This window comes from Nitrospirota bacterium (assembly GCA_040754395.1).
Lineage (GTDB): Bacteria > Nitrospirota > Thermodesulfovibrionia > Thermodesulfovibrionales > SM23-35 > JBFMCL01.
The window spans coordinates 1-57,671 of sequence record JBFMCL010000014.1 but is presented as its reverse complement, the minus strand read 5'-3'; the positions used below and the strand labels follow the sequence as shown (position 1 = coordinate 57,671).

Here is a 57,671-nt window from a genome sequence, read left to right as displayed (position 1 = left end):
CGCTGTCGGTTGCCACAAGTACCTCACTGGCAAGCCTGGCCCGCATCGCGTTTTCGTATACATGCTGTATGACAGGCAGGCCTTTCAGGGGGTAAAGGGGTTTTCCCGGGAAACGGGTAGAGTCATAACGGGCAGGGATAATGACTATCGCAGTCATGCTGTACGATATCATTATATACTGCTTATACATATCTTGACAATAGTTTTTCATACAAAGTATAGTTTCTATCTGGAATTTGCCTCTGTGTTTTGGTTCGTCCGCAGCATACCAAAGGACAATACAATGCAAGTCCCCGGTGCCCCTTTATCATTCTCAGGCTGCGTCACCCGATAAGGACTGAGGCGAAAATTGAAAGGGAATTGAGGTACAATACGAAGAGAGAAGACCAGGACTGATTCCCTTCTCTTGCTCATATACATGCGTTACTCGCAGCAAGGGAGAGGGCAAATCTCTCTAGAAAGGGCAAATAGCGTGGAGTTTTCAGAGATTGCGCGGCATATAATCATATCAGCATTTCCTATCCTGATAGCGATTGTGTTTCATGAGCTTTCGCACGGATTCGTGGCAAACAAATTGGGAGATCCCACCGCCAAGATGATGGGCAGGCTTACCTTGAATCCCCTTGCACATATCGATCCTATCGGCACTGTGCTGATGCCTTTGATGCTTATCATATTCACCAATGGTCAGTTCGTGTTCGGATATGCAAAACCCGTCCCCATAAATCCGATGAATTTCAGGAATCCCAAGAGGGATATGGCGATTTCGGCAGCTGCAGGTCCTGTTACCAATATCCTTCTGGCGATTGCAAGCCTGTTTGTTCTCAAGCTCATATTAGCTCCTATGTCATTGATTCTGCCCGATGCCATCAGTTCAAGCGTCATGACTCCTTTAATAATGATTTTCCGGTCGAGCATAATAATTAATGTGGTACTTGCTGCCTTCAACATGATTCCTATCCCTCCTCTGGATGGTGGCCGCGTGCTCATAGGGTTTTTGCCGTATAAACAGGCTGTTTCATTCAGCAAGATCGAGCCTTTCGGATTTATCATTGTCATTTTTATGATCATGACAGGACTGACAAACTATTTCGTCTTACCGCTGGTAAATCTTTTCCTGCGGTTGTTACAGTTGTTCTAAAGCGCAGCATATCCTATTTTCGCGAGGTGGTGAATGAAGAAGTACCGGGTTTTGAGCGGGATGCAATCCAGCGGCAGAGTGCACCTGGGAAATCTCGTCGGAGCATTGAGCAATTGGGTGAAACTGCAGGAGCAGTATGACTGTTATTATTTCGTCGCAGACTGGCATTCCCTTACTACCGGATATGCAGATCCGTCTTCCATAAAAGAGTCTACAAAAGATCTGCTCGTAAATTTTCTGGCGGTCGGCCTGGACCCTGACAAATGCACGATATTCATTCAGTCGAGAGTTCTTGAACATGCAGAGCTTCATCTGCTTCTCTCAATGATCACCCCTGTCGGCTGGCTTGAGAGGGTACCTACCTATAAGGAGAAGCAGCAGGAACTGAAAGATAAAGATCTTTCGACCTACGGATTCCTGGGATACCCTCTCCTCCAGACGGCGGATATCATCATATACAGGGCAAAGTACGTCCCTGTCGGCATTGACCAGGTACCCCATCTGGAGATTAGCCGTGAAATCGCGCGGCGTTTCAATAATCTTTACAAAGAAATCTTTCCTGAACCAGAAGCCCTGCTCACCGAGTTTCCGAAGGTCCCGGGAACCGATGGACGGAAGATGTCGAAAAGCTATGACAATGCGATCTATCTCTCTGACAGCCCGAAAGAAGTTGAACAGAAGATAAGGACGATGGTCACCGATCCCGCACGGGTAAAAAAGACGGACCCGGGAAATCCTGACCTGTCTCCGGTTTATCAGCTTCATAAGGTGTTTTCATCCCTCGAAGAGTGTGAGGAAGTTGCCTCCGGATGCAGAACCGCAGGCATCGGCTGTATTGATTGCAAGAAAATCCTGATCAAAAATGTTTTCAGAGTCATGGAGCCGATCTGGGCAAAACGGGATGAACTCTTGAATACTCCTGACAGACTGTTGGATGTGGTGCACAGGGGAACTGAAAAGGCAGGAAAAGCTGCTGCAGAGACGATGCGGATAGTGCGGGAAGCTATCGGCTTGTATTAGCAGTCCACTGTAATCGCGACACCTTAATACAATGAAGAATACCCGTTATCCTGACTGATATCATTCATGGATTTTACGGGAGCGCCGGTGAGAGCGCATGCATGGAAGAAATCGATGAATTAATCAGACAATATGGTCTTGAGGAAGATGGAGAACACGTTATTATTCCATTTACCGACAAAGATGGGAGGAAATTGCGGCGGTTCCTCCTGAAACGGCGCTTTACCAGGATCGTATATACCGACGGTTATTATATCGATTATCCGCTGACAGACGTCATTAAGGCAACCTTAAGGTATCCTGAGCGGCTGCTGAGCGAGGCGATCTATTTACTCTATAAAGAATCAAACAGGGAACTCCCTGAAACCGGATCTGCCAGGACAGACGCACTCCAAGACAAACAGAACTTTTCTCCATAACCGCGTTCAGGGTTTCCTGCAAAGAATGCAGATTACAATTTGATCCCGAGATCCGGGAAGAGCCTTCCGATGACACGTATCTGATCGGTCAGCAGCATTATGCCGAAGATGATCAGCAGCAGACCACTGATAACCATTATCACCCGCATGTGTTTTGCAATTCTGGATGAATAGCTGAGAAACATATTCATGGCGACAGCTGAGATGAAAAACGGCAATGCGAGGCCGAGCGAGTACACCGCAAGCAGCTGGACCCCGTAAAGAGCAGACCCCTTGGAACCGGCATACACAAGGATTGTTCCGAGTATCGGTCCTATACAGGGACTCCATCCTGCAGCAAAGGTCATCCCGACCAGAAATGTTCCGATATATCCGGCAGGTTTTCCGCTCAGGCGGATCTTCTTTTCCGGCAGGAAAAAGCCGATTTTCAGGAATCCCGCAATAAAAAGACCAAAGACAATAATGAGTGCCCCTCCGATTATCCTGAGGAAGTCCAGGTACATGAAGAGAAACTGACCTATCGCAGACGAGGATATGCCAAGCGCAATGAATACTGTCGAAAACCCGGCGATGAACGCAGCCGAATTTGTCATTGTTACATATCTGATTCTTTTTCTGTCGCTCCCAACAGTGAGGTCTGTGAATGAAATACCGGTAATAAATGACACATATGAAGGAATCAGTGGCAGAACGCAGGGCGACAGGAATGAGAGAATACCTGCGAGAAAGGCAAGGGTGAAGGAGATATCATTCATTGAGAATTTTTTTTCTGTAACGCGGTATCCTTACGCTGCCTTGGCACAGGGAAAAGGCAACGTGCCGCATGTATATTGCTTCTCTTACGGAGTACCGCATTCCGAAGGATCTCCCTTGAGCTTCTCAAGTGCATGCGGGATAACATCAATGATCGCTGTCAGGCTTTCCTGAACCGCCCGGGGACTTCCCGGGAGATTGATGATTAAGGATGTTCCCCTCACGCCAGCCACTGCCCTTGAGAGCATCGCCCTGCGTGTCTTTTTCAAGCCTTCTGTCCTCATGGCTTCGGCAATCCCGGGGACTTCTTTCTCAATGACCTCGAGAGTCGCTTCCGGTGTGACATCTCTGGGAGAAAGGCCTGTCCCGCCTGTAGTGAATATCAGATCAACCTCCTTGCTGTAGTGGAGAAGCTTTTTCTTGATGAGTTCCTTTTCATCAGGCAGAATTTCAGCGTATCTGACCTCAGCCTTAATGCCTTTGAGCATATCCTGAATAGAGGGGCCGCTGAGATCTTCTCTTTCGCCCCTTGCCCCCTTATCGCTTATCGTTAAGACCGCAACTGTTATCATTTGTCCTGAGTCGTTCTGACTGTTTATTGTGTGCTGCGTATTATTATTTCGTCTCCTTCCCTGACCTTCCCCCCCCTGAGCACTTTCACAAATATCCCTTCCTTTGGCATGACACAATCACCGGCCTTCTTGTATATCTCACACCGGGTATGGCATTTCTTGCCTATCTGGCTCACCTCAACCTCTATCTGTTTACCGATTGTCATTTTGGTACCGATCGGGAGTTTCAGCAGGTCAATCCCTTCTGTCGTGATATTCTCTGCAAAATCACCCGGGTTGACTTTCAGCCCGAGTGCCTGCATCTTCCTGATGCTTTCCATGGCCAGAAGGCTTACCTGCCTGTGCCATTCTGAAGACGCATGGGCATCGCCTTCGATGCCAAAGTCTTTTTTTATCATTGCTCCCTTAACCGGTCTCTTCCTGACCCCTTTCCTGTCACTGATATTGACTGAGACTATTTTGCCTTTCATGCCTGGAATACAATCATATTATTAGAGATATCGAATCCGCATAAAAAATTTTGCGCACTTCCGGTCTCCTGTGCACTTACTTATGTCCCCATCTCCCAGCTTTCAAGGTAGTGTTGCTGGCCCGGGGTTAAGGTATCTATCTTAATTCCCATCGCCCTCAGCTTCAGTAATGCGATCTTTTTATCAATCTCTTCAGGGACACTGTATACCTTCTTTGCCAGTTTGGGATAATTCCTCGCAATATACTCGGCGCAGAGAGCCTGGTTTGCAAAACTCATATCCATCACAGAAGAGGGATGCCCTTCTGCAGAAGCAAGGTTGATAAGCCTCCCCTCGCCGAGCAGATAAATTTTCCGGTTGTTTTTCAGGGTGAATTCCTCGACAAATTCCCTTATCATGCGTCTCTTCTTTGACATTTTCTTAAGCTCATGAATGGATATTTCAACATTGAAGTGCCCCGAGTTGCTGAGGATTGCACCGTTTTTCATGACAGAGAAACATTCCTTCGAAATAACATCGATATCGCCGGTTGCAGTTACGAAGATATCCCCTATTTTCGCGGCTTCCTTCACAGGCATCATTTCGAATCCGTCCATTGTTGCCTCGAGCGCCCTCAGGGGATTTGTTTCAGTGATAATAACCCGGGCACCCATACCCTTTGCCCTCATTGCAATCCCTTTTCCACACCATCCATACCCGGATACCACAAAGACAGCGCCGGCCAGCAGCCTGTTCGTTGCCCTCATTATCCCGTCGATCGTGCTCTGTCCGGTACCATACCGGTTATCAAACATATATTTGGTATATGCATCATTCACGGCAATGATCGGGTATTTCAATACCCCTTTTTCTGCCATCGCCTTAAGGCGAATGACTCCTGTGGTCGTCTCTTCAGTCCCGGCAATAATCCCCTTGAGCAGATCCTTTCTTGACTTGTGGAGCGTAGAGACAAGGTCAGCACCATCGTCCATGGTAATATGCGGCGCAAATGAAAGCGCATCGCTGATGTGCTTGTAATAGGTCTTATTGTTTTCCCCCTTCACGGCAAAAACAGGGATATGTGAAAATTTCACCAGAGAGGCCGCAACATCGTCCTGTGTGCTTAACGGGTTGGACGCACAAAGGGCTACCTCTGCACCTCCTGCTTTCAGTGTCTCCATGAGATTCGCCGTTTCAGTGGTAACATGCAGGCAGGCTGATAACCTGAGTCCTTTCAGGGGTTTTTCTTTCCCGAAGCGTTCCGCGATACTCTTGAGCACCGGCATTTCCTGGGCAGCCCATTCAATCCTGAGTTTCCCTTTCTTCGCAAATGCAATATCCTTAACATCGTGCTTTACCATTCATCCTCCAATGCAATTAGGTGCGGGGAGTGGGATAAGAGGAGGCATATTCATGAAACATTTCTCCTCTCTTTGCCTTTCCCTCTGCCTGTTGTTATAGTCCTGCTTCTTTCCTTAACGTATCAGCCTTATCGGTAGTCTCCCAGGTAAAATCCGGATCATTCCTTCCGAAATGGCCATAGGCCGCGGTCTTTTTAAAGATTGGTCTTCTGAGATTAAGGGTATCTATCATTCCCTGCGGCGTGAGATTGAAATGCTTCCGGATAAGGTCTACTATTTTCTCCTGAGGTATCTTTCCTGTGCCGTATGTTTCGGCCAGTACAGACACCGGCTCCGGCACGCCTATCGCGTATGCGATCTGAACCTGCACCCTTTCCGCTATCCCGGCAGCAACGATATTTTTCGCTATGTATCTGGCCATGTAAGAGCCTGACCTGTCGACTTTTGAAGGATCCTTTCCCGAGAAACACCCTCCTCCGTGGCTTCCTACACCGCCGTAGCTGTCAACGATAATCTTTCTTCCGGTCAGGCCAGTATCGCCCATCGGCCCGCCGATCACAAACCTTCCGGTTGGGTTCACAAAATATTTGATGCGTTCCTCATCAAGGAGTTCCGGAGGAACAGTAGGTTTGATTACTTTCTCAACAACATCTTCCTTAATTTCCTTCAGGGTTACCTCAGGACTGTGCTGGGTGGAAACGACAATACTGTCGACCCGCAGGGGTTTTCCGTTCCTGTACTCGACGGTCACCTGTGTCTTGCCGTCCGGCCTCAGATAGCCGAGAACGTCTGTTTTTCTGACCTCGGAAAGTTTCATGGAAAGCTTGTGCGCAAGCAGGATCGGCAACGGCATCAGCTCCTCTGTTTCTGAACAGGCATATCCGAACATAAGCCCCTGGTCGCCGGCTCCTCCGATATCCACCCCGAGTGCAATATCCGAAGATTGCCCATGGATGGAGGTGATGACTGCACAGGTTTCATAATCGAACCCGTACTTTGCCCGCGTATACCCGATATCTCTGATCGTTGATCTGACAATATCAGGGATTTCCACATAGCATTTTGTGGTTATTTCGCCGGCCACAAACGCCAATCCTGTGGTAACAAGCGTCTCGCATGCGACCCGGGCATAAGGATCCTGTATAATTATGGAGTCCAGTATTGCATCGGAGATCTGGTCTGCGATTTTATCCGGATGGCCTTCTGTCACTGATTCCGAGGTAAAAAAATAATTATTCCCCAGCATAATCACCCCCTGGAAAAAGAATAAAAAATTTTTTAGGCAATGTATATATTACCATGACTTATGGATAAATCACTAACATACCCGGCAACATGATTTGCGGACGGCCTGAAGTGGATCTTTTTTGCCATCTTCAACAGGGGAAAGGCAAATGGGACTACCGCAGGGATAACCCATCGGCGGCATACAATCAGTTTCCTGATCTTCTGTGATATTCCTGAATAGACTTAATATGCACTTTTTTCTTCTTCAGCATCTCGATCGCCTTCACTGCAGCCGCAGCACCGGAGATTGTTGTAGTAAACGGCACACGGTACCGCAAGGCACTCTCCCGTATGGAAAAAGAATCCTTCTGGGCCTGTGCACCGCTGACCGTATTAATGACAAAGTGCACTTCCCTGTTCTTGATTAAATCAACGATATGGGGTCGGCCTTCTGCCACCTTATTGACAATCCTGACGTCCAGCCCATGCGTGTGAAGATGCTTTGCCGTCCCCCTTGTCGCAACCACGGAAAAACCGAGTTCGAGCATTTTCTTCACAATAGGAACAGCAGCCGGCTTGTCCTTATCCTTTAGGCTTATAAAGATCTTCCCGTACAGGGGGATAGTATTCCCGCTGGCTGTTTGGGATTTTCCGAAGGCAAGACCGAAGTCGTCATCAATGCCCATTACTTCTCCGGTCGATTTCATTTCCGGTCCGAGCACGGTATCAACGCCCTGAAAACGGTCGAACGGGAACACTGCCTCCTTCACGGCAACATGTGGTATGCGCTTCTCCTTTGCAAAACCGAGTTCCTTCAACATCTTGCCGACCATCACTTTTGCTGCAAGCTTTGCAAGGGGCACCCCGGTTGCTTTTCCCACAAAGGGAACTGTCCTTGACCCTCTCGGATTGACTTCAAGAATATAGACATCTCTGTTCTTCACCGCAAACTGCACGTTCATCAGGCCTATTACATTGAGCTCCTTTGCCAGAGCCCTTGTTTGCCGCTCTATTTCTCTGACAATCCCCTTCCCAAGAGAATGGGGCGGAAGCGAACAGGCAGAATCTCCCGAATGTATGCCCGCCTGCTCTATATGTTCCATGACTCCTCCGATTATTACCTTATGCCCATCGCAAATGGCATCCACATCAACCTCAATCGCATCCTCAAGGTACTTGTCCACCAGGACAGGGTGCTCCGGGGACGCCTTTACCGCCCGCTGCATATATTCCCTGAGTGATCTTTCATCGTACACGATCTCCATGGCCCTGCCGCCGAGCACATAGGAAGGTCGCACCATGACCGGATAGCCTATCCTCTCAGCAGCAGCCAGCGCCTCCTGCACAGACATCGCGGTGTCGCTGTCAGCCTGCCTCAGTTTCAGCGTATGCAGCAGTTCCCTGAAACGCTTCCTGTCCTCTGCGCGGTCGATCGAATCAGGAGAAGTCCCGAGTATTTTCACCCCTTCTCTTTCAAGCGGCACCGCAAGTTTCAGGGGGGTCTGGCCGCCGAACTGGACGATCACCCCTTCCGGCTTTTCTTTTTCGATGATATTCAGGACATCCTCAATAGTCAGCGGTTCGAAGTAAAGCCTGTCGGCCGTATCATAGTCTGTGCTGACCGTCTCGGGATTGCAGTTGACCATGATTGTCTCATACCCAAGCTCTCTGAGGGCAAACACCGCATGCACACAGCAGTAATCGAATTCAATGCCCTGTCCGATCCTGTTCGGTCCTGAACCAAGTATGATGATCTTTTTTCTCTCCGAGGCGTTTGATTCACATTCAGCCGCAGCGGCAAGGGAAACACACGGTCGAGTGTCCGTGTCTTCGATCCCTGAATCACCGATTCTATAGAAGGGCATTTCGTATGTCGAATACATATAGGGCGTATATGCGGCAAATTCAGCAGCGCATGTATCAACCATCTTGTAGACCGCCTGTATCCCACATTTTTTTCTGAAATTCCTGATATCAGCCTCCTGCACACCGAGTAATTGGGCTATTCTTGCGTCAGAAAACCCATACCGTTTGGCTTTGTGCAATAAGGATTCGGGAAGTCGGGCAGCCAAAGATTTCTGAGTCTCTGACCCACGGATTTCTTCCTCCATATCAATGATCTGTTGCACATTATGCAAAAACCAGGGATCAATCCATGTAAGTTCATGGATACGCTGAATGCTCATGCCCTGCCGCAGTGCCTCGGCGACATACCATATGCGCTCACTGTTCGGAGTTTTGAGCTTTGATACTATGATATTCGTATCTGTTTCCGTATGTTCGAAACCGTAACAGCCAGTTTCCAGACTCCTTATGGCTTTCTGCAGTGATTCCTTGAATGTCCTTCCGATCGACATCGCCTCTCCGACTGACTTCATCTGCGTGGTGAGTGTGGAATCCGCTTCGGGAAATTTCTCAAAAGCAAACCGGGGGAACTTGGTCACCACATAATCTATCGTTGGTTCAAATGATGCAGGGGTCTCCCTCGTGATGTCATTGGGTATTTCATCAAGGGCAAGGCCGATTGCAAGCTTTGCCGCAATCTTCGCAATGGGGAACCCGGTTGCCTTTGAGGCGAGGGCAGAACTCCGTGAGACCCGCGGGTTCATTTCGATAACGACCATCCTTCCATTTGTCTGGTTCAGTGCGAACTGTATGTTGGACCCTCCTGTATCAACGCCTATTTCGCGGATAATCGCGATAGACGCATCGCGCATCCTTTGATACTCCCTGTCGGTCAGGGTCTGGGCAGGGGCAACAGTTATGGAGTCGCCTGTATGCACGCCCATGGGATCAAGGTTCTCTATCGAACATATGATGACCACATTGTCTTTTCCGTCCCTCATGACCTCGAGCTCATATTCCTTCCATCCAAGGACCGACTCTTCGACAAGCACCTGGCTCACCGGGCTGAGTTTCAGGCCTCTTTGAAGCAGTTCCCGGTATTCCTCCATGTTATATGCGATGCCTCCTCCGGTACCACCGAGGGTAAATGAAGGCCTGAGGATTGCAGGGAAACCGATATCCTCAATTGCGTTAAGGCCGTCTTTCAGTGACCCTATATGCGCAGATTTCGGGATCTCCAGATTGATCTTTTTCATTGCCTCCTTGAAGAGTTCCCGGTCCTCTGCTTTCCTGATCGCATGGAGTTTCGCGCCGATCAGTTCAACCCTGTAACGTTCGAGAATTCCTTTCTCTGAAAGTTCAACCGCCAGGTTTAACGCTGTCTGTCCACCCATGGTCGGCAAGAGCGCATCAGGCTTCTCCTTTTTTATTATCATTTCGAGAACATCCGCAGTTAAGGGCTCTATATAGGTTTCATCTGCAGTTTCAGGATCGGTCATGATCGTTGCCGGATTCGAATTGACAAGGACCACCCTGTACCCCTCCTCCCGCAGTGCCTTGCACGCCTGGGTCCCGGAATAGTCAAACTCACAGGCCTGGCCGATAACGATGGGGCCGGACCCGATAAGGAGTATTTTCTTGATGTCAGTTCTTTTTGGCATAGTGCTCTCTGTAACGATACCTCTGATTTATGATTTTTTTGCTTTCCCTCCCACGCTCTCCGCGCATTCTCTCCTCAGGAGAGCAGGAAACGGACCGCTATTGTTTCACAGGAAGATATGTCCTCGTATATTATATGAGCATCGAGGACAATGTGGTACTCTCACAAAATGCCTACTTGTCATCTGAAATATACCAACTTCTTCCCGCCAAGATGAAGCGGGATGTGCGCGTGTGCAGTCCATACATCTTTTTTGAAATATCTTGCGTCAGCATACGCTGAGAGGACCGTGCCGAAAAATGCATAGCATTCTCCTGCCCCAACCGCCTTCCAGACGCTGCATTCTATGTGCCCTACGCAGCCGCCGACAACAGGGGGGGCGACTTTTTTTGCCGGGGATATTTTTATCCCGGCTTTTCTGAATTTATCAGTATCTCTGCCCGAATGTTTTCCACATATCCATAATGCCTTGACAAGGGACTTTGACGGAATATTGATCACAAATTCCCTTGTCTGCTGTATCAGCTCAGCAGTATAACTTTCCTTTGCGACACAGACTACTACCATGGGAGGTTCCTCACTTACAGGCGTTGCCCAAGCGCAGGTCATGACATTCGGTTCGGCATTTTTACTGATGCTCGTGAGAAAAAATGTCATTTTTGGGTGCAATAGATGATAAATTCCCGATTCGATCTCTTTTATCATATCTGTTCCTTTCCCTCTATCATTTTTCTGAACCTCGCAAAAAGATGGGACGAATCATTCGGTCCCGGGCCTGCCTCCGGATGGTGCTGGACTGAGAAGACAGGATACTCTGTATGTTTCATCCCTTCTTCCGTTCCGTCATAGAGATTTTTATGAGTAAGGCTGACCTGTCCGTGCAGACTTTTAATGTCGACACAATAGTTGTGATTCTGCGATGTTACCTCGACCTTTCCTGTTGACAAATCCTTAACAGGGTGGTTCCCGCCGTGATGACCGAATTTCAGTTTATAGGTTCTTCCTCCCATTGCAAGACCAAGGATCTGGTGACCAAGGCATATGCCAAAAATCGGTTTCCTGCCAATCAGCTTTCTCGCGGCTGCTATCGCGTAAGTGACCGATTCAGGATCACCCGGACCGTTGCTCAGAACAACGCCGTCCGGGTCCATTGCGAGCACCTCATCTGCAGGGGTTCTGGCAGGGACAACGCTGACGCTGAACCCTGCATCTACAAGATTTCGCAGAATATTGAATTTCACACCAAAATCATACACAACAACAGAAAGCGCAGGGTGCGGAGCCCGGTGCGATGCGTTTTCCCATTTCCAGACACCGTGCTTCCAGGCATAGGGTGTTTCTGTAGTCACATCCTTCACCAGATCAATGGCTGATATGCCGGGATGTTTCCGGACTTTTCCAAGCAGACTTGCCGGATCAGGATCAGTAGTTGAGATGATGCCCATTTGGGCGCCGTGATTTCTCAAATGCCGGGTCAGCGCCCTTGTATCCAGATCTTCCATGCAGACTATCTTATGGTCTTTAAGATACTGGCCAAGGGTCCGGGACGACCTCCAGTTGCTCGGGAAGTCAATATATTCCTTAATCACAAACCCCTCGACTTTCGGACCATGAAGGGATTCGACATCCTCCTCATTGATGCCGTAATTGCCTATCTGGGGATATGTCATGGTCACGATTTGTCCCCGGTACGAAGGATCAGTGAGTATCTCCTGATAACCGGTCATGGAGGTATTGAAGACGACCTCCCCAATGGATTCGCCTTCGTGGCCGCACCCCCTTCCTTCGAACACAGTTCCATCAGCCAGGACGAGAAAAGCTCTACTACTCATGGATTTTGCCCCTGCAGATCGTAAGAATAGGTTTCCCCCTGAGGTTCCATCCCTGAAATGGGGTATTCTTTCCTTTTGAAATAAACCGGTCTGCCTCTACAGTGAATTCCTTCCCTGAATCAATCAGTACAATATCTGCATCAGAGCCTGGTTTCATCGTGCCTTTTGCGATTCGCAGTATCCTGGCCGGATTGAGTGCCATCTTTTCCACCAGCTGAGACGTTGTTAAAATCCCCTGCTCAACAAGATTGAGGCTCAAGCTGACCGCTGTTTCAAGTCCTGAAATACCGAAGGGAGCCATGTCGAATTCCCGCATTTTTTCGTCCCTGTGATGGGGAGCATGGTCTGTCGCGATGACATCGATCGTGCCGTCTCGCAAACCCTCCCTGATCGCTTCAACATCATGCCATGTCCTTAACGGAGGGCTTACCTTGGCATTCGTATCATATCCCTTCACCGCTTCCTCTGTGATGCTGAAATAATGGGGACAGGTTTCCGCGGTGACGCTGATCCCTCTTGACTTCGCACTCCGGATCAGTTGCACAGAACCCGCTGTGGACACATGGGCAATATGCAGTCTCCCGCCGGTAAGTTCGGCGAGCAAAATGTCCCTGAAGATCATAATCTGCTCAGCCTCGGCAGGAATTCCTTTCAACCCGAGTGTGACCGACATGATTCCTTCATTCATTACCCCTTCTTCGGAGAGTGTCAGATCTTCACAGTGGGAGATGACCGGCACATCAAAAGCCCTTGAATATTCGAGCGCTCTTCTCATAATCAGACTGCTCATCACCGGATGGCCATCGTCAGAAAAGGCGATGCAGCCCTCTTTTCTCATGGTGCCAATCTCGGCAAGCTCTTCACCCCTCTGGCCTTTGGTAATTGCACCAATTGGCAGGACTGTACAATACCCCTCCTGCGACGCCTTTCTTTTAATGAACTCTGTGACGCTTGCGTTATCATTGACAGGAAACGTATTCGGCATGCAGCATACTGTAGTAAAACCCCCCTTAATGGCTGCCAGCGTGCCGGTGCTGATCGTCTCCTTATGCTCAAAACCGGGTTCGCGGAGATGCACATGCATGTCAATAAGCCCTGGAAACACTGTCAGCCCGCCGGCATCAATATGCCTTTCAATCTGACGTCCTTCCCTGCCTTTTGCTTTCTGCTCCCTGTTTCTGAGTGTTATTTCCTTTATTTTTCCATGCTCTATGAAAATGTCCCCTGCACCGTCAATGCCCTGGGAGGGGTCAATAATATGTCCGTTTTGTATAAAGACCCTCATTTGTTCACCCCTGCAAGCAGATACATTACTGCCATTCTGACCGCAATTCCGTTGGTAACCTGTTCGAGAATAACTGATCTGGGGCCATCCGCAATCTCGGAATCGATTTCAATGCCCCGGTTCATTGGACCCGGGTGCATTACGATAACATCATCTTTTGCAAGCGAAAGCCGTTCTTTTGTCAGTCCCCAGGTTTTCGAATATTCATCAGTGGATGGGAAGAATCCTTTTCCCTGCCTCTCGGTCTGTATCCTGAGCATAATCAGGACATCCACGTCTTTGAGCCCGTCCTCCATATTATGGAAAACCCTCACATGCAGTTCATGTATCTCCCGGGGGATCAATGTGGGTGGTCCGATCAGCCTGACATTTGCACCAAGCTTGAGCAGGCTGTAAATATTCGACTTGGCAACCCTGCTGTGCGCGATATCCCCGACTATTGCGATATCGAGCCCGGCAATATTTCCCTTCTTTTCTCTTATCGTAAATGCATCGAGGAGTGCCTGGGTGGGGTGCTCATTGGTTCCGTCACCTGCATTGATAACAGAGGCTCTGAGGTTTTTTGCGAGGAGATGAGGCACACCCGATGAAAAGTGCCGTATGATGATAAAATCAGCTCCAAGTGCCTGGACTGTAAGTGCGGTATCGATAAGGCTCTCGCCTTTGACCACACTGCTCGTAGGAACAGAGAAGTTGATGACATCTGTACTGAGCCGTTTTGCAGCCAGCTCGAATGATGTCCGTGTCCTCGTTGACGGCTCGAAAAAGAGGTTGACGGTAGTCTTCCCCCTTAATGCAGGCACCTTTTTTATGTCCCTTCCTATCACATCCCTGAACCCTGCTGCCGTGTCGAGGATGAGGATTATCTCTTCAGGAGAGAGTTCTTTGATGCCCAGAAGGTCTTTGCTGTTCATTTTTCCTGTTCAAGTCTTTCGAGGAGTATCCTGTCTTCGAAGCCCTGCTCTTCGAGCTGGACTTCAACAGTCTCGCTCAGTGCAGTCGGGATGTTTTTTCCGACATAATCTGCTTTTATCGGGAGTTCCCTGTGCCCTCTGTCTATCAGCACTGAAAGCTGAATCGCCGCAGGTCTTCCGAGGTCCATGAGGGCATCCATGGCAGCCCTGATCGACCTTCCTGTGAAAAGCACATCATCAACAAGGACTATCTTCATATTGGCAACTTCAAAGGGAACCTCGGTTCTCCGGACAACAGGCTGATCTTTTCTTATATTGAGATCATCCCGGTAAAACGCGATATCAAGGGATCCGACAGGGACTTCCTTGTTTTCTATCTTTTTTATCTTCGCAGAGAGCCGTTTCGCAAGATACGCGCCGCCTCTCTGTATTCCCACAAGACAGAGATTCCCAACACCCTTGTTCTTTTCTATTATCTCATGCGCCATTCGCGTAAGGGTCCTGTCGATATCCTGCCTGTTCATTAATTCTTTAGACATTTCAGCAACCCCCAAAAGTTTTTTGCATTCTCCCGCAGCAGAAAAAAATAATTGCGTATTCGGCACATTGCCGTTGCTGGATAACCCTCTGCATATTCACTCTGTAGCAGGCCCGGCAGATGAAAACTGACATAAAAAAACCTTCCTCTCACCCGAGTGGAAGGTTCATTGAAGATGGATGTTGTTCGCAGCGCATGCTGCCTCCTTCACCTTTCCGGCCTCACTGGGCCATCCTTAAAGGTATTTTATTAAACCATAAAGGTAAAAAAGCTGTCAACGGATTCGGAATAAAGTTGCCATGCAAATAGTGTTAAAATATTGAGATGCCCGAAAAAAATCTGATAATTGAAGGCGCTAAGCAGAATAATCTGAAAAATATTTGCCTCAGCCTGCCCCATAATACAGTCATTGCGGTTACTGGAGTATCAGGCTCAGGCAAATCCTCTCTGGCCTTTGACACCATTTATGCAGAGGGCCAGTGGCGGTTCATAGAGTCGCTTTCAACATACGCGAGGCTTTTTCTTGAAAAACTCGACAGGCCTGATGTCGATGCAATTCATAACATACGGCCAGCCATCGCACTCGAACAGAAAAATCCGGTACGCGGTTCCCGTTCTACTGTAGGCACATTAACCGAACTCTATGATCTGTTCAGGCTTTTGTATTCAAAAATTGCCGCGCCCTTCTGTCTCAAATGCGGCAAGGAGATCAGAACCTGGGACCCTTCGCAGGTAGCATCGGATCTTATTGAACACCACTATGGGGAAAAGGCGATGATTCTCTTTGAAACAGCCGGCAGTGTTGATGAATTAGCCCAGCGAGGCTTTTACCGTGCATGGATCAGCAATGAAGTCGTCGATGTTGCTTCTCCGGACAGATTCACGGCGCCCGGCTCTCAGCCCGCGGCTCTTGATATCGTTCTCGACAGGCTCGTCATACGAAATGAGCCGAGGTTATCCGATTCAATTGAGATGGCATGGAAAGAAGGCAATGGAAAAATAAAGATACTTCTTGTGCGTGACAAAGATTTTTTAATGCGTGCGTACTCTTCCGAAAACGCTTGCGAAGAATGCAGTATCGAACTGCCAAGACCCTATCCTCTCCTCTTCTCCTTTAATCATCCTGTCGGTGCATGCCCTCACTGTAAAGGATTCGGCAACATTCTGAGGTACGATGAGGATTTGATCGTCCCCGATAAAAGCCTGTCGTTGTCAAAAGGCGCGGTCGATCCCTGGAACAAGCCGGCATACCGGTGGTGGAAACAACAGTTTATAAAGGGAGCCGGAAAAGAGGGCATCGATATCACCAAACCTTATTCTGAACTTGCAGACACTGAGAAATCTCTGCTTTTCAGGGGATGCCCAAATTTCTACGGAATCGACGATTTTTTTGAAGATATGGAAAACAGGAGATACAAGCTTCATGTGCGAGTCTTCCTGAGCAGATACCGGCGGCCGGTGGTGTGTCCGCAATGCGAGGGCAAAAGACTGAGAGGGGAATCCCTTGCTTACAGGCTTTCGGGTCTTGATATCGCCGAACTCTGCAGGATGCCGATATCGGAAGCAGTCAGGTTTTTTGCCAATATCGATATTTCTCCTTTTCAAAGGGATATGGCCAAAGAGATACTGAGACAGGTGCATCTCAAACTCGGCTTCCTGAAGAGGGTTGGCCTTGATTACCTCAGCCTCAGCAGGGACGGAAGGACTCTTTCGGGGGGTGAATACCAGAGGGTGAACTTATCAAACCAGATAGCCTCGTTCCTCACCAGAACCCTGTATGTGCTCGACGAACCAACTGTCGGACTTCATGCGCGGGACACAGAGATCATCTCGGATATCATGTCAGAGTTATCACAGCTCGGCAATACTATTCTTGTCGTGGAACATGATAAAGGAATCATCGGATCTGCTGATTGGGTGGTTGAACTGGGGCCGGGAGGCGGCCAGAAGGGGGGGCAGATTATATTTTCAGGAACGAAAACCGATTTTCTGAAGACTGAAACTAATACATCCCGGTACGTAAGGGGAATCGATAACATCTCCACCCCTTTTAAGAGAAGAAGCGGCACCGGGGAAACGCTTGTTCTTTCCGGTGCCTCCGGAAATAATCTGAAAACGGTTGATCTGGAGATTCCCCTGCAGACACTGACAACTGTGGCAGGAGTCTCCGGTTCTGGCAAAAGCAGCCTTATCGTGCAAACGCTCTACCGGGCACTGGCACGAGCGTTCAGGACAGAACATGATTTTCCCTTGCCATACCGGTCAATGGAGGGCTCCCGTCATCTTCAGGGGGTGAAGCTTATTTCCCAGGACCCGATAGGGCGGAGTCCCCGGTCAAATCCTGCAACCTATTTAAAAATCTTTGATTTGATACGAAAACTCTTCTCCGAGCAGGCAGAATCCAGAGCCCGCGGATATGGTCCGGGATTTTTCTCCTTCAACGTGCCCGGCGGAAGGTGCGAAACCTGCAAGGGTGCAGGATATCAGAAAATGGAGATGTACTTTTTCGAAGACCTTTATGTGAAGTGCGAAGAGTGCAATGGAAAAAGGTATAAGCCTGAGGCACTCCGGGTAATATACCGTGACAAAAATATCGATGAGGTCCTGGCTATTACCGTTGACGAAGCCGCTGAAATGTTTCAGGATACGCCTCGCATCAGGGAAAAATTGTCCCTTCTTCAGGATATCGGGCTCGGGTACCTCCGGATCGGTCAACCTGCAACGACACTCTCCGGGGGTGAAGCACAGAGGCTGAAAATCTGTTCCGAGATGGCCAACCACACCTTCGCGCCTTCCTCTCATCAAAAAACCGGGCAGAGAACCCGGAAGGGCTATCTATATATACTTGATGAACCGACTATCGGTCTTCACTTCAGGGATGTTCAGGCTCTGCTTGACGTTCTTCAAAGATTGGTGGAAATAGGAAATACCGTGCTGGTAATAGAGCACAACCTCGATATTCTCCGGGCATCTGACTGGATTATAGAACTGGGACCTGAAGGCGGGGATAAAGGTGGCAGGATTATCTTTGCAGGCAGGCCTGAAGCGTTAAGCAATGTAAAAGAGTCCTCTACAGGAAAATATCTGAAGAATACCTCAATCGCCAAAAAATAACCTGAAAACAACCCTTTCAAATCTCTCTTCACAGGGAAAAAGTGTTTGAGGAGCGCGGTATATTTGCACTATCCTGTGAGAGAACAGTTAAAACCATGCTGCACAGTGTAAGCAGTTTGCACTATAATTAAAGACATGTTCTCCTATCTCGCAAAGCGCATCCTCCTCATGATACCTCTCATATTCGGGATCACCTTAGTAACGTTTACCGTCATCCATCTTGCTCCCGGCAATCCGGTGGAAGTGCAGACTGAAATGTCACTGAAGGTGACCGCCCAGGCAAAAGAGAACCTGAAAAAGCTGTATGGTCTCGATAAACCGCTCCACATGCAATACATCGATTGGTTGAAAAGATTTCTGCACCTCGATTTCGGCAAATCATTCGTTGACGGCAGAAAGGTCGCTGACAAGATAATCGAAAGAATTCCCATAACCCTGACCATCAACATTCTCTCACTGATACTGATTTTCTTTGTTGCAGTCCCCATCGGGGTCCTGTCTGCCACAAAGCAATATTCGCTGTTTGACAAACTCTCTACAATTTTTGTGTTCATCGGATTTTCGACGCCCACCTTCTGGCTCGCGCTCCTGCTTATGATACTCTTTGGGGTCAACATGGGTGTTCTCCCCATATCAGGCATTCAAAGCATTGATGTATCCGAGATGGGGCCTTTTGCACGGCTGATAGACTGGATTAAACACCTTATTCTTCCTGTCGGGATCTCAGCGTTTGGCGGGATTGCCGGGCTGAGCCGTTACAGCCGTTCGAGCATGCTCGAGGTTATCAGGCAGGATTATATCAGGACAGCACGAGCAAAAGGTCTGGCCGAAACGCAGGTAGTGATAAAACATGCATTCAGGAATGCCCTCATGCCGATCGTAACGATTCTCGGCCTCTCGGTTCCCGGCCTTATCGGCGGCGGGGTCATATTTGAGACAATCTTTGCAATCCCCGGCATGGGGCAGCTGTTTTATTCCTCAACGATGGCAAGGGATTATCCCACAATCATGGGAATTCTGGTAATAGGAGCAATACTGACCCTGTTCGGAAACTTGATTGCAGATATATCATACGCAATGGTTGATCCGAGAGTACGAGTGAGAAAGTAGCGCAGAAAAATGCGGCTTGTCACCATCATAGGCAAAAGGTTTACGAGAAACCGTCTCTCGGCCGCTGGCGCCACAGTTGTGCTTATCCTCATCATCACCTCCCTTCTCGCCCCTTTCATCGCACCCTATGATCCCTCAGCAATAGATGTGCATAATGTGCTTTCCCCTCCCGGGACACAGCATCTGCTCGGGACCGATGAACTTGGAAGGGACCTGCTCTCAAGAATCATTTGGGGCAGCAGGGTGTCGTTGAAGGTCGGGTTCGTCGCAGTGGGCATTGCACTGGTAATAGGCATCATTATCGGGGCTGTCGCAGGCTTCTACGGGGGAAAAACAGACGCGGTCTTAATGAGATTTGTCGACATCATGCTGGCATTTCCCACATTTTTTCTGATCCTTGCGGTCATCGCAATCCTTGAACCGAACATTTTTACGATTATGGTTGTCATAGGGATTACCAGCTGGATGGATGTTGCAAGGCTTGTCAGAGCCGAATTCCTTTCCCTGAAAGAACGGGATTTTGTGGATGCGGCAAAGGCAATCGGGATTACCAACAGGCGGCTCATTTTCAGACATATCCTTCCGAACGCCCTTTCGCCGGTATTTGTCGCGGCAACCTTCGGCGTCGCAGGGGCAATCCTCATTGAGTCAGGACTTTCCTTTCTTGGCCTCGGTGTCCAGCCACCTGATCCAAGCTGGGGCAATATCCTGACCGCCGGAAAGGACAATATCGAAATCGCGTGGTGGTTATCCCTTTACCCGGGCCTTGCGATCCTCATCACTGTCTTGAGCTACAATCTTGTCGGCGAAGGGCTGAGGGATGCACTTGACCCCCGGCTTTGGGGATCAGAAAAGGAATAAGCCGTACAACACTTCATAAAGCGGGAGGTCCGAAGTAACGCGGGACGGTTTTTCCTATAGTGTGTATCGCTCCATCACTTCATCTCTGGTAATGAGCGCATTCAGTCTGTACCCCAATGCCTCTACCGCCTCACGTCCGCCCTCCTGCCTGTCGATGAGGGCAACCACCGCCACAATCCGGAGACCGCCTTCCTGGGCCTTTGTTATTGCTTCGATGGTGGATTTTCCTGTGGTTATGACATCATCAACAATCACGACGCAGTCTCCTTTGGTTACGTTTCCCTCAATCCATTGCATGGTGCCGTGTGTTTTTGCAGTTTTGCGCACCACAAACGCTTCTATGGGCTTCTTCCTGGTGTGAGAGGTATAGGCGACTGCACAGGCTATCGGGTCAGCTCCGAGCGTAAGACCGCCGATTCCTTTCACTGCAAGGTCACTAATGAGGTCAAAAATCAGATTGCCGATAAGATACATGCCTTCGGGATGAAGCGTAACTGCCTTGCAGTTGAAATAATAGTTGCTCATGTTGCCGGACACAAGCCTGAATACCGGTTCTTTGCTGTATTTGAACGCCTTTTTAATGATCAGTTCTATTAAACGATTTTTCATCCTGTGTAGGCTACACCTTCCTTTTTCTGTCTGATAATATTACCATTTTTCCCTGCCGACATACAGCATCTCCCGGGATGCATCATCCCGTCACAGAGAGACTATCCGGAAATACACAAATGGTATTTCTTTGATCCCGGAGTTGTTTCAGAATATCTCAGTTCCAGTATGCTGCGGTTTGCCGCAATCCTGAATCACGTCCGTGAAACAATGCTCTTCTATCCTCCTGAACACAGGGGCATTCCTTGCCGAAATGCCTGCAAAAGCAGCACAGCGTGTGCGGCACTTGCATTTTTTGCGAAAATTGCTAATATCAAGATAAGTCTGAACGGGTTCTCAAGATGTCTGGAATCGAAGAACTGAGAAGGCTTGTGCAGAAGATTCTGCATCCTGCAGGGATCGTCATCGATGGGTCCAATCCCGCGGACATACGCATAGGAAATCAGGATTTTTTCAAACGGGTTCTCAGGGACGGGAGCCTTGGCCTCGGCGAAACCTTCATGAACGGATGGTGGGAATGTGATCGCCTCGATGAATTTTTTTGCAGGCTGATGCCGTTGCGGCCAGAAAAAACGGTGAAAAAAATCTGGCACTCAGGATCGAGCTTTATAAGGTAGTTGTTTTTAACTGTGCGCGCAGATCAGTGAATCCATAGAGAACCTCTTTGTAATCGAAGACTGGCATAATTTCGGTCCTGACTATGACCGAACGCTTATGTCATGGTTTGACAACTTTCACAGGAACTGGGAAGAACTGCGTAAACTCTACGATGATTGCTTTTACCGCATGTGGAAATATTATCTTTTGAGTTGCGCAGGAACCTTCAGGGCACGCTGTCTGCAGGTGTGGCAGATTGTGCTCTCAAAAGACGGAATCCCCGGGGGATATACTGCGGTTCGATAAACGAAAACAAAACAGCTAGAACAGATGACAGGACACAAATCCGTTTCCTGTCTCCTGTAGCGTTGGGACAATCCTGTCACAAGGGTCAAATCTTTTCGGGCATCTCGGATGAAAGGGACACCCCGGCGGAATATCAATCGGGCTTGGGACATCTCCTTTCAGGATCTCTCTGGGTTTTCCACCTGGCGTGATTTTAGGGGCGGACGAAAGCAGTTCGACGGTATAAGGATGTTGCGGTGCATCGAAAAGCACATCTGTTTTTCCTGATTCCACGATCTTTCCAAGATACATGACAGCGATTTCATCGCTGAAATACTGCACTACCCTGAGGTCATGGCTGATAAAGAGAAATGAGATATTCGAGGTTCGCTGGAGTTCCTGCAGAATGGTCAGGATCTGTGCCTGAATCGACACATCAAGCGCTGAGAGAGGCTCATCTGCCACAATAACCTTTGGTGAAACAGCAAGTGCCCTTGCGATACAGATCCGCTGTCTCTGGCCACCGCTGAACTCATGCGGGTAGCGGGTGAACACATCGGTCTGAAGTCCAACGCTATGCAACAGGCCGGCTACTCTCTCCCTGAGTTCTGACCGTTGACCAATTCCGTGTATTTTCAGGGGCTCCGAGAGAGTATCAAATACGGTCATCCGGGGGTTGAGCGATGCAAACGGGTCCTGAAACACGATCTGTACCGATTTCCGGAACCGCAGGAGTTCATCCCGTCCCATTCCATTGACGTCACTGCCCTGAAAAAGGACTTTTCCGGACGTAGGAGCTATCAACTTCAGGATGAGCCTTGCCACGGTTGACTTCCCCGAGCCGCTTTCCCCCACCAGTGCGAAGACTTTTCCCTCCTGTACGGACAAATCTAAGCCGTCAACAGCCTTCAGCCATTCCTGCTTTGCAAATGCCTTTCGCTTGACCGGAAAGTATTTTTTCAGGCGTATGACATCTAAGATTCCCATCTGATATCCCCTGCGCGTATGCACCGTACAAAATGTCCCGGCGTAATTTCCCGCAGTCTCGGCTCCTCTTTCTCGCATTCAGGAATCATGGAGAGGCACCGGTTCGAAAACCTGCAACCCGGTGGGAGTTCATGAGGTCTCGGCACAGACCCCGGGATTGGTTTGAGGGGAATCCCCTTTGCTTTCGGGAGTGACTCAAGAAGTCCGATGGTATATGGATGTTTTGGCGTGGTCAGGAGACCCGAGACCCGGGACATTTCCATAATTCTTCCCGCATACATAATGGCTGCGGAAGCAGCATTCTCTGCAATGACACCGATGTCATGAGTAATCAGCAATACCGCCATGCGCCGCTGTTTTCTGAGGTTTCTGAGGAGATCGAGAATCTGGGCCTGGATGGTAACATCAAGCGCGGTTGTTGGCTCATCAGCGATAAGGAGGGACGGATTGCAGGCTATCGCCATCGCGATCATGACCCTCTGTCTCATCCCCCCGGACATCTGGTGAGGATATTCCTTTATCCTTATGTCCGGTGAGGGTATTTTCACGGCTTTCAGGAGCTCAACGGTCTGCGCCATCGCGTCTTTTCTGGAGAGTCCGAGGTGTGTCCTGAGCACCTCGGCTACCTGATAGCCTATGGTAAGCACTGGGTTCAGCGAAGTCATCGGCTCCTGAAAAATCATGGCGAGTTCCCTGCCCCTTAACGCTCTCATGGCTCCTTTCTCAAGTGTTAGCAGATCGTTACCTTTGAAGATTATCCGGCCTTCCGCACGTGCATTATGCGGCAGGATCCCCATAATGCCCAGAGCGGTCAGACTTTTTCCGCATCCGCTTTCCCCCACAAGGCCGAATACCTCGGCCTCTTCAATCCGGAAATCGAGATGTGAAACGACCTGAACAGTCTGGTGGGCAAATCTAAAGGATATGACGAGGTCCCTTATTTCGAGGAGGGACACCGCAGATTATTTTTCCTCTTTCTTCAGAAGGCCAAGGTATGCTTCTGCCTCTTTGAGGTGAGGGATCTGTTGCAGCGCTTTTTCCCATTCTTCCAGGGCGAGCCCGGTAAGACCTTTCATGTAATAGCTCAGCCCGAGTTGAACCCAGGCAGGACCATAATTAGGGTTGATCTCTTTTGCCTTCACAAAATGCGTAATGGCATCTTCGATAAGACCCTTGTTCCTCAACGCAATTCCGAGCTTTGTATGCACATCAGGGAGGCGGGGAAACATCCTGACCGCTTTTTCAAATTCTCCGATAGCCTCATCATTCATGCCGAAATCAAGATAAATTTTACCGAGCTTGTAATGTTCGTTGGCAAGTTTCCCTGCAATAAAAGGGTCAATTGCCTTTGGGGTGGGACGCGCTATTTGGGCGGCGAGAGAAAACACCTCCTGTGCTCTTTTGAATTCACTGAGCTCGTTGTAGGTTATTGCAAGATTCAGCGATGCCTCGGTATAGTGGGGATTCAGTTCAAGCGCCTTTTTGAAATACGCCGCTGCCTGCCTGTAGTCCCCTCTCAGATGAGATATTATTCCAAGCTTGTTATGGACATCAGCATATCGTGGATTCGAGCTGATTACATCCTTCAGGATGGGTTCTGCCTCTGTATACCTGCCTTCTTCAAAAAGCTGCGTCCCGCGTTCATGGAGTTCGTGTGTCTGCTGGTTCATCGTCTACAAAGTATAGGGAGTCAAAGAATTGTTTGTCAAGGTATCCTTTTCATCCCGATTTCTGGTTAAAACGGAGTTGTTTTGCAGGGTGCTCACGCTCAAACAACACCGGCATTTCAGGTCCTCTTCTCATGAAAATGAAAAGTGTTGTCAAAGTCCTTTTACTAATGTAGTATTGATTTAATGATTCTCCAGTTGAAATATTTGAAATTCGGCAGATATCTGCTCGGGAAAAAACTCATTACCGAATTGGATATCCTTCAGGCGAGGTATATCCAGAAAAAAAATAATCTGCAGATCGGAGAACTCGCAAAGGCAAAAGGTCTGCTCAGTGATGAGGATATACAGAAGATATTGATACTGCAGGAGGAGACATTCGATAAGTTCGGTGAAATCGCAGTCCGTGAAAAGTACCTGACACAGAAGCAAGTGGACGATCTGCTGAAAGAACAGTCCGACAGTTATATTTTTTTCGGGGAAGCATTGGTCAGGATAGGAGCCATATCAGAAGAACAACTTGTTGAGGAACTGAAAAAATTCAACAAGCTGAAACTGCAGGACACAGGGAAAGAAACTGACTGATATGCAATTGACAGATAGCCCAGATTATTCATGAAGCGTGGAATAGCGTTTGAGGATAGAGTATTTGCGCGGATTCTTTTGCTGATAGTCAAATACACTATGTGAAAATAAAGAGGCAAAAGCCTTGTATGATAAAGAGCAAGTTAACAAAGAACTTAACGATAGGTGTGATAGACCGTAAAAGCCTTGGGACTATTGATCCCGTCTGCGAGCTCGCAGGAAGGAACGACTGAGAATAAGCAAAAATACTCTGTCCTCAGGATAATCAGAAAAATTCATGAATAATAAGGGATAGTAAGGAATCAGTATTTCACGCCCCGGTGCAGTGCCACTATCCCTCCTGCCAGTGTCCGGAAGGTTACCTCACTCCATCCCGCGGTCGAAATCAGCCGGGCAAGGTCGGTGGGGGGAGGAAAATCCTTTATCGTTTCCCCAAGGTACTTGTACGCGCCGGGGTTTGAGCCGAGGAGTCTTGAGACAAGCGGCACCAGTTTCAGGAGATACACGGAATAAATCCCTGAAAAAAAAGCATTTCTCGGCTGACTGAATTCCAGACATACAAAACAGCCTCCCGGCCTGGCTACACGGTAAAATTCCCTGAGCGCTCTGAGTCTGTCATTGATGTTCCTCAGGCCGAAGGTAATAGTAATGGCATCGAACTGTTCATCCTGATAGGGGAGGTCTTCGGCATTTCCTTCCCTTAAGGTTATCATGTCCACGAGTTTAGTGTTTCTGATCTTTCGCCTCGCCACTTCAAGAAGTTCATGGGAAAAATCCAGCCCATCAATATGCGCCTTTCCTCTCCAGAACTTGCAGAGCTCGATGGCCATATCCCCGGTCCCTGTACAGACATCGAGAATTCTCCGGCATTGAATTGTTCCGGTTTCCTCTGCCACCTTTCTTCGCCAGCCAAAGTCCAGTCCAAAGCTGAGCACATGGTTCAGGAAGTCATAGCGTGATGCGATCGCAGAAAACATCTGTTCCACCTGCTGTGCATCACGCTTTTTATGGTCGAAATGGTTCATGAACAACACCGGGGATTTTCAGAGTTTTTCTTTCTATGATTTCAGCAGAGTCTTTTTTCTCAATTGTGCACACTGACAGTTTTTCTTTTGCAACCGTGGTATCTCGGAGAGACTTTCAAGAATGATTTTTCCGATATTGATACCTTCCTGATAGAAAATATCCTTTAATTCCTTATGGCTCCAGTCAGTACCGATTCCCTCTGCCCTGTTGACCGCCAGATACACACCCGCATAACATGCCCCTATCTCGCGGGCAAGATACACTTCAGGACAGAGACTCTGACCAATAACATCTCCGCCCATAGCCGCGATCATCCTGACCTCCGCACGGCTTTCAAAATGCCGCCCGTCAGTCACTGCATATACTCCCCTTGTCACATTTCTGTCAGGAAATAATCTTTTGCTTGCAGAAACAAGCACTTCGGAGAGGTCGGGACAGATCGGATCCCGCATGATGAGCAGATACCTATCAGAAAGACAGACATCCTTCCTTAGGGAAAGGTCAAGGTAATCATCAGGGACGATAAAATCGCGCATTTTCATGTCCTGCCGTATTGTTCCCACTCCTCCCTCCGCAAGAACGGTTCTTACCCCGGCCTGCTCAAGAACCCAGAAGACCTGGCGCGAAGCTTCTGCCCGCCTGACGCCGGCACGCCATCCGTGCATCCTGAGCGTCAGCACATTATCTCCCCCGATTGTGAACAGGGTGAATTCCGGGCTCTCTCCAAAAGGAGTCATAAATGTTTTTCTATCCAGCACTTTCGTCTTTTTCAGGCCAAGGTCGCCGGGGAAATCAACCGCATAGGTGCTGGACCCGCCGATGAAGGCAAACTCTGCTTTAGGGATTTCTCTGTTCCTTATCATATCCTTAACTCATGAAACCATTGATTCTTCAGACAGGTGAGCCTGTTTCAGGCATTATATGCCTTGAGAATAGCAAATTCTGTGTCCCTCTGGGCAGGAATCTTTCCGGCTTTCCGTATCAGGTCAACCATACCCTCAACAGTTATCCTGTGGGAAACGCCTGCAGCCCGTACCACATTCTCCTCGATCATGATGCTGCCAAGGTCGTTTGCGCCGAAAGACAGGCAAACCTGGCCGATATCCTTCCCCTGAGTGACCCATGAGCCCTGAATATTCCGGAAGTTATCCAGAAATATCCGGCTGAGAGACAGGAACCTCAGATATTCGAGCGGGAACACCGGACTTCCTCCCAGCGAGGTGTTGCCTGGCTGGAATGTCCATGGGATAAACGAGAGAAATCCGCCAGTTCTGTCCTGCAGGTCACGTATTTTGAGAAGATGTTCCAGCCTGTCTTCAAGAGTTTCAACCGTGCCGATCATCATGGTCGCTGTTGTCTTCAGCCCAAGCTTATGCGCCTCTTCCATAACTTCAAGCCACTGTCCGGAGAGTATCTTCCGCGGGCTGATCCTCTGCCTGACCCGGTCTGCGAGAATCTCGGCACCTCCGCCCGGCAATGAATCGAGTCCTGCTTTCCTGAGTTCCTTAAGCGCCTCCGGGATAGACATCCCTGCTGATTCAGCGATATGCACGATCTCAGGAGGAGACAGGCTGTGAATCCTGATCCTGAATTTGTTTTTTATTTCCCTGAACATGGTCGTATAATACTCGATAGAGAGGTCAGGATTGATCCCTCCCTGAAGCATAAGCTGGGTGCCGCCAAGTTCAACCGTCTCGGCAACCTTTCTCTCAATCTCATCCTGGCTCAGGACATACGCATCAGGATGGCCTTTGGGACGATAAAACGCACAAAATGCGCACTGGTTCTGACAGATGTTGGTGTAATTAACATTGCGGTCGATGAGAAACGTGACGATTCCGTCCGGATGCTTCTTCTGCCTGACAGCATCAGCAGCTTTTGCAGTCTCAAGCAGATCAGCCTCTTCAAAAAGATACTTTGCTTCTGCAGTGCTTACTCTCCTGCCAGATATCACTTCCTGCAAAATCTTTTGCGGCATCATATTGTGACTCCAGTTGTAACTCCGGCACGGAAACTGACAAATTCCAGTTCCGGAACAGTCTCAATCTCTCCCATCTGAAACGCCATTTTATAGAAATATAGCAGGTCTTCCTGATACTCAGCACCAAAACCAAAATGGAGAGACTGGAAATATCCTGCGAGAAACGCAGGGCTGAACGGTTCCCATTTGGCGGCATATGCAACTATTTCCGAAAGATGCTCTGCCGAGTAATTCATTGATTTTTTGAAGGTATCGAAGACATTCCCGCACAGTTCATTCTTTGTCTCGGCGAAGTCCCTGTTGACCGCCCAGACCGCGTAGACCATTCTTTTCCCGGTCAGCTTTTTCCATTCACGTCCTAGGTCATAACAGTAATAGTCATCTGTCTTATCATAGTAGTGCAAAGCCATATCCCCTATGAGCAAAGCTGCGTCTGCAACGGCCAGCATGCTTTCCAGATCAGGCCTGCAGGGGACATACTCTGCAGCAACGCCATAGCCGCGGCTGAGGATGATTTTCAGCAGGACCTGTGAAGTTGCTGAGGTTGTAGTTAACGCAACCTTTTGATCCGACAATTCTTCTATCGGACAGCGGCTGAGCAGGAGTATGCTTTTGACCTCACCGTTTGAACTCACCGTAAAATCGGGAAACAATACCAGTGAATCATGATGCCGGGCATACTCGATAGAGGAAACAGGAGAGATATCAAGACCGCCGTTTACCAGAAGGTTATTCAGTTCCGTAGGCATGCCTTTAATGAGCTCTATATCAAGCAGGGCGCAGTTCTTCACCAGACCGTAATATAACGGCAGACAATTCAAAAACTGGATATGTCCTACCCTAGGTCTCAACCGTTGCACCCTGTTGGGCATTCCCGTATACCCTGAGTATGTTGTACAGGGTATCTCTCTCCACCGGAATTCTTCCGGCGGCGAAAATCAGTTCCAGCAATTCTTCCCGCGAAATGGATTGCTCGGTCTCAGCTCCTGCGGCATGTGTTATCCTCTCCTCAACAACGGTACCATCAAGGTCATCAACCCCGAAAAGGAGCGAGAGTTGCGCAATTTTCAGGCCGAGCATTATCCAGAATGCCTTAATGTGAGGGAAGTTATCCAGAAGGAGTCTTGAAATCGCCAGCATCTTCAGATTCTCGATGGCGGTCGGTTTAGTGAAGTCCGGCATCTGGGTATTCTTCGGATGGAAAGGCAGCGGGATAAAGGACTGAAACCCCCCTGTTTCATCCTGGAGTTCCCTTAGTCTCAGAAGATGTGCTACCCGCTCCTCATTGCTCTCAATATGCCCGTACAGCACGGTAGCATTCGACTTCAGCCCGAGGCTATGCGCTGTCCTCATGACTTCCAGCCATTCCTCAGCAGATGCTTTTTTTGCGCAGACCTCCTCACGCACCCGCGAATTCAGGATCTCGGCACCGCCGCCGGGAAGTGAGCCCAGGCCGGCGTCCTTTAACTGTATCAGGACATCCCTGACCGAACATTTCGCGATTTTGGCAAAATAGTCGATTTCAACTGCAGTGAAGGCCTGAATGTGCACCTCGGGCATCATATTTTTTAAACGGGAGATCACCTCGAGATAGTACGCAAAGGGAAGGTCGGGATGCAGGCCGCTGACGATGTGAAATTCGGTAATGCCAAGATTGCGGGCATCCCGTGCGATGTCCATCACGTCATCGATGGTCATGGCATATGCATCATGATCCTCCTTGTCCCGGCTGAATGCACAGAACTTGCAGCGGGATATACAGATATTGGTCAGGTTGATATGACGGTTGACATTGAAATAGGCATAGTTGCCTGATTTCCGTTCCCTTACCCTGTCTGCAAGCTTTCCGAGGGTAAGGATATCGTGCGATTCCATCATATCGAGCGCATCTTCCCTGGAAAGCCGCATGCCCTTGCCGACCTTTTCCCCGATTCTCTTGAGATTCTCCTTATTCATTCCATTCCGTACCTTTTTATAAATACCCCTGCGTGAGATGCAGACGTTTCTCTGATTCCTCCGATTCCTTGTATTGCCCTCCCTGAAGTACCTTTCATATCGCTACTCTTTTCTCCATGCCGGGAAAAGATCATGTGCGATTCCCAGAAGGTTCAAGACCTTTCCCACAATGAAATTGACCATGTCGTCGATTGTCCGAGGATGGTGATAGAACGCCGGCATCGCAGGCAGGATCTCAGCGCCTGCCTTCGCAGCCTTTACCATGTTCTCGAGATGGATCAGACTGAGAGGCGTTTCACGCACTACAAGTATCAGTCTTTTTCTTTCCTTCAATGCCACATCTGCCGTTCTTTCGAGCAGATTTGCAGAGATTCCGTGTGCAATGGCAGCCAATTTTCCCACGCTGCACGGAATCATAATGACCGCTTGAGGTGCACTTGATCCGCTCATGAACGGCGCATGGAAGTTACTGTTTTCCCATAGCGTGAGCGATTTGCATGCTTCCGCAAGTCCCAGCTTCTCCATATCGTCAAAACCGGACACCCCAAGTTCCTCCTGCATCACCTGTTTCCCGGCGGAAGTGATCACTACATTGACCGCATGATTTCTCCGGCAAAGCTCTCTTATAAGCCTGATGCCATAAATACTCCCGCTCGCACCCGTGATGCCGACCACGAACTCAGACATTGCCCGGGTTCCTGAAGAATATTTCCATGGCAACGAAGCAGAACATGACGATGCTGACAATCCCGTTCATCGTAAAGAACGCGACGTTCAGCCGCGACAGATCATTTGCCTTGATAATGCTGTTCTCATACGCAAGCAGCAGGGCAGCGGCGGCAACCCCTGCAAAGTAGAATATTCCCATTTCGAGCCGTATTCCCAGCCAGACCAATAGTGCTACTGCTGTGAAGTGAAGTATCCTTGTCAGGGCAAGAGACGTGCTGATACCAAACCTTGAAGGAATCGAATGAAGTTTCTGCCTGATATCAAAATCCATATCCTGAATCGCATAAAAAATATCAAAGCCTGCTACCCATAAAAGGACTGCCGCGCCAATTATGAGCGGCTCCGGACTGAGCGTGTTGGTCACCGCTATCCAGGCACCCACCGGTGCAAGACCGAGACAGAAGCCGAGCACAAAATGGGAAAGCCAGGTGAACCTCTTGGTATAAGGATATATAACAAACGGGATCACCACTGCAGGCCAGAGATAACGGCATATCGGCGTCAGGTGATATACCGCCAGCAAAAAGACCGCCAGACTGAAAAAAGAAAACACTACTACGTTCCATGCAGAAAGGAGTCCCTGCGGTAAAGCCCTTGCCGAAGTCCGCGGGTTCCTGCGATCGATTTCCCTGTCAATCAGCCTGTTCACTGCCATGGCAAAGCTCCTTGCGCCGACCATCGCAAGGGTAATCCAGAAAAGCGTCTCCAGCTCAGGAACCCTCATTCTTGCAAGAAAGGCACCGAGATATGCAAAAGGCAGTGCAAAAATACTGTGCTGGAATTTAATCATCTCCAGATATATTTTTACTTTACCCGCCATTCCGATGCCCACCCAGCGCAGAGGCTTTTCTCTCACTTAAAACCATATTCCTTCCATCTCTTCTCGACAAGCGTCTTTATCTCCTCAGACATGTGAATTTCCGGAGGCCATTCCCTCTGGTACCCTTCTTCCGGCCATTTTTTTGTTGCATCTACCCCCATCTTTGCCCCATAAATAGGTTGTGGAGCAGAATGGTCGAGAACATCGAGAGGCCCCTCCGCAATCATGATATCCCGGGCTGGATCCACATTGTTGAAAGCCTTCCAGGCTACCTCAGAGGTATTCTGCACATCCACCTCTTCGTCAAAAATGAAGATGAATTTCGTGAACATCATCTGCCCGAGCCCCCAGATCGCATTCATTATCTTTCGCGCATGCATGGGGTATGCCTTCTTGATGGAGATCAGGGCACAATTATGAAATACGCCCTCGAGCGGCAGGTTCACATCCACGATCTCCGGAAGCTGCATCTTAATAAACGGAAGGAACATGCGCTCGGTCGCCTTTCCCATGTAGCAGTCTTCCATAGGCGGCTTTCCGACGATTGTCGCAGGATATACAGGATCTTTTGTTTGGGTTATGCAGGTCACGTGAAAAACCGGATAGTCATCAGCGATCGAGTAATAGCCCGTATGATCGCCGAACGGTCCTTCCCTTCTCTTTTCACCGATCTCGACATATCCCTCAAGGATGATTTCAGCCCGTGCAGGTACCAGCAGGTCAACGGTCTTTGCCCTGACCACTTCGACCGGCTTGCCCCTCAGGAACCCCGCAAAAAACAGCTCCTCAATCCCGTACGGGAGCGGCGCTGTCGCTGAAAAGATGGTCACCGGATCGCCGCCAAGGGCAACGGCAACTTCGAGCCGCTTGCCGAGTTTCACCGCCTTGCGGTAATTTACTGCACCGTCATGGTGCGTATGCCAGTGCATTCCGGTAGTTTTTTCATCATAGACCTGCATCCGGTACATTCCCACATTCTGCTTCCCGCTTTCCTGGTCCTTTGTGATCACAAGGGGAAGGGTGATAAACCGCCCTCCGTCTCCGGGCCAGCATTTCAGCACAGGATATTCAAACAGGGAGAAGTCCTTTTCTTTCACTATCTCCTGGGCAGGCGCCCTTTTTATCTCTTTTGGCTTGGAGGCACTCAACTTGTAGAGACCGTAGAGTGCCTCCAGCTTCTCGCGCATATTCAAATCAATCTCGCCCTTCAGCAGAGAGGCAAAACGCTGATTGATCTTGCCGAAGTCGTCTACTCCGAGCGCCCAGCTCATCCTTTGGTAGGAGCCGAAGAGATTGATTACTATCGGCATCCGGGAGCCCTTTACATTTTCGAACAAAAGGGCTGGCCCGCCCTTTTTCGATATCCTGTCGGTAATTTCTGTTACTTCGAGCACCGGATCAACCTCAGCCTTAATACGCACCAGTTCCTTCTTGTCTTCCAGAAATGCGATAAACTCCTTCAGGTCTTGAAATATCATTGTTTTTCTCCAACCAGTCCGGATTTGAAAATGTCTTTCAGTGTCTTTGCAGCACGATAGAGGGAAAACTTAAAGGTCTGCTTTCTTACCGCTGCCGATTCACTCAACACCCAGCTCAGGAGAATTCCCTGGGCTGCCCCGAAAATGATCATCTTTGCGACACGGGTATCAAGATCCCTGCGGTAAATCCCTTTCTCCTTTCCCTCCTCCAGAACCTCTTCGATCATGTCAAGAAATTCCACAATACGGTTGATCGTGTAATTGTTCAGGAAAATGCTGCTCTGCTTGACATCAACCATGAACAGCTCCGCCAGTTGCCTGTTCTTCTTGAACATCCTCACGACCAGGGAAAATATTGCCTTCAATTTTTTGTTCGGGTCGTCAAGCCGGCTGATCTTTCCTTTGATCTCCTCAATGATTCCGCCCCATTTTTCATCAAAAAGGGCGAGGAGAAGATCCTCCTTGCTCGGGAAATAGTTGTAGAGCGTCCCTTCAGCCACTCCTGCTTCCGACGCAATCTCGGCAACCTTCGTGTCGGGAAAGCCCCGTTTCACAAATGTCTTCAGTGCGGCATCAAGGATGCGTGTCCGCTTGTCATGATTTTTTCGGTCTTCTTTACTGTCCCTGAGCATGCTGTTTCCTGTCCTCTGCACTTTCTCCCGGGCAGGATCTTCTGCCGGAGAATCAGCACCATTGCCGGAAATCCTTGCAGACGGTGAATGTTTCAATAAATTGAGTGAGTGCTCACTCAATACTACTCTAAACCGCTGTGTGCTGTCAAACGGATTTATTGGCTTCTGTCACTCTCTCCGCCGTATTTTTTCGAAAGCGGTATTGATTACAATATGAGTATGCGCATCGGTACGAGAGTGGTTTTTTCTGAAGAGCTGGACACGTGGGACGCAGAGTTTTTTCAGATATCTGTGTACTGCGGAATGAAGGACAACCTCACCCAAATGAAGCATTGCGCCCGCATGTGCAGGGAAAGAGGCATCCGCTATGTCATTCATCCTGTGAACTACTATCTGTTGGACAGGGAAATGATGCACGCGCTCAGGATAATGGCTGAATGGTCCGACCTTGCACTTATCCTTCATGATGAGAAGACCTATGAAGGCAAGAGACTTTTTGGTCACCATCACTCGAGGTTTCAGGAGGCGTTGGATGAATTGTCCGCTGTTGCGAGGGTATCTTTCGAGAATGCAAGGGATACCCACGATGTGCGGTGGTTCTGGCATCGGTATGCTGCCTCAGTCACACTTGACCTCGGACATGTGGAGCTTGCAGGGATAAATTCGGTGCATTTCGTCAGATCCCTGCATCAGGAAGAGATCAATAAAATAGATTATGTACATATGCATCGAAACAATGGCTGGCGCAACGGCCTCACAGACCACTGGCCGCTCCGGCCAGACTGCAGAGAAGTCTCGGCGCTCAGGGAATTACTCAAAAGAAGGTACGATATCGGCGTTATCCTCGAGATCAATGAGACTGAAATGACCCCGGAAAGCCTTTCGATACTCCGGGATCTCCGGGATGAAGCGGGAATCTGATACCTCCCGGGAAGTTTTCCTTCATCACACATTTAAAGATTGACAATATCCCGCACAATTTTTTACTATATAGATATAAACTATCGATTATTATAAATTAATAGATTTAGTCTATACTTAAGCGTGAAAAGGGGAAAAATGTATTCTGCATTTCCGGAGAGATAAAACATGTCTGCGGCGTTTTATGCGTTTCTCTTTTTTGGGGGCTCAACCGGAGGATTTTTTTCCGGGATGCTTGGAATCGGGGGCGGGATTATCATGTTTCCGCTGTTGCTCTATCTTCCGCAGGTTCTCGGGTTTTCCGCAATTGACGTGAAGAGCATCACCGGACTTACCATGGCGCAGGGGTTTTTTGCCTCTGCAACAGCGATGTTGTGGCACCAGAAACAGAGACTTGTCAACAGAACCCTTGTAATGACCCTTGGGCCGACTCTGTTTCTTGCATCGCTCAGCGGGGCGCTTATTTCCAAAACAATGTCCGACACGTTGCTCCTGTGCATCCTCGGGATGCTTTCGCTGGTTGCTGCAGTAACCATGCTCATTCCCCGCAGTTACTTCAAGGATGAAGACATAGCAGATCAGGTATCTTTCAGCAAAGGGAAAGCGATCGTTATCGGGGTTCCTGTGGGCTTTTTTCTGGGCCTTGTAGGACAGGGAGGCGCCTTTATCATTATCCCGATCCTGCTGTATCTCCTGAAGATTCCGCTCAGGGTCGCGCTCGGCAGCACCCTTGCAATCGGTCTTTTTTCTGCAACAGCCGGGCTGGTCGGAAAGGCCGCAACCGGTCAGATCCCTTTTCTCATGGCCGCAACCCTTGTGCTGGGCGCCCTTCCCGCAGCGGCCGCAGGAAGCATCGTCAGCAAAAAAACAAAGGTGCAGTTTTTGCGGTGGCTGCTTGCAGCCGTAATTTGTGCAACAGCGATAAAAATATGGACGGGCATCGCCCTATGAGGAGAAAAACATCGCGCTTTCTCCTGAGAAATCTTTCTCTGGAATGAACAAAGACTTTAAGGCACACTGGGACAGGGTGTACGCCTCTCAAGAGGTTGACCGTCTTGGGTGGTACGAGTCCATGCCGGAACCTTCCCTCAGACTGATTTCCCGATGCATCCTCAATAAGGAGGACCCGGTCCTCGATGTGGGTGCAGGCGCAACCACACTGATTGATTGCCTTCTCCGGCAGGGATTCCAGAACATCATCGCGGTGGATATCAGTGAGGTCGCGTTGCAGAAACTGCGGGAGCGGCTCGGAGAGGAAAAGGCTTCGCGTGTTCAATGGATTACCGACGACATTACACAGCCTCTTCACCTTCACAGGCTGCAGAATATTGCCCTGTGGCACGACAGAGCGGTACTGCATTTTCTCCTGGAGGAACAGCAGCAGCAGGGGTACCTGGCTACATTGAAAAAGATCGTAAAACATGGCGGATACGTGATCATCGCAGCGTTTTCCCTGAAGGGAGCACAATGGTGCAGCGGGTTGCGGATCAGGAATTATGACCAGGACATGCTGGCGGATTTTCTCGGAAATGAGTTCTCTCTGCGGGAACATTTCGACTATACCTATCACATGCCTTCGGGAGAGGAAAGGCCGTATGTCTATACGCTGTTCCAGAGAATTGCATGAACTGAAGGTGGTCATTTCTGCCTCGATCACTCTTTCGCCTGTTCACTCCATTTCTTCTCCATCCTGACTGCATCGAAGACGTGCAGTTCTATGGTGTTCCCCCTGTGTGTCTGAGCTAGTGGTGTTTCCATATCCCGAAGCACCACAAGGGGTAAGAAACGCAGAGGGTCAGTTTTCGTACACGCATTTAATATCTGTTCAGCCTCCAGTCATAGTCCTGATAAGATATTTTTATGCTTTCAGCATATTTTCTCAGAAAGTCCGCGTCTTCTTTCTCATAAAGAAAGGAGGCGATGAACCTCAGTCTTTTCGCCTGATCCTTTCCAAAATCATCACCGTACCATCTGAATATTCTTGAAAGAGATACGAGCCTTCTCTCTTTGTCAATAATGACACCACCTGAATTAAGAAAGGTCTTCCCGGAAATATCCAGCTCCCTGTCAAGGTTTTCTTGTGTATATATTTCGATAGGGGGACAGGAAGATGATGCGCATACAAGAGCAAAATGTATCCTCGGGTCTACAGGTCTGATCGAAAAAACCAGCCTCCTGTCTTTTGCCTTGAAGGGTTTGAACAGGGAGTGAGGAGGGCGCCTGTTCCCACGCAAAATACCGTGTTCAATATCATCCGGGCTGAAGAACATCCCCTGTATCTGATACTGAACTCTCCGAAAAAAACTCCGCACCTCCTTCACGGAATCTCTGATTCCAAGTTCTATTACTCCATGTATCACCAGAACATTATATACATTAATCCAGAACGCCACCTGTTCATTTCTCGACTGTAAACGGCTCAGATTAAGGTTTTTCAGATGGTATGTGAGGGCTACATATTCCCCGTAGGCCGGGGATTTGTGCATCCTCTCGTACGCAACCCTGCCATGTTGTGTATCAAAAAACGCCCCTCTGAGAATATTCATGGCGCGCTTGAGGTGAATGATAATGTCTTTTGAGGGGTTTTTTTTCGGAGATTCACCGTCATTGAGAACAACGGTACCGGAAAGGAGCAGATATCCCGGCCTTTTTCTCTCTATCAGCGGTTCCGTACGATCCTGTCCTTTTGCCTTGCAGAGGGCAACCACACTATTGATATATCCAATATGGGTAAAGGCCTGCGGGAAATTTCCCAGTTGTTCGGACCGGCGTACGTCATATTCCTCAGAAAAAAGCCCGACATGATTGGAAAGCCTCTCGATCCGTTGCAGATGGCGTTCTGCCTCTTCGATCCTTCCGAGGGCAATGAGACAATCGATCAGCCAAAATGCACAGAGAAGAAATGCCCCCTCTCCGCCCGGCAATCCGTCTTCTGTTTTGTACCGGTACAGAAGTCCTTCTCTGTCAAGTTCTCTGCGGGTAGCTTCAATTGTTGAAAGTATGCGGGGGTCATCAACCGGAAGAAACCCAAGGAGCGGAAGCAAGAGATTGCTTGAATCCGGCATATCAGTATCATAATGCTGGACAAATGATTTCTTTGATTCGCGGTAGCCCTTCCGTAAAATCTCCTCTTTTATGTCCTCACGCACTTTCTTCCATTTTTTCAGTTCAGCAGGGAACCCATACCGCCGCGCAATAGTGATGCCACGGTCAATCGCCACCCAGCACATGACTTTCGAATATACGAAATGACGGGGTCCCCCCCGAACCTCCCAAATACCGTGATCTTTTTCCTGCCAGTGTGCAATCACATACTCACAGATACCCTGGAGAAATGGCCACATCCCGGCATCTATCTTTCCGACATAGTCAGACAGTTTCTGGGCTGCATCCATTAACTCACCATAGATGTCAAGCTGTCTCTGTTTTGCTGCTGCATTTCCTATGCGCACTGGCCGGGAGCCTTTATACCCGTCCAGATGTGTGAGTTCCTGTTCCGGCAATTCCTCCTCACCACGAAGCCCGTACATTACCTGGAGTCTTGCCGCACCATGTTTTTCAATGCGCTGCTCAATCCATCTGAGGTATCCTTCCATCTCAGAAAGATGCCCGAGATTAAAGAGCGCCTGAAGGGTAAATGCTGCATCCCGTATCCAGGTATACCGGTAATCCCAGTTCCTTTTCCCGCCAATCTCCTCGGGAAGGGACGTCGTCCCTGCCGCAGCAATCGCACCTGTGGTCTCATAAGAGAGAAGCTTTAAAACAAGTGCAGACCGTTTCACCATTTCACGATAGGGCCCCAGATCAACGGTTACCCCTGTTTCACTCCTGCCCAGCCAGTCCCGCCAGTATGTCGCGGTATCTCTTAAGGCCTTTTCGGCTTTTTGAATGTCAAGCGCAGACTGATCCTCCATGCCATATTTCATCCGCAACCATATCCTGTCCCCTGCGTTGAGATTCCACAGCGCCGCAGCTCCTTCATCGTGAAGAATGAAATCATGGGTCGACAGCAGTGAGACAGAGAGGTTTTTCCCCGTGCATCGGACGACCTTACCCTTTTTTTCACATACCTGTTTTTCCCGTGCGTAATCGAAACGGGGCTCGAAACGGAGTGTTATCCCGACTGCTCCCTCCAGTACCTGTATCAAACGATAAAGCTCATGATGTTCCTCTTCCATATCCTCCTGTCCGTGCACGGGAACCGGCATAAAATCAGTAATGTGCGCAACACCCGTTCTCGTCCTGAACCGGGTTACCAGGATATTCGTATCGTCCATATAACTGGCGGCTGAATCATAATCACCTGAGGGAGTTACCGCAAAGCATCCTCCTTTTTTGTCATCAAGCAATGCGCCAAACACGCTGGGGGAATCAATGTGAGGGAGACAGCACCAGTCAACTGATCCGTCAAGTCCCACGAGTGCTATGGAATGAAGGTCACCGATAATGGCATAATCACTGATTTTTTTGTACATGTATCCCCTGTAAAAGGATGCTATTTGTAGACTTCGATATACTCAATATAGGAAACGGAACGTTCTCCCGTGTTGTCTGAGTCGTTCATCACCGCAACGCTGGCGATCGCCGGCGGATCAGCTCCAAATGCTTTCCTGTAATCATCAACCACATGTACATTCTCTTCCCGCCATTGTCCGATCCTGTCAGGGCCAGCCTCACGGATCACCATTTTTGATTCATCAGCATAGGGATTCGTGACTATTCCCTGTTCGTCCTTCCTGTTCGCCCAGATATAGCTGAGGCTGCTGTGCGGAGGATACTCACCATAGATTTTTTTGGCTAAGCCATACCTGATCTTCTGGCCCAGGGATGCGCGCAGAGGATCGTACTTGAAGATAACATAGACACGCAAAGGATAATCGTCACCTGACTTCTCCTTTACATTTCCTTTTTTATAGACATTCTCTGCCTTCCATTTCCATCTCATTCTTGGATACTCATACACATCGAATTCCTTTTTATGGACTATCGCCGATGCGGAGGCAATGCTTGCTGTTCTCAGATATGTTTTCCCTTCTTCTTGAACGATGGAATACGTGGAATGCTTTTTGATCTTCGGGAAATGGAGCGGCCTCCAGTCTTCCAGATCCCGGAACTCTTCACGAATCAGGACATTTTCATTCTGGGCATATGCCTGAAACAAAAAAAGAACCATTATGAAAAACGAAATGAAAAGTGTTCCTATCCGCATGCCCGTCCCTTCAGATTGAAAAAGAATTTCAATGCCCTTTTTACCTTATCGGAAAAGATTTTGCCGGCAAAGAACGTCCCCACAACCTTTTTATTGATCTCCCCGAGGGTTGGATAGGGATGAATGGCTGACACAACAGTCGAAAGCTTTATTTTCCCGTTCATGACCGCGACCCATTCGCTTATCAGTTCCCCTGCACCCGGGCCGAGTATCTGGACGCCAAGAGGCTTTTCTTTCTCGTCGAGGAGGAGCTTGATCCTGCCTCGTTCTTCGCCTTCGGCAAGGCTCCGGTCATTCGTCCTGAATTCCTCCGTCCAGACAGAATATGATATGCCGGCTGCCGCTGCCCTTTTTTCGTTCATCCCTATGCTTGCAAGTTCAGGGTCGGTATAAGTGCACCAAGGGAGATAGGTATAATCTGCTTTCCTCGGCAGATGAAGAATAGCATTGCTGAGTACAATGCTGCCTTCATACCCTGCAGCATGGGTAAACTGATATGCCCCTGTCGCATCTCCCGCAGCATAGATATGCGAGTAATTCGTCCTGAGCCTGCTGTCTGTCTTCACGCCTTTTTCGCCGGTTTCCACTGAAATGCCCTCGAGTCCAAGGCCTTGCACGTTTGCTGTTCTTCCGACTGCAACAAGGATTGTTTCCGCCCTCAGGGATATCCGCCTGCCTCCGGTATCCTTAATGCGCACTTCTCTTTCATTCCCGAGGTCTTTTGTCTCCAGGGGCAGAGAGCCCAAATGAAATGTTATCCCTTCGGAAACCAGAATCTGCATAAGCTGATCAGCCATATCTCTGTCCTCAGCCCCGAGAATCTGATTCCCGAGTTCAACCACGGTAACTTTAGTTCCCAGGCGATTGAAGGCCTGTGCCATCTCGACCGATATGGGACCGCCGCCGATCGCGACCATGGACTTGGGAAGAGTTCTGAGAGAAAAGAGCTCTTTGTTCGTAATATAAGGTGTCTTATTAAGGCCATCTATGGGAGGAACAAAAGGGGAAGACCCTGTGGCAATAACCCAGTTTTTTGCGGAGTAGAGTGCTCCATTCAGACGCACGGCATGTTCGTCATGAAATGTCGGATTGCCAAATTCGACCTTTACCCCGAGCTTGCAGAACCGTTCCTCCGAATCATGCTCCTGAATGGTACCAATTACCGACTGAATCCTGCGTGCAACTGCCTGGAAATCGACCGGTTTCAGGTCAGCGCGGGGAAGTCCATATTGTTCCGCACGCTTTATGAGATGATAAATGTGCGCAGTCCTGATGAGCGTTTTGCTCGGCACACACCCGTAATGAAGGCAGTCTCCTCCCAGTTTTCTCTCCTTTTCAATGAGCAGGGTCTTTGCTCCAAACCGGGCAGCCCCTGATGCAACAGTGAGTCCGGCAGCCCCTCCCCCGAGAATGCCGATATCAAACATATATTTTGCCATTTTTACTCTCCCTATTCCCGCGGGATAGTATTCCCGGATTTTCTGGATTTGTAAAAAGCAACCAATTTCTTCGTGATGATCGGAAAAAGTCCGAGAAACACAAACGAAAGAATCAGCTTGGGTGAAAGTATTCCGGAAAGAGAATCGATCCCCGCCAGTTCTTTTCCTGCATTTACGTATACTATGGTCCCGGGCAGCATTCCCGCCTGTGAAACCAGATAGAAGGTCTTCAAAGGCATCCTCGTGAGTCCCATTACAAGGTTGATAAGCCAGAAAGGAAAGACAGGGATAAGGCGGAGGGTGAACAGGTAAAATACTCCCTCTTTTTTGATCCCTTCATTTACTGTGGCAAGTTTGTCGCCGAATTTTCCCTGCACCCAATCACGCAGGATGAACCTCGATACAACGCATGCCAGCGTTGCGCCTATGGTGCTTGCAAAGGAAACGACAATGGTCCCCATCAACAACCCGAAGAGCACTCCCCCTGCTAGGGTCATTACTACCGCACCGGGCAGAGACAATGATGTCACAAGGATGTAAATCAGCATGTACCCGCCGATTACAAGGAACTGATGTTCACTATAAAGGATTTCAAATCTGTGCTGAGATGCTTTTATATAGGAAAGGGTGAAATATTCTCCAAGGTTGAAGATCTTGAACGCGACAACAATGCCTGCAATAACCGCAATGATAAGTATCCTCTTGAAGATTGTTTTATGCATAGTTCTCTCAGTTGTCCACGCTGTGTTCCCGGGAAGCAGTATCCCGCTCGTGATAATAATGTTCAGACCTGCCAGTCTCATGGGTGAAGCGCCTTATGCTGTGGTATTTCTGCGCAACGCATTACGCGCCCACCGCATATATTTCAATGATACCGGGCAAAAAAGGGTTATGCAACTGTTCCCCGGATTTCCGCAAGACATCAGGGAATTTCGGACACTGCATCTGCGGTGCGCTGAAAGGTTTTTGTGAATCCCTGCTATACAGGACAGAAATGCCTTGGGATGACCTTCCTGAAGAGATGCTGATGGTCCTGAAAGCGGCTCAGGATATCCGCTGCCTTTCTGCTTTCTGTGTATTTATGGTGGCGCTCAAGGAGAAGCCTCAGGCCCAAAATCTCCTCCCTGACTTCCAGCGGAAACAGTTGGACATATGCGGTATTCACTTTCCCGGCAAGCGTATCTCGCTCGTCGTACACATAGAGGGTTCCCCCGGTCATTCCTGCGCCTGCGTTGTAGCCAGGTTCGCCCAATACCAGCACAGTGCCCCGTGTCATGTACTCGCAGAGATGATGACCGGCACCTTCAATAACCGCTGTCGCGCCACTGTTCCGCACCGCAAAACGTTCGCCGACCCTTCCCGCTGCATAAAATTCTCCGCCAATGGCACCATAGAGCAGAGTATTTCCCGCAACGACATGAGTATAAGAATCCCGCATACGGTCCGGCTTGATCACTACTCGCCCTCCATACATCCCTTTTCCGACATAGTCGTTCGCATCGCCGATTAAGGTGAGAGAAAGGCCCCGGTGCGTGAACGCGCCGAAACTCTGTCCCGCAGTTCCCCGAAAGGTCAGCCTGAGGGTGTCTTCCGGAAGGCCGTTGTCACGGTATCGTAGAGCGATATGATAATTCAGGCTGACAGGGATGCTCCTGTCGACATTTCTTATTGTGTATTCCCTTTCCACAGGTTCTGCGTTTTCAATATACGGGAGCAAGTCCCTGACGAGCGTTCTGTTCAGCGAGACGGCGGGATTGTCGTTTCTTTTTGAAGAACAGGTTCTCGGGAGATCTTCAGGGTATGTGTGGTAGAACCGTTCCAGCCTGATTCTCCCGGAAGCAGGTCCGCTGTCCGGAGGAACAGGGGCAAGCAATTCTGTTCTCCCGATTATCTCCTGAAGGCCTTTCATTCCCATTTCGGCAAGCAGCATTCTTATTTCCCGCGCAAGGGTCCTGAAGTATAAACAAATGTCATCGGCCTTTCCCCTGAATCTCTTTCTGAGTTTTTCGTCCTGCGTGGCAATGCCAGTCGGACAGGTATTGGAATGGCACTGCCTTGCCATGATGCAGCCTGCGGCAATCATTGTTGCGGTCCCGAACCCGAACTCCTCTGCGCCAAGAAGTGCTGCAATGATTATATCTCTCCCTGTTCTCAGTCCGCCGTCAACCCGTACGGTTATCCTGTCCCTCAGTCCGCTTTCGATCAGCACCCGCTGCGTCTCTGCAAGCCCTATTTCCCAGTAGTTCCCCGAATTTTTTATCGAACTGAGCGAAGCCGCTCCTGTGCCTCCTTCGCAGCCGCTTATCTGGACAATATCGGCATACGCCTTTGCCACACCTGCGGCAACTGTGCCGACCCCAGCCTCGGAAACCAGTTTTACACAGACCCTCGCCGTGGGATTCGCTTCTTTAAGGTCATTGACAAGTTGTGCAAGGTCTTCTATGGAATAGATGTCATGATGGGGCGGAGGGGATATGAGGACACTGCCGGCACAGCAGTGCCGGAGCGTCGCGATGTACCCGGTAACCTTGTCTGCAGGAAGATGTCCGCCTTCACCCGGCTTTGCCCCCTGCGCCATTTTTATCTCGAGTTCGGCTGCAGATGCCAGATATGACGGGGTAACGCCAAATCTCCCTGAAGCGATCTGTTTGATTGCGCTGTTTTTGATCGTGAAATATCGCTGAGGGTCTTCCCCCCCTTCTCCGCTGTTGCTTCTGATCCCGAGCCTGTTGCACGCCTCTGCGATCGTCTCATGTGCCTCGGGAGAAAGCGCTCCCACAGACATTGCCCCCGAAAAAAACCTCTTCAGGATATTCTCCTCCGGCTCGACTTCATGAAGGGCCACGGGATTTCCTTTTCTGTACTGCAGAAGATGCCTGATAAAGACCGCGTGTTCATCGGCTTTCCCTGAGAAATCCCGGTAGGCGTCTGTATCCTGACTCCTGAGGAATTTATGCAGCGTTACGATGGAAGGAGGCGACCAGGCGTGAAGCTCCCCACCTTTTCTGAATTTAAGAGAGCCTGTATTCCGGAGCACAGGCCCGGCCGGGGCAAACCCCTCTGAATGACGCAGCAGGAGCGATTGTTCAATCTCGGGTAATCCGTCTGATTCGATCGTCACAGGAGTCCCCGGGAAGAATTCCTCTGCAACGTCGCTGTTCAGACAGATAATATCGAACAAATGGGACCCGTAATAAGAACTGAGGGTAGAAATACCCATTTTTGCTATCACCTTAAGAAGCCCTTCCTCGAGCGCCTGTCGGTAATGTGCGGAAGCCGTGGTGTAGGAAAGAGGAATGACCCCTTGTTCGCACAGGGCTCCGATTGTCTGCAACGCAAGATAGGGATATACCGCCGAAGCATTATAGCCGATAAGGCAGGCCATATGGTGGACATCCCTGGCTTCTCCTGTTTCGATGATTACACTGACCCTGTTGGCAAGCCTTTCCCTTCGGAGTGCTGCAAAAGAGGCCGCTGTTGCAAGCAGGCCCGGTATCGCCGCTGTTTCCGCCGAGATCCCGGTATCTGAAAGGATGACGATCTCTGCGCCCCCTTTCACCGCCTGCACGATATCCTTTTCAAGTCTTCTGACAGCCTGAAGAAGACCCCCTGCGTCTGTCACGGGGAAGGTCAGAGAGATTTTCTTCACGGTGAATACTGTCTGGCGTTTAATACTCCTCATTTGGCCTTCAAGCAAAATCGGGGAATCGAGCTGTAATCTCTTCGCATGTTCGGGAGTCTCGACAAGGAAGTTGCGTTTATGGCCGAGGTTCATCCTCAGGGACATCACCATACGTTCCCTTACAGAGTCGATCGGCGGATTGGTAACCTGTGAAAATCTCTGTTTGAAATAGCGAAAAAAAAGCTGGGGCTGCACCGCAAGTGACGGGACAGGTGTATCGTCACCCATGGAAAAGGTCGGTTCCTTTGCCGTCTCTGCCATTCCCCGCAGGCTGAAATCTATTTCTTCCGAGGTATAGCCAAACGCGATCTGCTGCCTGGTGAGATCAGACAGCGGGGGGCTGTTCTCTCCGGGGCTCACCCGCAGCTGCACAAGATACCTGTCCGTCCATTCCCCGTACGGTTTCTGCTTTGCCAGCACGCTGACGACATGATCGGTAGTGTGCACTTCGCCCTTCGAGAAATCCACCGTGAGGGTATCGCCGGGTCCCAGCCGTTCTTTTTTTCGTATTTCCCTTCGCCCCAGGTCTATCATCCCCAGCTCAGAGCCCAGCACAAGGATACCGTCTTCGGTCAGGATATATCTGAGCGGCCTGAGGCCATTCCGGTCAAGATGTGCAGTCACTCTGTCGCCGTCCGTGCAGACGACCGCTGCAGGTCCATCCCACGGCTTCATCAGAAAAGACTGGTATTCAAAGAAGGCTTCTGTGCTCCTTTTCTTTTCCTGGTCTGCAAAATCACCGCATTCCCATGCCTGCGGGATGCACAGGTTGACTGCGTGCTCAAGCGAAAAACCGCACAGCATAAGGAGTTCGATAATCCTGTCAAGCGATGCTGAATCGCTCTCTTCGCCGGACAGGATCGGTTTGATGCGCTCCCCGTATTCTCCGAATATTTCGTGCCGGAGATCCGGCTCTATCGCCCGGATCCAGTTCCTGTTCCCCTGTATCGTGTTGATCTCCCCGTTGTGTGCCAGAACCCTGAACGGCTGCGCAAGTGTCCAGTCCGGAAGAGTATTGGTAGAAAATCTCTGGTGGAACAGGCAAAAGGCTGATTCAACCAATTGATTTGAAAGGTCGGGATAAAAACGTTCGAGATGTGTCGCTGCCAGCATCCCTTTGTAGACGATGGTTTTTGATGAGAGCGATGAGACATACGCGTCGCTTGCACAGGCCTCTTCAATCATTCTCCGGGCTAAATAGAGCGCGATTTCCCGTTTCCCGTATGCAATATTCTCCATATCCAGCAAGACCTGCCTGATCTCCGGCTTTGCGGCAAGGGCTGCCGATCCAAGGGCATCCTTGCGTGTCGGAACAGTCCTCCAGCCTATAGTCCTCACAGATTGGGCATGAAGGATTTTTTCGATCTCTTCTTCTCTGCGGTTCCTGAAAAAAACGACGCCTACGGCCAGATTATCGATATCCGAAAGAGTGAATCCCGACGTTTCTATCACTTGCCGGAAAAAACCCTTCGGTACCTGAAACAGCACTCCTGCGCCGTCTCCGGTCTTTCCGTCTGCACCCACAGCGCCCCTGTGGGTAAGGTTTTTCACCGCCTCTACCCCCCATTGAACCACCTGATGGGTTTTTTTACCGGTTATGTTGCAGACGAATCCGACGCCACACGATCCTGTAGCATGATGATGGTGATATGCTGTCTTCATGGGAACCTGCTGCTTCATGAGATGACCAGGTCGACTCCGCTCTTTTGTAGTGAACCAGTACCCCCTGATGTCTTGAGTGATAGTATAGGGAAGTCACGAGGTGTTTTCAATGAGCAACGCCTGTTGTTTCTTTGGAGTTCTCTTAAAAACCGGGGATCTTGTTGCACTGACACTCTCCTGAGAAATGTAATGAAGGATGATGCAGACATTTTCCGGAACACCTTTGGGACAGGGAGGGGGTTACCGCGGGAATATCTTGCCCGGATTCAGGATATTCTGCGGGTCAAAGACCTTTTTTATAGAACGCATGATTTCCATCTCTTTTTCGGAAAGTTCCATTCCGATATACCCTGCTTTTGTGAGACCGATTCCATGCTCGCCGGAGATAGTTCCGCCGAGAGAAAGCGTTTCCCTGAATACCTTTTCTACCAGGCCAAGCCCTTTTTCATATTCTTCTTTGTCTGCCCTGTCAACCATGATATTCACATGGATATTGCCGTCGCCTGCATGGCCGAAATTCACTATTTTTATGCCGCTTTCCTCTGAAAGCCTTCGCAGACACTTCAGCATCGCGGTAACCCTGTTCCTCGGGACTACGATATCCTCGTTTATCTTGGTAGGTTTTATCTTGTAAAGGGCCGGCGAAATCGCCCGTCTCGATACCCAGAGCAGGTTTCTCGCATCTTCATCTTCTGCCATTCGTATCTCGGCCCCGAGATTCTGGCATATCTCGGCGATCTTCTCGGCCTCGTCAGTTATTGTGGAAGGATGCCCGTCAAGCTCAATGAGAAGTACCGCATCCGCATCCTTTGGAAGCCCGACAGGCTTGAAGTTTTCGACCGCTGCGATTGCCTCCCTGTCCATGAATTCAAGGGTCCTCGGAATTATCCTGGACGAGATGATTCTGGTTACCGCATCGCCTGATGTTTCAAGCGCAGGAAAAATCGCCAGCAGCGTGACTACCGCATCCGGCAAAGGCAAGATTTTCAGGCGTATTTTCGTAAATACAGAAAGTGTCCCTTCCGATCCGATCAGGAGCCGTGCCAGATCATACCCGACGACTCCCTTGGAGGTCTTCACCCCTGTAGTGATTACCTCCCCGTTCGGCAGTACACATTCCATTTCCCTCACATAATCCCTGGTCACTCCGTACTTCAGGGCCCTCGGGCCCCCTGCATTTTCTGCGACATTCCCCCCAAGGGTGCAGAAATTCATACTCGCAGGGTCAGGTGGGTAAAAGAGTCCCATCGATTCAAGTTCGCTCTGGAGCTTTCCGTTTATGACTCCCGGTTCACAGAGCACATCAAGATTTTCAGAATCGATCTCGAGGATTTTTTTCATCTTTTCAAAGCTGAGGATAACCGCTCCTTTCGACGGGACTGCTCCTGCGGTTACCCCTGTGCCGGCACCGCGCGGGACCACTGCAATGCTGTGATCGTATGCATATTTCATCAGTCTGACAACTTCCTCGGTATTCTTCGGCCAGACTACCGCAGAGGGAGCTGTCTCGATTCCGGATGCATCAAATCCATAACATATCAGGTCTTCCGGCTCGATGGAGATCTTGAGGTCCGGAAACTTGTCTGCAATCTGGGTTAAACCGGTGCTCATATCTGTATAATATGCGGTGTTCCCGTAAAAAAGCTATCTCTACATGCACAGATTTCTGGTGAGTACGCGCGTGAGGGTCATCCCTTGCCCGTATCAGGGGTTACCCCCCGGATATCATGCTTCAACGAGCTGCATGGAGATCACCTTGGAAATCCCCGCTTCTTCCATTGTGATGCCGTAAATGTAATCGGCGATGCTTACCGTATTTCTGTTGTGCGTGACAACGATAAACTGCGTATCTTTTGAAAGCTCCTTTACCGTCTTTGCGAACTTGTCGGTATTCATCTCATCCAGGGCAGAGTCCGCTTCATCCAGAATGCAGAGGGGTGTCGGCTTTATCAGGAAGCTTGCAAAGAGAAGGGATAAGGCGGTAAGCGCTTTTTCACCGCCTGAGAGAAGGCTGATATTCTGAAGTCTTTTTCCGGGAGGCTGGGCTATGATGTCGATGCCTGTCTCGAGGATATTGTTTTCGTCCGTCATTACCAGTTCAGCCTTTCCCCCACCGAACAGCTTGATAAAAACTTCTGCGAATTTCGTCCGCAATGCTTCAAATGCGTCCCTAAGCTTTTTCCGGGTCGTCACGTTAATTTTTACTATGGCTTCTTCGAGTTCGGCAATTGACTTGTGCAGATCGTCCTGCTGATTTTTCAGGAATTCATACCGGTTGCTCAGTTCTTCGTATTCTTCTATGGTTCCAAGGTTTACGGGCCCGAGTTCCTGCGCTTTCTGCCGCAACTCTGCAAGCTGTATTTCGTCTTCCTCAGTAAACGGTTCTGCTTCAAGGGCATCTATTGCAAGCCCGTAATTTTGCCTGATGTTTTCAGTGAGTGCCTCCATCTTCAGCCTATGCTCCGCCTTCTGGACATCGAGTTCGGAGATCCTCCGGGAAAAAGTCTCTATTTGGGCTCTGAGGCTCTTCAGTTCATGTTCTGCCTCAAGAAGCTCATGATTTTCGTTACTGATGATTTCCCTCTGCCGGGATATTTCCTGCCGGTATTCATCTGCAACGGTAACGAGTGATTTCAGTTTCTCCTCATTCACCTTGATCTCTTCCTGCCGTTGCATTATGCGGGATTTTACCGAGGTGATCTCCTCTGCAAGAAATTCCTGCTTCCTCGCGCTCTCGCTGATTTCCCGCGCGATATTCTCTCTTTCCTTGCTGACTGACTCTCCCCTCTCCTTCAGTGAGGTTATTTCGAGCCGTATCTCGGTGGCCTCGGAACGATACTCCTCGATTCCTGCTCGTTTCTGCGATACTTCCTCATACAGGTTCGCACTCATCTCCTCCGATGCACCCCTCTTCAGGTCGGCAGACTGAATCTCCGCTTCCTTTTCGGCAAGCTGCTTCTCAAGAGATTCCTTTTCCCTCATTATCTGTTCCAGCTCAAGGGAAAGATAGGCAAGTTTTCTGCTCCTCCGTTCTTTTTCTTCCCGGTAATTGTCCGCGGTCAGTTTCTTGAGAGATACTTCTTTTTCTCTCTCAATGATCGTGGCTTCTATTCCCTTTGTTTCGTTCTGCAGAGCATCAATCACGTGCAGGATTGCATTCAATTCAGCCTGGAGGCTCTGGATTTTGTTTTTACTGTTTTCTATCGCGTCCTCGAGTTCACGTATCTCCCTTTTCCTTTTGAAAATCCCCTTAATTTCTCCTGCGATCACCGCACCGGAAGGTTCCACAACGTCTCCGTCCATAGTTACATAGAGTTGCCTCTTGTTTACGGCAATCAGGGTCAGCGCTGCCTTCAGGTCGGGAACCACAAATACATTCTGAAAAAGACTCAGGGCAATCTCCGTAAACCCTTCTTTTGCCTTCAGGAATGTGCTCGCTCTTCCCAGCACCCCTTCCGGTTCATCCTGTGGTCCGGCGGAATGCACTGCATCGGCAGGGAAAAAGGCTGTTCTTCCTAACCCCTTGTCTTTTAATATTTTTATGGCATGTTCGATATCATGGTATGAGGAAAGGACAAAGGAATTCACCTTTTCAGACAGCACGCTCTCTATTGCCTTTTCATATTCATCGTCAACTTCGATGACATCAGAAATCGCCGCAATCATGTGAAACCCCGCCTCACCGGACAACAGCTCCTGCGCTGATTCATCGAATACGATTTCTCTCAGGGAATCGACCCGTGATATGTGGGAGGCAAGTTCCTCTTTCACTTTGGATAATGTCTCTCTGAGGTTTTCCATCCGGTTGTTCGCCGCCGCAGCTTCTTTGACCTTTATTTCCTTTCTCTCTCTCAGAAGCATAATGTCATTGCTTCTTTCGAGAAGGTTTGCCTCAAGGTCCTTCAATGAGGCATCCAGTTCTCCCAGTATCTTTTTGAGATGTTCCGAGTCCTTCTGGGACGTTTCTTCACGGTGCCTCAGGTTTTCAAACGCTGCCTGGAGCTTGTTCTGGTTGTTTCTCAGGAAGCTGAGCTCCTCCGATATCCTGAAGATCTCCCGCCTTTTTCCCTCCAGCAGTTCCTCTTTGTCCGAGAGTTCTTCCTCCTGAGCGCGGATGAAATCAGCCTTGTCTTCCAAGAGTTCTTTCTGTCGCTGAATTTCCTCATGCAGATCAATTTCCGCCTGCTCCAGTTCGTGTTTCCGAATCAGGAAATCAGATCCCTTTTTGCCAAATTCGTCCTTTTGCTGATACAGCTTCGAGAGGTATTCTGAATAGTTTTCTGCCTCTGAACCCGCGACCGCAATACTTTTTTCGATGTCAGCGATCTCCCTTTCAAGGTTCTGGAATTTATCCTGCACCTGATCCACCTGCTTTTCCATTTCCAGAAGCTGGAGCCTTCTTGTCTCTGCCGCAGTTTCGAACTTTGAGAGATCTGCCCGTTTGAGCGCATCTTCTTCTTTGATCACGTGGTATTCCGCATTCAGCGCCTGAAAGGACTCTCGAAGACTTTCGAAATCCCGCTTTGCAAGCTTCAGTTCGATGGCATGAATCTCAGAGATGAGTTTCTTGTATCGTTCCGCTTTCTTTGCCAGCCTGTCGAGGAAACTGATCTGTTTTTTTACTTCAATAATAATATCATTGATCCTCTGGAGGTTCGCCCTCGATGAGTCGAGCTTGGAAAGGGCTTCTTTCTTTCTGACATTATATTTCATCACCCCGGCGACTTCCTCGATCAGGAACCTTCTTTCAAGGGGTTTTGCATTCAGAATCTCCGCTATCCTGTCTTGCTCAAGGATCGAATAGCTTCGCACTTCAAGCCCTGTATCAAGAAAGAGGTCTTTTATGTCTTTCAGCCTGCACTGGCTCTTATTCATCAGATACTCACTGTCTCCTGACCGGTAAAGCCTCCTCGTAACCGTTACGGTATCCCCCGAACTTTCTCCGTTATCTCCCTGCTCTGCCTGCGATGCGCTGTTGAGCCCGGAAATGGCAAGGGTCACTTCTGACATCCCCCTGGGTTTCTTCGAAACCGATCCGTTAAAGATAACCTCCTCCATTTTTTCCCCCCGAAGGCTCTTCGCGCTCTGTTCTCCAAGGACCCACCGGAACGCGTCAACAATGTTGCTCTTTCCGCACCCGTTCGGGCCAACGATACAGGTAATACCGGGATGGAAGTTGAATGAGGTTCTCTCCCCGAAAGACTTGAAGCCGATCAATTCAAGCTTATCGATGCGCATTGCTAAGATACTATACCTTATATGCGCAGTACTGACAAGAGCTATTTCGTGCATGGATTTTTCTCATGTATTTGGAAAAATATAGTGCGTGAGCAGGTGTATTTTTTCGGATATTCTTAGCCTGTATTATTCATAGATTTCTTGCTCTATACAGAAGAGATGCGCTGATACTGCATCTCTTCTGCTATTCCACGCTTCATGAATAATCTGGGTGAGTAGTGCTCACAACACCTGTTATCCCCGGTGTTCCACGTGGAACAGTCATGAGCAGCCCTGCGAAGATGAACAGAAACATTCCCCAGTGTTCCACGTGGAACATTGGAGAAAAAGGGGATTGATGTAACCATCATTATCCTTTACAATACGAGAGAAATACTGTATGACATACACCGCCGAAATGCGCATGTCAAAAACCAACTTTCAATAAGGGAGCCCGCGATGAAAGACAGGGAAGAAATCGTGCAGCAGAAAATCAGGGAAAAGGAATTCGTGGAAGCGATACAACTCGAAGGCGCGCGACTGAATTTCTGGAAAATCCTGACCGAGGACAAGGGATATTCACCAGAGGATATCGAAGTAGATCCGGAATTCGATCTCGGCTTACCGAATTGCGAGTCAAAAGTAAGCATAGATTTTATTCTTACCATCTCCCAGGTGAGTTACATGGCGGTAAAATGCAGCCCTTCTTCCATGGAATCATGGGAACGGTACAGTATTGCATTTGCACGGAGCGTGAAGGAATATCAGATTCCGTATGCCACAGTTACAGACGGTGAGAACGCAAGGATTTTTGACACCCTTACCGCAACGTGTATCGCAGAATCTCTTGACAGCCTTTTCAGCAGGGTGGAGGCCGAAAATATCGTAAAGAACCTTGCAAAAACACCATGTCCCGAAAAACGACTTGAAAAGGAAAAAAGAATCGTCTACGCGTTTGAGGGCATTAAATGCCCTACTGAAAAGCAATCACCCGAACCGCGTTAATGGTATCTGCCGAAATGATCCTGCGACAAAAACTCATTCTCCGGAGAGATCAGCCTCTATGTCAAGGTAGATTTTGACCTCCCGCCCCACCATGACTCCGCCGCTCTCAAGCGCGACATTCCACCGCACACCAAAATCTTCACGGTTGATCGTTATTGTCGCGGCAAAACCCAGGCTGGTCTCGCCGTAAGGGCTTTTTTCTGGACCGAAATATTCTGCATTCAGCGTTACTTCCCTGGCAACTCCATGAATGACCAACTCGCCGGTCACCCTGAATGCATTCACGGTGTTTTTTTCAACCTTAGCGCTTCTAAAAGAAATATCCTGATACGTGGCCGTATCAAAAAAATCCGGGCTCCTGAGATGGTCGTCGCGCTTCTGAATCCCCGTGTAGATTCCAGGGGCATGTATTGATGCTTCAACAGAGGCGCTTCCCGGTTCAGCAGGATCAAAGTGAATAGTACCGCTGATCTTGTTGAACTGGCCGCGCACGTTCGCTACCATCAGATGCTTCACCACAAAAGATGCGACAGAGTGATCTGGATCAATGATCCACTTCGCCATGCGTGTCCTCCTTCTATTGATTCGTGATGTGGCATTGTCCGGGGTTGGCTGTGTCTCTATTGTGGGGAGAAACTGTTATCGTTCCTTGTTCAAAGAACCGCTTTTTTCAATAGCGTCCAGTTCCCCTGACTGCGTCTCCGCAAGACCCGCCCGATAAAAATCCCCGTGACCGGGCAGCGTTAGATATAGGTTATGTGCACTGTCGACCGCAGCGGTACCATCCTGCATGCTGCAGTCAAGCAGATGTCCTCCGTTCTTTCTGTCTTTCGAAATAAAATGAAAATGGTATCCCGGGACATTTATCCCTGCTGCATACGCAGGGGAACGGAATCCTACAAGCGTTCCCTCAATGGCATGGAATTCAAAGATCGCCTGTTGCTGCACTGCTTCGGCAAGGGGAGGATACGGCGTGTGCTGCCTCGGAATGCTCCGCGCCTTAATATACTCGAATATCCCGTTGATTCTTATTGCATAAAGAATATTTCGTGAGGGCAGCTGCGCATCCAGATACTGTTCCAGTTCTTTCATGGTAGAGACGCTGCTGATCCGGAATGTAAGATCAGGCTCGAAAAAAGTCACCACCACAAAAGGGGTTTTCATGGAATCATTAACCGGATGCACTTTTCCGTCAACGGTTACCTGAAAGAATTCGCCCTCCAGGCCGACCATCTCCCCGTCAAGACCGTTAAACGTCCCCAATCCGAAATTCCCGTGTGCTCTTACTGTGCGGTATGAGGTTTCTCCATCATACACACCTGCCATAAGACTGCTGATGGGAGAATTCTGATAGACAATGTCACGACTCTGCAGGTGCGCGCAGCCTGACAATACAATGCTGAACGCGATTGTGAACAGCAAGCTGCTGAAATGCTTCAATGTTTTCATATACACAGTGTAGGCTGAACAGTGATTCCTGTCAAGTGAGCTTACGGGATTCCTTTTGAGAAGAAAAAAATTTGACAGCCTTCGGAATGCGCACCCCTCAGCCGGCGGGAATCACGAAAAAGCTGCGTTGCGCGACTGCCTCTCAAGCAAATGGAGGCGCAAAAAAGAGACAGTCCGGGAGTTCCTTTCTGTCTCTTGTGCAGAACATCTCAGCTTCCCTTTGTTTCCCACTCAAGCAGCGTCATGCATACCGGACACCTTACGATCACTGCCGGCATGCCGCATTCGTCTTCTCTCATATCTACCACGTTTCTCGATAATTTATCTAACCCCAGCGTAATGCTGCAATTGCTGCATATCTGTTTGTCAACGGCGGGAAATGTTATAAAGGGCTTCATCTTTATCACGCACCTTTCTTTTTTATTATATTTATAGTAATTACTTTCTAAATTGTTTGTCAAACATTTTCGAAAACGGAGGGGTGTATAGTACCTACACCAGCTGGAAACGCGTTTCCTGAATCCTCCTTTCCGATGCTGATTTCCCATGCCGGCCTTGTTTGCCTTCCCTGCTGTTGTTACAATAAAAAGAAGAGCTCCCGATGATTCCAAGCCGTTCACGGAAATCAGGTGAGGGTTTCCGGGATGTCCGGATTTTTCAGGAGCGCAGGAAAAGGAGAAACGATGAGAAGTACGCGAATGATTATGGCAAGTCTGGCATGGATCATCATCGCCATGCTTATGATACCTGGCTGGCTGCCTGCCCAGGATTTCGATACGCTTGAGCAGCCTGAAAAGTTCAGCAAGGAAGAGCTTGCTCAGATGCTTGCTCCAATCGCGCTTTATCCCGACTCGCTGATCGCCCAGATACTGATGGCATCTACCTATCCGCTTGAGGTGGTCGAGGCCGAGCGCTGGCTGCGTCAGAACAGGGAATTAAAAGGCGATTCACTGGACAACGCCCTGCAGCTGAAGTCCTGGGACCCGAGCGTAAAATCGCTCTGTCATTTCCCGGATATCCTCTTCGCCATGAGTGAGAAACTGGACCAGACCAGGAAACTGGGAGACGCTTTTCTGGTCCAGGAAGGGGAAGCTATGGATGTCATCCAGGAACTGCGCGAAAAAGCCCGGGATCAGGGAAATCTCAAGTCTACTGCAGAACAGAAAGTAATCATTGAGCGGGAGATTATCAGAATCGAGCCGATTGAAACGCGCACCATCTATATCCCGATCTATGATCCTCTTTACGTATACGGACCGTGGTGGTATCCGGCCTATCCACCCTATTACTGGTACTACCCGCCGGGGCTTGTTTACTCCGGCGGATATATCAGTTACAGCCCCCCGATTTTTCTTGGAATCGGTTTCTGGTCCTGGACATGGTTCGACTGGCATGTCCGGCATATCTATATAGATGTCCATAAAACAAAACGATTCCACAGGCACCGCGATAGGCGTGATTCCGGCAGGGTTTTCTGGCGTCACGACCCCAGTCACAGAAAAGGGGTCGCCTATCGGGACAGGAGAACAAGTGAACGCTTCATCGGGTCAAAACCCAGGGCGTCGAGCATATCACCGGCAAGTCAGGAAATGCGGGGATACCCGTCGGGAAGTTACAGGAAAAAGGCATCGGAATCTCCGAAGCGTCCCGTCGGTATCCGGAAAGGATCGCCTGCTCCCGGTGTCAGAATTGCACCAAAAACATTTCAACAAACGCCGACGCGGGATACTCCCTTCAGGGGGATCGGCAACGGAAGTTTTGAGCGGAGAGCGAGCGAACGGGGGAATGAAAGCCGCAGGAATATAGATGTAATACGTCCGGGCAGGAGTATAAGACAGCAGGACGACGGATTCAGGGACAGCGGGAGAGGAGGAGTGTTCCGCAGGTGAGAAGAGCAATCCGTCGCGCATTTTTCCAGGGATGACAGATATACAAGGGAGAAAGCAAATGAATAGGGTGACTGCTCGCAAAAAGGGAACGACACGTTGGTTGACTGTGCTCTCATGCCTTATTGCCTTCACAGTATGCCTGCCGGCAATTGCCGCAACCCTTCAGGCAGAGAGCATAACGCAGAAGAACTTTCCCTCCCCTGACGAAGCAGTGGAATCCCTTGTCGCTGCAGTCAAGTCTCATGACCTGAATGAAATGCTTGCGGTTCTTGGTCCCGGGAGCAGGGAACTGATCTCTTCCGGTGATGAAGCGTCGGACAGGACCGGCCGTGAAAAATTCCTCAGGGCATATCACAAGATGCACAGCCTTTCGCAGAAATCAGACGGCACTATGATCCTTTCTGTAGGCGCTGACAGCTGGCCTCTGCCTATTCCGATTGTGAAGAAGGACTCAGTATGGGTATTCGACACGCAAAAAGGAAAAAAGGAGATCCTGAACCGGAGAATAGGCAGAAACGAACTGCACGTCATGGAAGTGCTGCACGCATATGTCGATGCCCAGCATGAGTATGCGACAAAGGATTGCGGCGGCAGCGGCAAGGTAGAGTTTGCTCAGAGAATAATAAGCTCCGAAGGGAAACGCGACGGCCTCTACTGGGAAACTGAGGAAGGCGGGGAAGAGAGTCCTCTCGGACCACTGGTCGCGCAGGCTGCAAAGGAAGGGTATGCCAATCCGGACCTCCAGCCGTTCCACGGGTATTATTTCACGATCCTGAAGGGTCAGGGCAAACATGCGCACGGAGGGGCGTACAATTATGTGGTTAAGGAGAAAATGATCCTCGGATTTGCGATCATTGCCTACCCTGCGGAATACGGGAATTCCGGCGTCATGACTTTTATGGTAAATCAGGAGGGTATCATTTACCAAAAAAATCTTGGCAAAACTACAAAGCACTCTGCAGAGGCGTTAAAGCTATTCAATCCCGACAAGACCTGGACAAAGGTCGAGGAGACCGCAAAACCCGGAGAATCAAAGAGTCCGTAAGCCGGTATTGTGCGGAATGCAGGGGGACCCCCTAAGGGCATGTGGCTTTTGAGGCTGCTTCCATCTCCTTCAGCTCTTTCGACAGAAAACAGTTCAATACCGTTCGTATGCCTACAATCGCTGCCAGTTGTCCGGATATCTTCCCATGTCGGTGAAATCGCTGTCTTCAGAATATCAGCGCCTATCAGGAACTCAAGCGCGACATAAAGGTATGCCCGAGATGTGTCCTGCTGTCCGACATCGCCCAGTAGTTCTGATGGAAGAGAGTCGCTTTTTTTATATAGATGAATACGGCTCCCACAATCCCGAAGATAATAAAAAGCACTGCAATGGCTTCTGCTACGGTTGCAGTGTAATTCGCGATCAGCCTAACAATCTCCTGCATCAACAATCACCTCCTGCCGGATATTTTCACGGTTTTATACAAGACGCTATCCCCTCTTGTTCTATGCTCATTGTATCAAGATTCGAGCAGGAGTTGTGCAGAAATTAACCTGTAACTCCGCCAGATTTACGTAATATGTAGACCCAATTTCTCGATCAGTTTTTGGGTTCTACCTGTTATTTCCGCAGTATGCCATGAGTCATTGATCTTCACTTTTTTGATTTCCAGCAAATGCATCAGCAGGTCCCGTGGAGAGAATTTAGACAGGAGTTGTTTTTCCGACAACAATTTGTAAATGTGGCAGTACCACTGCAA

At 49.3% G+C, this 57,671-nt stretch carries 50 protein-coding genes and 1 pseudogene (1 of these 51 running past the window's edge); 14 read left to right on the top strand and 37 right to left on the bottom strand.

The genetic code is table 11. The annotated features are described in order from the left end of the window. On the bottom strand, positions 1 to 157 hold the 5' end (the start) of the coding sequence (kdsB, locus tag AB1552_08590) for a 3-deoxy-manno-octulosonate cytidylyltransferase (protein MEW6053829.1). 614 nt of this gene lie to the left of the window's left edge; 157 of the gene's 771 nt are visible here — the first part of the coding sequence; its start codon is at positions 155 to 157; the stop codon falls past the left edge of the window. A 315-nt stretch (positions 158 to 472) separates the two neighbouring features. Between kdsB and AB1552_08585 the strand changes: the two genes are divergently transcribed. The 3 genes from AB1552_08585 to AB1552_08575 all read left to right on the top strand — a co-directional run bounded on the left by AB1552_08585 (position 473) and on the right by AB1552_08575 (position 2,580). Beyond that, positions 473 to 1,141: a site-2 protease family protein gene (locus AB1552_08585; protein MEW6053828.1), complete on the top strand. Its 669-nt coding sequence runs from the start codon at positions 473 to 475 to the stop codon at positions 1,139 to 1,141. A gap of 33 nt (positions 1,142 to 1,174) precedes the next feature. Then, positions 1,175 to 2,161: a tryptophan--tRNA ligase gene (trpS, locus tag AB1552_08580; GenBank protein MEW6053827.1), complete on the top strand. Its 987-nt coding sequence runs from the start codon at positions 1,175 to 1,177 to the stop codon at positions 2,159 to 2,161. A gap of 101 nt (positions 2,162 to 2,262) precedes the next feature. Beyond that, entirely contained in the window at positions 2,263 to 2,580 is a 318-nt protein-coding gene (locus AB1552_08575; GenBank protein MEW6053826.1) for a hypothetical protein, read from the top strand. Positions 2,581 to 2,612: 32 nt separating this feature from the next. Here AB1552_08575 and AB1552_08570 read toward each other — a convergent pair whose 3' ends face one another. The 11 genes from AB1552_08570 to pyrR form a co-directional block, all read right to left on the bottom strand. Next, positions 2,613 to 3,335, bottom strand: a complete 723-nt coding sequence (locus tag AB1552_08570; GenBank protein ID MEW6053825.1) for a cytochrome c biogenesis protein CcdA — start codon at positions 3,333 to 3,335, stop codon at positions 2,613 to 2,615. Positions 3,336 to 3,419: 84 nt separating this feature from the next. Next, the gene (locus tag AB1552_08565; GenBank protein ID MEW6053824.1) at positions 3,420 to 3,905 is read right to left on the bottom strand and encodes a MogA/MoaB family molybdenum cofactor biosynthesis protein; all 486 of its coding nucleotides are present in this window, start codon (positions 3,903 to 3,905) and stop codon (positions 3,420 to 3,422) included. A 23-nt stretch (positions 3,906 to 3,928) separates the two neighbouring features. Further along, positions 3,929 to 4,375 carry an MOSC domain-containing protein gene (locus AB1552_08560; GenBank protein ID MEW6053823.1) on the bottom strand — a complete coding sequence of 149 codons (447 nt, stop codon included), beginning with the start codon at positions 4,373 to 4,375 and terminating at the stop codon, positions 3,929 to 3,931. An 80-nt stretch (positions 4,376 to 4,455) separates the two neighbouring features. After that, entirely contained in the window at positions 4,456 to 5,715 is a 1,260-nt protein-coding gene (ahcY, locus tag AB1552_08555) for an adenosylhomocysteinase (protein ID MEW6053822.1), read from the bottom strand. Positions 5,716 to 5,809: 94 nt separating this feature from the next. Next, positions 5,810 to 6,961, bottom strand: coding sequence for a methionine adenosyltransferase (gene metK / locus AB1552_08550; GenBank protein ID MEW6053821.1), 1,152 nt, complete (start codon positions 6,959 to 6,961; stop codon positions 5,810 to 5,812). A 187-nt stretch (positions 6,962 to 7,148) separates the two neighbouring features. After that, on the bottom strand, positions 7,149 to 10,448 hold the full coding sequence (gene carB / locus AB1552_08545) for a carbamoyl-phosphate synthase large subunit (protein ID MEW6053820.1): 3,300 nt from the start codon (positions 10,446 to 10,448) through the stop codon (positions 7,149 to 7,151). Positions 10,449 to 10,627: 179 nt separating this feature from the next. Then, positions 10,628 to 11,152: a flavin reductase family protein gene (locus AB1552_08540; protein ID MEW6053819.1), complete on the bottom strand. Its 525-nt coding sequence runs from the start codon at positions 11,150 to 11,152 to the stop codon at positions 10,628 to 10,630. Continuing rightward, positions 11,149 to 12,279 carry a glutamine-hydrolyzing carbamoyl-phosphate synthase small subunit gene (carA, locus tag AB1552_08535; GenBank protein MEW6053818.1) on the bottom strand — a complete coding sequence of 377 codons (1,131 nt, stop codon included), beginning with the start codon at positions 12,277 to 12,279 and terminating at the stop codon, positions 11,149 to 11,151. The genes AB1552_08540 and carA overlap by 4 nt, the downstream gene beginning before the upstream one ends. Then, positions 12,272 to 13,564 carry a dihydroorotase gene (locus tag AB1552_08530; protein ID MEW6053817.1) on the bottom strand — a complete coding sequence of 431 codons (1,293 nt, stop codon included), beginning with the start codon at positions 13,562 to 13,564 and terminating at the stop codon, positions 12,272 to 12,274. The genes carA and AB1552_08530 overlap by 8 nt, the downstream gene beginning before the upstream one ends. Continuing rightward, positions 13,561 to 14,478, bottom strand: coding sequence for an aspartate carbamoyltransferase catalytic subunit (locus AB1552_08525; protein ID MEW6053816.1), 918 nt, complete (start codon positions 14,476 to 14,478; stop codon positions 13,561 to 13,563). Before AB1552_08525 ends, AB1552_08530 begins: the two co-directional genes overlap by 4 nt. After that, entirely contained in the window at positions 14,475 to 15,083 is a 609-nt protein-coding gene (pyrR, locus tag AB1552_08520; protein ID MEW6053815.1) for a bifunctional pyr operon transcriptional regulator/uracil phosphoribosyltransferase PyrR, read from the bottom strand. The genes AB1552_08525 and pyrR overlap by 4 nt, the downstream gene beginning before the upstream one ends. 257 nt (positions 15,084 to 15,340) lie before the next feature. On the opposite strand from pyrR, the gene uvrA reads away from it, so the two are divergent. The 3 genes from uvrA to opp4C all read left to right on the top strand — a co-directional run bounded on the left by uvrA (position 15,341) and on the right by opp4C (position 20,101). Further along, positions 15,341 to 18,130: an excinuclease ABC subunit UvrA gene (gene uvrA / locus AB1552_08515; protein ID MEW6053814.1), complete on the top strand. Its 2,790-nt coding sequence runs from the start codon at positions 15,341 to 15,343 to the stop codon at positions 18,128 to 18,130. Between the two features lie 135 nt (positions 18,131 to 18,265). After that, entirely contained in the window at positions 18,266 to 19,240 is a 975-nt protein-coding gene (locus AB1552_08510) for an ABC transporter permease (protein ID MEW6053813.1), read from the top strand. A gap of 9 nt (positions 19,241 to 19,249) precedes the next feature. Then, positions 19,250 to 20,101 (top strand): oligopeptide ABC transporter permease, encoded by an 852-nt coding sequence (gene opp4C / locus AB1552_08505; GenBank protein MEW6053812.1) that lies wholly within the window; start codon positions 19,250 to 19,252, stop codon positions 20,099 to 20,101. A 54-nt stretch (positions 20,102 to 20,155) separates the two neighbouring features. Here the strand turns inward: opp4C and pyrE are convergent, their stop codons facing one another. Next, the gene (pyrE, locus tag AB1552_08500) at positions 20,156 to 20,710 is read right to left on the bottom strand and encodes an orotate phosphoribosyltransferase (protein ID MEW6053811.1); all 555 of its coding nucleotides are present in this window, start codon (positions 20,708 to 20,710) and stop codon (positions 20,156 to 20,158) included. Between the two features lie 341 nt (positions 20,711 to 21,051). On the opposite strand from pyrE, the pseudogene AB1552_08495 reads away from it, so the two are divergent. Beyond that, a pseudogene (locus AB1552_08495) lies at positions 21,052 to 21,613 on the top strand (class I SAM-dependent methyltransferase). Between the two features lie 15 nt (positions 21,614 to 21,628). Here the strand turns inward: AB1552_08495 and AB1552_08490 are convergent. The 3 genes from AB1552_08490 to AB1552_08480 are packed head-to-tail and all read right to left on the bottom strand — an operon-like array spanning position 21,629 to position 24,249. Beyond that, positions 21,629 to 22,579: an oligopeptide/dipeptide ABC transporter ATP-binding protein gene (locus AB1552_08490; GenBank protein MEW6053810.1), complete on the bottom strand. Its 951-nt coding sequence runs from the start codon at positions 22,577 to 22,579 to the stop codon at positions 21,629 to 21,631. Beyond that, entirely contained in the window at positions 22,567 to 23,535 is a 969-nt protein-coding gene (locus AB1552_08485; protein ID MEW6053809.1) for an ABC transporter ATP-binding protein, read from the bottom strand. The genes AB1552_08490 and AB1552_08485 overlap by 13 nt, the downstream gene beginning before the upstream one ends. Before the next feature lie 6 nt (positions 23,536 to 23,541). Then, positions 23,542 to 24,249 carry a tetratricopeptide repeat protein gene (locus tag AB1552_08480; GenBank protein MEW6053808.1) on the bottom strand — a complete coding sequence of 236 codons (708 nt, stop codon included), beginning with the start codon at positions 24,247 to 24,249 and terminating at the stop codon, positions 23,542 to 23,544. A 195-nt stretch (positions 24,250 to 24,444) separates the two neighbouring features. Between AB1552_08480 and AB1552_08475 the strand changes: the two genes are divergently transcribed. Continuing rightward, positions 24,445 to 24,831: a hypothetical protein gene (locus tag AB1552_08475; protein MEW6053807.1), complete on the top strand. Its 387-nt coding sequence runs from the start codon at positions 24,445 to 24,447 to the stop codon at positions 24,829 to 24,831. Between the two features lie 302 nt (positions 24,832 to 25,133). Here the strand turns inward: AB1552_08475 and ubiE are convergent, their stop codons facing one another. From ubiE to AB1552_08430, 9 genes are all read right to left on the bottom strand, one after another. Then, positions 25,134 to 25,856 (bottom strand): bifunctional demethylmenaquinone methyltransferase/2-methoxy-6-polyprenyl-1,4-benzoquinol methylase UbiE, encoded by a 723-nt coding sequence (ubiE, locus tag AB1552_08470; GenBank protein MEW6053806.1) that lies wholly within the window; start codon positions 25,854 to 25,856, stop codon positions 25,134 to 25,136. 33 nt (positions 25,857 to 25,889) lie between these two features. Beyond that, positions 25,890 to 26,717 (bottom strand): MTAP family purine nucleoside phosphorylase, encoded by an 828-nt coding sequence (locus AB1552_08465; GenBank protein ID MEW6053805.1) that lies wholly within the window; start codon positions 26,715 to 26,717, stop codon positions 25,890 to 25,892. A 50-nt stretch (positions 26,718 to 26,767) separates the two neighbouring features. Then, complete coding sequence (gene mqnC / locus AB1552_08460; GenBank protein ID MEW6053804.1) at positions 26,768 to 27,838, bottom strand: cyclic dehypoxanthinyl futalosine synthase; 1,071 nt, start codon at positions 27,836 to 27,838, stop codon at positions 26,768 to 26,770. Next, complete coding sequence (locus tag AB1552_08455) at positions 27,835 to 28,689, bottom strand: menaquinone biosynthesis protein (protein ID MEW6053803.1); 855 nt, start codon at positions 28,687 to 28,689, stop codon at positions 27,835 to 27,837. The genes mqnC and AB1552_08455 overlap by 4 nt, the downstream gene beginning before the upstream one ends. Next, positions 28,679 to 29,794 (bottom strand): aminofutalosine synthase MqnE, encoded by a 1,116-nt coding sequence (gene mqnE, locus AB1552_08450; protein ID MEW6053802.1) that lies wholly within the window; start codon positions 29,792 to 29,794, stop codon positions 28,679 to 28,681. Before mqnE ends, AB1552_08455 begins: the two co-directional genes overlap by 11 nt. Positions 29,795 to 29,896: 102 nt before the next feature. Further along, a complete protein-coding gene (locus AB1552_08445) occupies positions 29,897 to 30,481 on the bottom strand; it encodes a UbiX family flavin prenyltransferase (protein ID MEW6053801.1) in 585 nt (194 codons plus the stop codon). Then, positions 30,474 to 31,343, bottom strand: coding sequence for a UbiA-like polyprenyltransferase (locus tag AB1552_08440; protein MEW6053800.1), 870 nt, complete (start codon positions 31,341 to 31,343; stop codon positions 30,474 to 30,476). Before AB1552_08440 ends, AB1552_08445 begins: the two co-directional genes overlap by 8 nt. A 32-nt stretch (positions 31,344 to 31,375) precedes the next feature. After that, the gene (locus tag AB1552_08435; protein ID MEW6053799.1) at positions 31,376 to 32,821 is read right to left on the bottom strand and encodes a menaquinone biosynthesis decarboxylase; all 1,446 of its coding nucleotides are present in this window, start codon (positions 32,819 to 32,821) and stop codon (positions 31,376 to 31,378) included. Further along, positions 32,818 to 33,549, bottom strand: a complete 732-nt coding sequence (locus AB1552_08430) for a TetR/AcrR family transcriptional regulator (protein MEW6053798.1) — start codon at positions 33,547 to 33,549, stop codon at positions 32,818 to 32,820. Before AB1552_08430 ends, AB1552_08435 begins: the two co-directional genes overlap by 4 nt. Positions 33,550 to 33,672: 123 nt before the next feature. On the opposite strand from AB1552_08430, the gene AB1552_08425 reads away from it, so the two are divergent. From AB1552_08425 to AB1552_08415, 3 genes are all read left to right on the top strand, one after another. Then, positions 33,673 to 34,374 carry a hypothetical protein gene (locus AB1552_08425; protein ID MEW6053797.1) on the top strand — a complete coding sequence of 234 codons (702 nt, stop codon included), beginning with the start codon at positions 33,673 to 33,675 and terminating at the stop codon, positions 34,372 to 34,374. Between the two features lie 168 nt (positions 34,375 to 34,542). Further along, complete coding sequence (locus tag AB1552_08420) at positions 34,543 to 35,325, top strand: sulfite exporter TauE/SafE family protein (protein ID MEW6053796.1); 783 nt, start codon at positions 34,543 to 34,545, stop codon at positions 35,323 to 35,325. A 43-nt stretch (positions 35,326 to 35,368) separates the two neighbouring features. Beyond that, positions 35,369 to 36,001: a class I SAM-dependent methyltransferase gene (locus tag AB1552_08415; GenBank protein MEW6053795.1), complete on the top strand. Its 633-nt coding sequence runs from the start codon at positions 35,369 to 35,371 to the stop codon at positions 35,999 to 36,001. 187 nt (positions 36,002 to 36,188) lie between these two features. Here AB1552_08415 and AB1552_08410 read toward each other — a convergent pair whose 3' ends face one another. From AB1552_08410 to smc, 7 genes are all read right to left on the bottom strand, one after another. Continuing rightward, positions 36,189 to 38,849 (bottom strand): glycoside hydrolase family 15 protein, encoded by a 2,661-nt coding sequence (locus AB1552_08410; GenBank protein MEW6053794.1) that lies wholly within the window; start codon positions 38,847 to 38,849, stop codon positions 36,189 to 36,191. Positions 38,850 to 38,869: 20 nt separating this feature from the next. Then, positions 38,870 to 39,583 (bottom strand): DUF3047 domain-containing protein, encoded by a 714-nt coding sequence (locus AB1552_08405; protein ID MEW6053793.1) that lies wholly within the window; start codon positions 39,581 to 39,583, stop codon positions 38,870 to 38,872. Next, entirely contained in the window at positions 39,574 to 41,022 is a 1,449-nt protein-coding gene (locus AB1552_08400) for an FAD-dependent oxidoreductase (GenBank protein ID MEW6053792.1), read from the bottom strand. Before AB1552_08400 ends, AB1552_08405 begins: the two co-directional genes overlap by 10 nt. 11 nt (positions 41,023 to 41,033) lie before the next feature. Beyond that, complete coding sequence (locus AB1552_08395; protein MEW6053791.1) at positions 41,034 to 41,744, bottom strand: TVP38/TMEM64 family protein; 711 nt, start codon at positions 41,742 to 41,744, stop codon at positions 41,034 to 41,036. A gap of 257 nt (positions 41,745 to 42,001) precedes the next feature. Then, on the bottom strand, positions 42,002 to 46,366 hold the full coding sequence (gene gltB, locus AB1552_08390) for a glutamate synthase large subunit (protein MEW6053790.1): 4,365 nt from the start codon (positions 46,364 to 46,366) through the stop codon (positions 42,002 to 42,004). 240 nt (positions 46,367 to 46,606) lie between these two features. Further along, positions 46,607 to 47,977 carry an FAD-linked oxidase C-terminal domain-containing protein gene (locus AB1552_08385; GenBank protein ID MEW6053789.1) on the bottom strand — a complete coding sequence of 457 codons (1,371 nt, stop codon included), beginning with the start codon at positions 47,975 to 47,977 and terminating at the stop codon, positions 46,607 to 46,609. Between the two features lie 114 nt (positions 47,978 to 48,091). Continuing rightward, positions 48,092 to 51,658 (bottom strand): chromosome segregation protein SMC, encoded by a 3,567-nt coding sequence (gene smc / locus AB1552_08380; GenBank protein ID MEW6053788.1) that lies wholly within the window; start codon positions 51,656 to 51,658, stop codon positions 48,092 to 48,094. 384 nt (positions 51,659 to 52,042) lie between these two features. Here smc and AB1552_08375 point away from each other — a divergent pair, with 384 nt between their 5' ends. Beyond that, on the top strand, positions 52,043 to 52,588 hold the full coding sequence (locus AB1552_08375) for a type I restriction enzyme HsdR N-terminal domain-containing protein (protein ID MEW6053787.1): 546 nt from the start codon (positions 52,043 to 52,045) through the stop codon (positions 52,586 to 52,588). Between the two features lie 33 nt (positions 52,589 to 52,621). Here the strand turns inward: AB1552_08375 and AB1552_08370 are convergent, their stop codons facing one another. Then, entirely contained in the window at positions 52,622 to 53,152 is a 531-nt protein-coding gene (locus AB1552_08370) for a YceI family protein (GenBank protein ID MEW6053786.1), read from the bottom strand. Positions 53,153 to 53,227: 75 nt separating this feature from the next. Continuing rightward, positions 53,228 to 54,037: an acetolactate decarboxylase gene (gene budA / locus AB1552_08365; GenBank protein ID MEW6053785.1), complete on the bottom strand. Its 810-nt coding sequence runs from the start codon at positions 54,035 to 54,037 to the stop codon at positions 53,228 to 53,230. Between the two features lie 683 nt (positions 54,038 to 54,720). Between budA and AB1552_08360 the strand changes: the two genes are divergently transcribed. Further along, positions 54,721 to 55,926 carry a DUF3300 domain-containing protein gene (locus tag AB1552_08360; protein MEW6053784.1) on the top strand — a complete coding sequence of 402 codons (1,206 nt, stop codon included), beginning with the start codon at positions 54,721 to 54,723 and terminating at the stop codon, positions 55,924 to 55,926. Positions 55,927 to 55,984: 58 nt separating this feature from the next. Beyond that, positions 55,985 to 56,971, top strand: coding sequence for a DUF2950 domain-containing protein (locus AB1552_08355; protein MEW6053783.1), 987 nt, complete (start codon positions 55,985 to 55,987; stop codon positions 56,969 to 56,971). A gap of 31 nt (positions 56,972 to 57,002) precedes the next feature. Here AB1552_08355 and AB1552_08350 read toward each other — a convergent pair whose 3' ends face one another. From AB1552_08350 to AB1552_08340, 3 genes are all read right to left on the bottom strand, one after another. Next, positions 57,003 to 57,080 carry a hypothetical protein gene (locus tag AB1552_08350; protein ID MEW6053782.1) on the bottom strand — a complete coding sequence of 26 codons (78 nt, stop codon included), beginning with the start codon at positions 57,078 to 57,080 and terminating at the stop codon, positions 57,003 to 57,005. A gap of 75 nt (positions 57,081 to 57,155) precedes the next feature. Next, positions 57,156 to 57,356: a hypothetical protein gene (locus AB1552_08345; protein ID MEW6053781.1), complete on the bottom strand. Its 201-nt coding sequence runs from the start codon at positions 57,354 to 57,356 to the stop codon at positions 57,156 to 57,158. Between the two features lie 126 nt (positions 57,357 to 57,482). Further along, positions 57,483 to 57,671 (bottom strand): hypothetical protein (locus AB1552_08340; protein MEW6053780.1); only part of this gene is annotated, 189 nt, incomplete at its 5' end.

Coding starts and splice junctions, on each gene's coding strand:
- trpS (MEW6053827.1), top strand. CDS start 1,175: ATGAAGAAGTACCGGGTTTTGAGCGGGATGCAATCCAGCGGCAGAGTG.
- AB1552_08575 (MEW6053826.1), top strand. CDS start 2,263: ATGGAAGAAATCGATGAATTAATCAGACAATATGGTCTTGAGGAAGAT.
- AB1552_08570 (MEW6053825.1), bottom strand. CDS start 3,335: ATGAATGATATCTCCTTCACCCTTGCCTTTCTCGCAGGTATTCTCTCA.
- AB1552_08565 (MEW6053824.1), bottom strand. CDS start 3,905: ATGATAACAGTTGCGGTCTTAACGATAAGCGATAAGGGGGCAAGGGGC.
- AB1552_08560 (MEW6053823.1), bottom strand. CDS start 4,375: ATGAAAGGCAAAATAGTCTCAGTCAATATCAGTGACAGGAAAGGGGTC.
- ahcY (MEW6053822.1), bottom strand. CDS start 5,715: ATGGTAAAGCACGATGTTAAGGATATTGCATTTGCGAAGAAAGGGAAA.
- metK (MEW6053821.1), bottom strand. CDS start 6,961: ATGCTGGGGAATAATTATTTTTTTACCTCGGAATCAGTGACAGAAGGC.
- carB (MEW6053820.1), bottom strand. CDS start 10,448: ATGCCAAAAAGAACTGACATCAAGAAAATACTCCTTATCGGGTCCGGC.
- AB1552_08540 (MEW6053819.1), bottom strand. CDS start 11,152: ATGATAAAAGAGATCGAATCGGGAATTTATCATCTATTGCACCCAAAA.
- carA (MEW6053818.1), bottom strand. CDS start 12,279: ATGAGTAGTAGAGCTTTTCTCGTCCTGGCTGATGGAACTGTGTTCGAA.
- AB1552_08530 (MEW6053817.1), bottom strand. CDS start 13,564: ATGAGGGTCTTTATACAAAACGGACATATTATTGACCCCTCCCAGGGC.
- AB1552_08525 (MEW6053816.1), bottom strand. CDS start 14,478: ATGAACAGCAAAGACCTTCTGGGCATCAAAGAACTCTCTCCTGAAGAG.
- uvrA (MEW6053814.1), top strand. CDS start 15,341: ATGCCCGAAAAAAATCTGATAATTGAAGGCGCTAAGCAGAATAATCTG.
- AB1552_08510 (MEW6053813.1), top strand. CDS start 18,266: ATGTTCTCCTATCTCGCAAAGCGCATCCTCCTCATGATACCTCTCATA.
- opp4C (MEW6053812.1), top strand. CDS start 19,250: ATGCGGCTTGTCACCATCATAGGCAAAAGGTTTACGAGAAACCGTCTC.
- pyrE (MEW6053811.1), bottom strand. CDS start 20,710: ATGAAAAATCGTTTAATAGAACTGATCATTAAAAAGGCGTTCAAATAC.
- AB1552_08490 (MEW6053810.1), bottom strand. CDS start 22,579: ATGGGAATCTTAGATGTCATACGCCTGAAAAAATACTTTCCGGTCAAG.
- AB1552_08480 (MEW6053808.1), bottom strand. CDS start 24,249: ATGAACCAGCAGACACACGAACTCCATGAACGCGGGACGCAGCTTTTT.
- ubiE (MEW6053806.1), bottom strand. CDS start 25,856: ATGAACCATTTCGACCATAAAAAGCGTGATGCACAGCAGGTGGAACAG.
- mqnC (MEW6053804.1), bottom strand. CDS start 27,838: ATGATGCCGCAAAAGATTTTGCAGGAAGTGATATCTGGCAGGAGAGTA.
- mqnE (MEW6053802.1), bottom strand. CDS start 29,794: ATGAATAAGGAGAATCTCAAGAGAATCGGGGAAAAGGTCGGCAAGGGC.
- AB1552_08445 (MEW6053801.1), bottom strand. CDS start 30,481: ATGTCTGAGTTCGTGGTCGGCATCACGGGTGCGAGCGGGAGTATTTAT.
- AB1552_08440 (MEW6053800.1), bottom strand. CDS start 31,343: ATGGCGGGTAAAGTAAAAATATATCTGGAGATGATTAAATTCCAGCAC.
- AB1552_08435 (MEW6053799.1), bottom strand. CDS start 32,821: ATGATATTTCAAGACCTGAAGGAGTTTATCGCATTTCTGGAAGACAAG.
- AB1552_08425 (MEW6053797.1), top strand. CDS start 33,673: ATGCGCATCGGTACGAGAGTGGTTTTTTCTGAAGAGCTGGACACGTGG.
- AB1552_08420 (MEW6053796.1), top strand. CDS start 34,543: ATGTCTGCGGCGTTTTATGCGTTTCTCTTTTTTGGGGGCTCAACCGGA.
- AB1552_08415 (MEW6053795.1), top strand. CDS start 35,369: ATGAACAAAGACTTTAAGGCACACTGGGACAGGGTGTACGCCTCTCAA.
- AB1552_08410 (MEW6053794.1), bottom strand. CDS start 38,849: ATGTACAAAAAAATCAGTGATTATGCCATTATCGGTGACCTTCATTCC.
- AB1552_08405 (MEW6053793.1), bottom strand. CDS start 39,583: ATGCGGATAGGAACACTTTTCATTTCGTTTTTCATAATGGTTCTTTTT.
- AB1552_08400 (MEW6053792.1), bottom strand. CDS start 41,022: ATGGCAAAATATATGTTTGATATCGGCATTCTCGGGGGAGGGGCTGCC.
- AB1552_08395 (MEW6053791.1), bottom strand. CDS start 41,744: ATGCATAAAACAATCTTCAAGAGGATACTTATCATTGCGGTTATTGCA.
- gltB (MEW6053790.1), bottom strand. CDS start 46,366: ATGAAGACAGCATATCACCATCATCATGCTACAGGATCGTGTGGCGTC.
- AB1552_08385 (MEW6053789.1), bottom strand. CDS start 47,977: ATGAGCACCGGTTTAACCCAGATTGCAGACAAGTTTCCGGACCTCAAG.
- smc (MEW6053788.1), bottom strand. CDS start 51,658: ATGCACGAAATAGCTCTTGTCAGTACTGCGCATATAAGGTATAGTATC.
- AB1552_08375 (MEW6053787.1), top strand. CDS start 52,043: ATGAAAGACAGGGAAGAAATCGTGCAGCAGAAAATCAGGGAAAAGGAA.
- AB1552_08370 (MEW6053786.1), bottom strand. CDS start 53,152: ATGGCGAAGTGGATCATTGATCCAGATCACTCTGTCGCATCTTTTGTG.
- budA (MEW6053785.1), bottom strand. CDS start 54,037: ATGAAAACATTGAAGCATTTCAGCAGCTTGCTGTTCACAATCGCGTTC.
- AB1552_08360 (MEW6053784.1), top strand. CDS start 54,721: ATGAGAAGTACGCGAATGATTATGGCAAGTCTGGCATGGATCATCATC.
- AB1552_08355 (MEW6053783.1), top strand. CDS start 55,985: ATGAATAGGGTGACTGCTCGCAAAAAGGGAACGACACGTTGGTTGACT.
- AB1552_08345 (MEW6053781.1), bottom strand. CDS start 57,356: ATGCAGGAGATTGTTAGGCTGATCGCGAATTACACTGCAACCGTAGCA.